This is a genomic window from Hyphomonas sp. UBA3195, from assembly GCF_002366485.1.
Lineage (GTDB): Bacteria > Pseudomonadota > Alphaproteobacteria > Caulobacterales > Hyphomonadaceae > Hyphomonas.
In genome coordinates this window covers 1-57180 of record NZ_DEXB01000003.1, presented here as the reverse complement: position 1 = coordinate 57180, position 57180 = coordinate 1, and the positions used below count along the sequence as shown (strand labels likewise).

The following is a 57180-nucleotide window of genomic DNA, read 5'->3' as shown; positions in this document are numbered from 1 at the left end:
TTCACGCAGCACGACAGCTTTGGCACCTTGTGCGGCCGTCAGGATACCGATGTTTACGCCCGCCACATGGAAGAGGGGCATCGCGTTCATGACCGCGTCGCCGACATCATAGCTCGCCCATTCCAGCATGCCGGCCTGCTCGAAGATGGCGCGGTAGTTGCCATTGGTCAGCTGCACGCCCTTGGGCATGCCGGTAGTGCCGGATGTATAGAGCTGGATGACATCATCGTCGTCGCGCGTCGTGAGGCCCGGTGGATCGGTCAGCTGGCTGTCGCGCCATGCCGAGTAGGCTTTCCAATCCTCCCGATCGCCATCAATCGCGATGATATGTTCAAGGTCTGGCAATTCGGCGCGGATCTGGTCAATCAGGCCGTAGAAATCCTTGCCGACGAACAGGACTTTCACCCGCGCATCCGACAGGATGAATTTCACTTCGGGTGCGGCGAGTCGGGTGTTGACGGCGGTCATCGTTGCGCGGGCCTTGGCGGCGCCGAACAGCATCTCGTAATAGACAGCCATGTTCTTGGCGAGATAGCCGACCCGGTCATCCGGTTTCACGCCCAGGCCGATGAGGCCGTTGGCAATCTGGGTGGAACGTGTCTCCAGTTCGGCGAAGCTGGTTGTCTCGCCTTCGAACCAGAAAGCCTCCTCATCCGGGCGGATGCTGGCCTGGACGCGCGGGATATCGGCTAGATGAGGCATTGCCTCTACATCGATCATGGGTTCCTCCGGTGAAATTCTTGTTTCTTTCAAGCTATTCTAGGGCAAAATCCCGAAGAGTCAGCCCGTCCCCACCTGCAATCACTATTGGGATAGCTGAAGTAGGCGACGTTTAGCCGTCTTGCGGTCGGCCCGGCTTTCCGGCACATCCCATGACATGACTGATACGATGATAGCCGACACCGTAGACCTCGCTGAAACCATGCTCGACATGGGCCGCCGCGCCCGTGCCGCGTCTCGCAAGCTGGGCCAGATGACGCCCGCTGACCGAACACGCGGTTTGCAGGCGGTCGCGGCCGCGATTCGTGCGTCTGCCTCCAAAGTCCTGGCGGCCAATGCGCAGGATATGGACGCTGCCGAAGCCAAGGGGCTCGACGCGGCCATGCTGGACCGGCTGGCCCTGGATGCCGCGCGCCTTGAAGGGATTGCCTCCAGTGTGGAAGCCGTGGCCGGCTTGCCCGACCCCATTGGCAAGGAACTCGCCCGGTGGGAGCGGCCGAATGGGCTGGACATTGCGCGCATCGCCGTGCCGCTGGGCGTGATCGGCATCATCTATGAGAGCCGCCCGAATGTCACCGCCGATGCCGGCGCGCTCTGTCTGCGCTCGGGCAACGCGGCGATCCTGCGCTGCGGGTCTGAAAGCACGCACTCGTCCCGCGCAATCATCGACGCCATGCGCGGCGCGCTGAAGGCCGAAGGATTACCGGAAGACGCGGTGCAACTGGTCATGACCACCGACCGCGCCGCAGTAGGCCACATGCTGGCCGGCCTCGAAGGCAATGTGGACGTGATCGTCCCGCGCGGTGGGCGCAGCCTGGTCGAGCGCGTGCAAAAGGATGCGCGCGTTCCCGTGATCGGTCATCTCGAAGGGCTTTGCCATGTCATCGTCGACAAGGCTGCTGATCCCGAGAAGGCAGTTTCCATTGTCGTGAATGCCAAGATGCGCCGGACAGGAATCTGTGGCTCGGCGGAAACGCTCCTGGTCGATGCGGCTGTGGCGGACGATCTATTGCCGAAGATCGCGGCCGGCCTGTTGGAAGCGGGCTGTGAATTGCGCGGAGATGACCGCGCCCGCGCCATCGTGCCAGAGATGATCGAAGCCACCGAGGCCGACTGGTCCACCGAATATCTTGCGCCGATCCTGGCCGTTGCGGTTGTCGACGATTTGAGCGCAGCGCTAGCGCATATTGGCTCCTGGTCGTCCGGACACACAGAATGTATCATTACTGAAGATTCTGATGCAGCAGACCGCTTCTTTGCGACGGTCGACAGCGCGATTTTGCTGCACAATGCCTCTACTCAATTTGCGGATGGCGGCGAGTTCGGCATGGGCGCCGAGATTGGTATCGCCACGGGTCGCATCCATGCGCGCGGACCCGTGGGGGCAGAACAGCTGACGACGTACAAATACATTGTGCGAGGAACCGGGCAGGTTCGTCCTTGAGCCGAGCAATTTTACCGGGACCATCGGCTGGCCTCCGCATCGGCCTGTTCGGCGGCAGTTTCAATCCGGCCCATTCCGGCCATTTCCATGTGGCATCCACAGCCATGAAACGGCTACAGCTAGATTGGGTCTGGTGGATCGTGGCGCGCGGGAATCCCCTGAAGACCGGACACGGAGATTTTTCGGGCCGCTTCCGGTCAGCCGAGGCGGTCGCAGACCATCCACGAATGCGGGTGACAGATATCGAGACGCGGCTCGGCCTGACTTATTCCTATCGTACCTTGTCGACGCTGACAGCGGCAGCGCCCGCTGCGAAATTCGTCTGGTTGATGGGCGCTGACAATATGGTCAATTTCCATCTCTGGGGCGCGTGGCAGGGGATTGCGCAGATGATGCCGATCGCCATCGTGGCGCGTCCGGGGATTGGGCCGGGTGCTCGCAACTCACCGTTCGCCCGTCGCTTTGCCAGTAGTCGTGTCCCGGTTTCAGCTGCCGCCTCGCTGCCGGATCGTGATCCGCCTGCATGGGTCTACCTGCCTGCGCCGCTGGACCCGATCTCCTCGACCGCTATTCGCCAGAAGAAAGCAGGACAATGAGCCTCAGCCCGGAAGACCTCGCCCGGCACAAGCGCCACATCATGCTGAAGGAAATAGGCGGACCCGGCGTCCAGAAGCTGCGCGCGGCGTCGATATCCATTGTCGGGGCAGGGGCGCTCGGCGGGCCATGCGCAATGTTCCTGGCGGCTGCAGGCATCGGGCAGATCGAAATCTGGGATGATGATGTCATTGAGCGGTCGAATCTGCAGCGACAAATCCAGTTTGGAGAACGCGACCTCGGCAAGGCCAAGGTGGATATCCTGGCTGAGCGCCTGGCGACGGATCATCCCGGGACAAGGATCAGCACGCGTCGAAAGAAATGGTCGCCTTCCGACCCGCTGTCCGGCAGCATTCTGGTCGATGCGACGGACAATTTCCCGACCCGCTACGCCCTCAACGCAGCGGCCCACCTGAGCGAACGCTTGTTGGTGCACGGCGCAGCCGCAGGGTGGACCGGGCAAGCCAGCGTGTTTGCGTCCGGCTGCCGGGACGGCGCGCCATGCTATCGCTGCTGGGTGCCCGAAACGCCGCCGAATGCGGCGGCTTGCGATGAAGTTGGCGTGGTCGGGCCCGTGACCGGAATGGTTTCAACGCTCATGGCGCTTGAAGTCGTGAAGCTGGTCACAGGCGCCGGAGAGCCGATGATTGGAAACCTTATTCTGATCGATGGCTTGATGGCCGACGTCAGGAAAGTCCGGTTGCGGCGCGATGCAACCTGTAGTGTCTGCGGCACTGAGCGTGCGATTTGACTTGGCGTCGTCAGGGGGGCTTAGTGCCGATCACCTGATTTGAAACTGCGGGAGCCGGGAACAAGATGAAACGATTGCTAGTCGTGCTGGTGACGGTTGCGATCATTCTCACGGCGGGCTGGTTGATGCTGCGCCGTCCGGACATTTCCTACAACACATTGGAGTCGGTCTACTCGAAATCGAACAGCCGGTACCTGAAATCCGGTAGTCAGGTCGAGCTGCATTTTACCGATACCGGTCCGCGCGACGCGCCAATACTTGTGCTTGTGCATGGCTATTCTGCCTCTCTGAACACCTGGGACGCATGGGTGCGCAATCTGCGTAAGGATTACCGGGTCATCCGGTTGGACCTGCCGGGCCATGGCCTGTCGCGCTGCGTCGACAATGATGAGATCGGCATCGAGCAATTCATTGCCAGCATCGACCGCGTGACGCATTCACTGGACGTCGACCAGTTCACCCTCGTCGGCAGTTCCATGGGCGGGCACACCGCCTGGGCCTATGCACTCGCTCATCCGGAAAGGCTGGATGGTTTGGTCCTGGTGGATGCGGCCGGTTGGCTCAGTGCGCCGGGCGAGGACGATAAGGACCCGGTGATTTTCAAATTGCTGCGCAATGGGTTTGCCCGCAACGTGATGAAGGATCTCGACATGTCAGCCTTGATCCGGTCGGGCCTGGAAAACAGCTTTGCGGATCCTGAACTGGTAACGGATGAAATGGTGGAGCGGTATTCGGCCATGTCTCGTGCGCCGTGCCATCGCGAGGCGCTGCTCAAGATCATGAGCGGCACGACACTGCGGGTGCCTGCGTCCAAGGAGAGGCTGAGCGCAATCACCGTGCCGACGCTGATCCTGCATGGGGATACTGACAATCTGATTCCCGTGGCACATGCGGAAAAGTTTGCCGATGCCATCCCGGGGTCGAAGCTCATCATCTATCCCGAGACCGGACATATCCCGCAGGAGGAGCAGCCTGTTGCCTCGGTAGAAGACTTCCGTGCGTTTCTTGCCGCCATTTATTCCGAAGAAACCGCAGAGCCCGAGGCGGTTGAGCCAAACGGCGAATAGGTCTCCGGGAAACCAGTCGGCAGGTTCATGCGTAGAAGGGGCATAGGAGAACCCCATATGCGCCTCGCCCTTTCCGCCATTGCCGCCGCCCTGCTTGCGGCCTGTACCAGCCAACCCGATTATCGCGCCAGCGATTCAACGCCGCCGACCGTGCCATCTGTCGATCTCGATCGGTATGCTGGCCTCTGGTACGAAATTGCCCGCTATCCGAATGGGTTTGAACGCAATTGCACAGGTGTGACGGCTGAGTATGGCCTGAACTCCGATGGCACCGTGTCGGTGACCAATACGTGTTTCAAGGGATCGCTCGACGGAGAGAAAACGGTGGCTGAAGGCAAGGCCCGCATCGTGGAGGGGTCTGGCAACAGCAAGCTGAAAGTGAAGTTTGCGCCCGCATGGGTTCCGTTTGCAGAGGGCGACTATTGGGTGCTGGCTCTGGAGCCGGATTATTCAGCCGCCCTCGTCGGCAGTCCGGACGGCAAGTATCTGTGGATCCTCTCGCGCACGGCGCAGCTTGATGGGAAAACCCTGGAGCGTCTGAAGACGCGTGCCGAAGAGCTTGGATACGAAACGGCTCCGCTCGAAATGACCCTGCAATCGGAACAGGGGTGACGATTCTCGCGAGCTTTGGTAGGCGAACCCAATGAGCCTTCCCAATCTTGATGCCAACAATTTCGATGCCGAGCGCCAGCACTGGATCACCGTGCGGGTCTATTATGAAGACACCGACTTCACCGGCATGGTCTATCACGCCAATTATCTCCGCTTCTTTGAGCGGGGTCGATCAGACCATCTGCGCGACGCTGGCGTTTCCCATCAATCCCTGCTGGAGCGGGAAGACCCGGCGGCTTTCACGCTGACGCGGGTTGAAGTTGACTATCGCAAGGCGGCGCGGGTAGACGACCTGCTGCATATCCGGACGCGCTATATCGGCACCGACGGACCCCGCATCCTTTTTTCCCAGACCTGTTTCAGGGGAGAGGAAATCATTGCAGAGGGTGAGATCACAGCTGTCATGATCCACGCCGATGGCCGCCCGCGCCGTCCGATCCGCGAATTGGTGAAGCAACTGGAAGCATATCGCTGGGAGGGCGAGTCTTGAAATTGATGCACTTGGCGCTGTGGGGCGCGTGCCTGAGCTATCCGGCGGTTGCGCAGGCAGAAGCAGACTTTGATGCCGAGCGCGGCTTCTATGTTGCTGTGCGCGGATACGGGTCGATTGGGGACCAGAACAATCTGATTTTCGATGACAGCCGCGAGATCGCCGGGGCACTGGGCTACCGGGTCAACCACTCTGTTCGTCTGGAGGCCGAATACGGATTCCGCTGGGCCAATATCGCGGGACTGAACGGTGCGAGCACGGCAAGTGGCGATTTCACAAGCCGCTCGATCGGAGTCCACGCCTTCTACGATTTCCGGGAAGGCAAGCGGTTGCGCCCATTCCTGGGTGCGGGCGGCGGGGCAGGGGTGCTCGATTTCAACTTCTCTGGTCCCGCGGACATTAATCCGGATTTCATCGTGGTCGGCAAGGACACCAATTCCAGTGCCTACTGGAATCTGTTTGCTGGCGCGACCTATCATCTGTCGGACAATTTCCGCCTGTCGCTGGGCAGTGAATACGTCTCGTATTCGGATCAGGCCGTCGCGTCGAACCTAGGCGGAATTGATGGCATCAACCGCGCCTACAACTTCTATGTCGGCACGCGATGGTTCCTGCCCGACCTGACCAATTGATCGCAGGTCTGGTGCCAAATATCGGCCGATTGCCCACGTTTCGTTAAGAAAACACCCTTAGCCGTTAACTGTGCTGCGGAAACTGGCCATCCTGCCGTGTTTCTGCCGAATTTGGTGTGGATGAAGGGGTGTGCCGGTCCCGTTTGGGATGCGGCTGATCACCCATGACGCGTAGATAGGAGCTTTAGCCCCCATGGAATCAGAAGCGATAGGCACTGCCGCGAGTCATGCCGACTTCTCGCTCTTCAGCCTCATTATGGCGGCTGACCCAATTGTTAAGCTGGTGCTCCTGTTCCTGCTGCTGGCATCTATCTGGTCCTGGATGGTGATTGGCGAAAAGCTTTTCTCGCTGGGCGCTGTACGCAAGAAATCACGCCAGTTCGAAGAAGCCTTCTGGAGCGGACGCACCGAGGATTTCGACATGCGGCCCGGTCAGGCAACCAATGACGCCGCCAGCCGCGTGTTTGCAGCGGCCGCGCGCGAATGGTCTGACGCCAAGCGTTTGCAATCTGGTTCCGGCGAGGCGGCGGCCCTTGTCAGCCGCGCCGAGCGATCAATGCGCGCAGCGGTGGATCGCGAGATCGGACGCGCCGGAAACGGCCTCGGCATTCTTGCGACCATCGGATCTGCGTCACCCTTTATTGGCCTGTTCGGGACCGTCTGGGGCATCATGAACGCCTTCCTCAACATCGCCGAACAGCAGGATACCAGCCTGGGCACCGTGGCCGGCCCGATCGCCGAGGCGCTGTTCGCGACCGGCATGGGCCTCGTTGCGGCCATCCCGGCGGTCATCTTCTACAACAAATTCACCGGCGATCTGACCAAGCTGGGCGACCAGCTGGACACGTTCTCGCAGGATGTTCTGGTGCGTTTGTCGCGCCGTGCCTCTGAATCCGCGAGGGACTAGGCGATGGGATTGATCCTTGGTTCAGGTGGCAAGGGCGGACGGCGCGGCCGTCGCGCGCTGAATGCCGAGATCAATGTGACGCCTTTTGTGGACGTCATGCTGGTCTTGCTGATCGTGTTCATGATCACTGCGCCGCTATTGGTGCGCGGCGAGGAAGTGAATTTGCCAAAGACGAGTTCCGGCCCGATCAAGACCGAACCGAATGACGACCCGCTGGCGATTTCCATCCGCGAGAATGGCGAGGTCTTCATTCAGACCACCCTTGTTGAGGATATCGCCACGCTCGGTCCGCAATTGCAGGCAATTATTGGCGAAGGCTACGAGCAGCCGATCTATCTTCGCGGTGACGAGAACACGCCCTATGGCCGGATCATGGAAGTGACGGCCGAAATCCGGGCAGCAGGCTATACACGTGTGTCCTTTGTGACCGAACAAAAGAAGTAGGAGCGACCAGCCCCACATGCTTCGCGGCTTTACCATCTCGACCCTTCTTCATGCTTCCGTGCTTGCCGCGGCGGTGATGACGTGGCCGATGAAGAAGAGCGATTGCGACAAGCAGATCGAACGATTGGAACGTGAGGAGCCGGGCCTTTCGCCGGTCGATATCCTGCTGCGCCTGCCGCAATGCGCGAGCACGATTGATGTGCCGATCGACATTGTCGATATTGGTCTGGTTACGGACGTTGCGCCGATCCAGAAAGTGCAGGAGCCTGCCGAAGAGGAGCCTGAAGAGACCGAACCGGAAGAGCAGCCTGACCCTGTCGAGGAAGATGCCGAAATCGTCGAGGATCCGCCGGAAGAACCGGACGAGGTGAACGAGACACGCGAAACCGAAACAGCCGAAGAAGAGCCTGTTGTCGAAGACACCAAGGCCGAGCCCGAGGAAAAGCCGGAAGAGCCTGAGCCAAAGAAGGAAGAGCCTCCGAAGAAGGAGCCGAAGCTGATCGAGAAGCAGAAGCCGAAATCGGAGTCTGACGACCTCGACTTTCTGAATGATTTCGAGGACATCCTGAAGGACAAGGCCCAGACCCAGCGCAAGGCTGCGCAAGAACAGGCCCCGCCTCCGATCAATAAGCCGGTGCTTCAAGACGTCCAGCAGCCCCGCAAGGGGGCAGGGGAGCGGCGCGGCAACACGGCCTCCCTGCAAGCCGCGATGCGCCGCCAGATCGGCTATTGCTGGAATGGCGTGGATGATCTGCCCAAGGATGACCAGATCAACGTGGTGATCCGGGTGAGGCTGAACCTGGACGGCTCGCTGGATGGCAATGCAAGCCTTGTGACGCCGCGCTCGATGCCGATTGGCCGCCGCGGCGTTGTGGTGCAGCGGGCCCTGACAGCCGTGCGCCAGTGTGCGAACTACCAATTGCCTGAAGACGATTATGACGAGTGGAAAGATATCGAGGTCACAATCGGCCCGCTCAAGTGACCTGAATAGACATTCTGAGGAGAGTTTATAATGACCCGTATCCTGACAGCCTTGGTGCTGGCCCTCATGATACCCATCGGTCTCGCCATGCCTGCAGCTGCGCAGCTACAGGTCCGCGTGGACGAGGGTAATTTCCAGCCCACACCCTTGGCCATTCCGGACTTTGAAGTCCGCGGCACGAATGCCGAAATGGCCGAAGACATCGCCGATGTCGTTCGGGCCGATCTGGAATCGACCGGCCTGTTCGACATCCAGAACCCGGCCTCCTTCATCCAGAAGGATCTCTCGATTGATGTTCAGCCACGTTTTCCGGATTGGCGAATCATCCAGACCGAGGGCCTTGTCGTCGGCGCGTATGAAGAATTGCCAGACGGCAAGATCGCCGTCTCGTTCCGCCTGTGGGACGTTTATGGCGGCGAAGTCATGCGGATCAACGGCCAGCCCGGCCGTCGCCTGACCACGACGCCAGACAATTGGCGCCGCATCGCACACAAGATTGCGGATTCCATCTATAACCGCCTGACCGGTGAAGACCCATATTTCGATACGCGGATCGTCTACATTGCCGAGACCGGCCCAAAGACCGAGCGTGTGAAGCGCCTGGCGATCATGGATGCTGATGGTGCCAATCAACAATATCTGACTGCGGGGACGAACACGGTGCTGACGCCGCGCTTCAGCCCGTCAGCGCAGGAAATCACCTACATGTCGTATGAGGGCGGCCGTCCGCGCGTCTACCTCTTCAATATTGAGACGGGCCGTCAGGAATTGCTGGGCAATTTTCCGGGCATGACCTTCGCGCCGCGCTTCTCGCGGGATGGGGAGAGTGTGTTGATGACCCAGGCCCAGGGCGGCAACTCTGAAATCTACCTCATGAATCTGCAGACACGCCAATCGCGTCGCCTGACAGACCACCCGGCGATTGACACCTCACCTTCCATGTCACCGGACGGACGCGCCATTGTATTCACGTCTGACCGTGGCGGCAGCCCGCAGCTCTACATCATGAACACCGATGGCAGTCCGCGGACCTGCCCCTCCGGTGGTCGGGATGTTGCTTGCCGCATCACCTTCAACAAGGGCCAGTATTCAACGCCGGTCTGGAGCCCACGAGGTGATCTGGTCGCGTTCACCAAGCAACTCGGCGGTCGATTTTACATCGGCGTGATCGGGACAGATGGCAAAGGCGAGCGCCTGCTGACCGAATCATATCTCGATGAGGGTCCGGACTGGTCACCAAACGGGCGCGTGATCGTGTATTTCCGCGAAAGTCGCCCCGGCGCTGGGCCACAGCTCTGGTCGGTCGATCTTTCAGGCCGAAATGAGCGCAGAATGATGACCCAGACCGACGCTTCCGATCCGGCCTGGTCGCCATTGTTGCAATAAATTCATGGCTTTCGCCCCCGGTTTTCGTCCGGGGGCGTTGCTTTTTGGAGACAAAACGTCAAAATAGTATCGAATCTGGGCGTTAGCTCTGCTTCCGCCCGATTGTCGCCCGAATTCTGTCAGAATATGGAGACAGATACCCGCTACACCCGGCACAACGTTGACAAACGCCAGCCGTTAAGGCGTCAATTAGCACTCAGGACATCCAGGGGAGTCTGAATAGCAATGAATACCACTTTTAAACTCGCAGCCGCAGCCGCGGTTGTTCTTTCGATCAGCGCGTGTGCATCCCAACCAGAGCCTGTTGAGCAGGTCGAGGAGCAGGCACCAGTTGAAGTTGCTGAGCCAGCACCGGCTCCGGCTCCAGTTGAAGCAGCGCCAGCCGCACCGGTTGGTCCGCTCGCAGGCTCGCTCGAAGACTTCCGCGTCAACGTTGGTGAGCGCGTCTACTTCGACCTCAATGGCTACCGCCTCGATGTCGACGACCAGGAAATCCTGAAGCGTCAGGCTGCTTGGCTGTCGTCCTATCCGGGCGTTCGCATCATCGTTGCAGGTAACTGTGATGAGCGCGGCACCCGCGAGTACAACCTTGCCCTTGGTGAGCGTCGTGCTTCTATCGTGAAGGACTATCTGGTCAGCCTCGGCGTCGACCCGTCCCGCGTTGACACGATCTCCTACGGTAAAGAGCGTCCAATCGCTGCTGGTTCCGACGAGCAGGCATGGGCCCTGAACCGTAACGGCTTCACGCAAATCGTTTCCGGCGCAAACAGCTAGGTTTCTGCCGCGAATAGCTTCACAAGATGCAGCCGGGTGCCTTATTTTGGCCCCGGCTGTTTTTGTATGTTCGCCCACAATCCTCCGGAGGCTTCCCCCATGTTCAAAGCGCCCGCTCTTGTCCTCGCCAGCTTTTGCCTGATTGTTGGTCCTGCTGCCGCTCAGCGCGCTGCACCCATAACGCAAGGGGTCACCAGCTCCGACCTGTCGCAACAGGTGGCGCAGGCCCGCCAGCAAAGCGCGCAGGTTCAGGTCGAGGTCAATGGATTGACCGGGGACGTGATGCAACTGACCGGGCGGGTGGAAACGCTTGAATTCCAGCTCCAGCAACTGCGCGAGCAAAACGAGAACCTGTCACGCGACAATGAGGCCCTCATCGACGAGGCCGATGATTTGCGAACGCAGCTGGAAAATCAGTCTGCAGATATTGCCTCCCTGAAATCCTATCTTTCAGCGGCGGGCATCATGCCCGAGGCTGACCCCATGCCGGGCAATGCCGGCGGAGAGTTCGGAACGATGCCGGAAATGGGGACGGCGACTGACCAGAGCTTCAATTCTGGCCCACGCCGTCTTGATGCACCCGCCTCCATGGGTGAAACGACTTCAAATACGTCCGGCCCGACCCGCCTGACCATGGGCGGCGCAGCCACTGCCGGCGAATCTCTGCCGGAAGGTTCACTGGGCACGATTCCTGCCAGCGCCCTGCCGGGCGAAGCGGGCCCGCTCTTCGCCCTTGCGAAATCCAAGCTGATCCAGTTTGACTATGCTGGTGCGGAAGAGGCCTTTCGCGCCTTCCTTGAGCGGTTCGGCGATGACCCGCAGGCTGGTGAGGCACACTATTGGCTGGGAGAGTCGCTCTATCAGCAGAAAGCGTATGCCGACAGCGGCGCAGCCTATACGACGATGATCCGGTCTTATCCCGACAATCCCCGCGCGCCGGATGCGCTGGTCAAGCTGGCGCGGGCAATGCGTCTGATCGGTGACAAGGAAAAGGCCTGTCTGGCCCTTGGTACGCTGCCGAGCCGCTATCCGAACGCTTCGGGTGTGACGCGGGATCTGGCTGCGGTTGAGCGCACCAAGTCCGGCTGTGACAACTAGACGACTTCCTGACACATGATGGATGCGTTGGATCGGCTCTGTGGCACCGCTTCAGGGCCGATTGGCATTGCAGTGTCCGGGGGCAGCGACTCGCTTGCTCTGCTTGTGCTGGCCCATGACTGGGCCGCGCGGTCTGGTCGAGAACTTGTGGCTTTCACTGTAGATCATCGCCTGCGCCCGGAGGCCGCCGATGAGGCGCGCCATGTGGCCAGTATTTGTGGGCAGTTCAGCATAGCTCATGAGACATTGGTCTGGGAAACGCCTGTATTAAGACAGGCGCTGGCCCGGCGAGCGCGGCATGGCCTGATGGCCGCGGCACTTCGGGCGCGCGGAGGGACGCGCCTGCTGCTGGGGCACACGTCTGACGATCAATGTGAAACCTTCCTCATGCGCGCGCGGCAGGGCTCGACCTGGTATGGTCTGGCAGGCATGCAACCGCGTGCCATGTCGCCGGTCTGGCCCGAAGGGCAGGGGGTGATGATTGCCCGGCCGGTTCTCTCACACAGCCGCAGCGAATTGCGGACCTGCCTGACCCCGCGCGGAATCCTTTGGGTCGATGACCCATCCAATCGCAACCTGGCCTATGAGCGGGTGCGCGTACGGGCGCTGCTGGACGGCCATGCTGACCTGAAAGCGCGCATCCTTGCCTGTCAGGCGCGTCTGCAGGACTTGCGGCGGCTGGAAGAGCGTCTGATTGGGCGCTGGATGGCCGATTGTGTTGCGTGGGATGGAGAAGGTGGCGCACGACTGAATCTGTCCGGGCTACCGAGAGAGCGTCTGGAGCGCGCCCTCGGCCTGATGCTTCAGATCGTCGGTGGCAAGGAAACACCTCCACGGCGGGATGCCGTGCAGCCACTGGCGGGTCGACTTTCAGGTAACGAGGCGTTTCGCGGTGCCACGCTGGGCGGCGTCCTGATCTACCGCAAGCAGGGTGACATAGTCCTGTCGGCAGAGCCCGGAATAGCAGGTATTGCGGCCGATCCCGCACTGGCGCGCGCCCGTTTCAACGCGATGCAAGCGCTCTATGTCGGCGATACGTGACAAAACAGCCATTTTAAGAGCTTTTGAGTCGTTTTCATGCGATAAGCCCCCTATCTTACGGGATGAACACCGGAATTTGGAGCGAGACGCAAAATGAACGTCAGAAACTTGGCTATCTGGGGCGCAATTGCCCTCCTGGTCATCGGCATGGCCGTGGCCATGGGCGGAAACCCTCAGGCAGCACGTGCTGAAAAGGCCAAACTGTCTGTCATTTATGAACTGGTCGAGGATGGAAAAGTCGCGGATGCGACCCTCGGTGACCAGCGGATCATCGTGACCACCACCGACGGCCGGACCATGGTCAGCGAATTGCGGTCACTCGACATGACGACCCAGCAATTCCTCGAAGAGAACCAGGTGCCCTTCACGGTGGATGCTGACAGCGGCCAGAACACATTCGCGTCTCTGATCTTTTCCATCCTGCCAATCCTGCTGATCGTTGGCTTTGTCTTCTTCATGATGCGCCAGATGCAGTCTGGTGGCGGTCGTGGCGCGATGAGCTTCGGCAAGAGCCGAGCACGCCTCCTGACCGAAAAGCATGGCCGTGTGACGTTTGACGATGTTGCAGGCGTGGATGAAGCCAAGGAAGAACTGCAAGAGATCGTCGAATTTTTGCAGGATCCGTCCAAATTCCAACGTCTTGGCGGTAAAATTCCCAAAGGCGCTCTTCTGGTGGGCCCTCCAGGTACTGGTAAGACCTTGCTGGCGCGCGCCGTTGCAGGCGAAGCAGGCGTGCCTTTCTTCACAATTTCCGGGTCGGACTTTGTTGAAATGTTTGTCGGTGTCGGCGCAAGCCGCGTCCGCGATATGTTTGAGCAAGCCAAGCGCTCGGCGCCTTGCATCATCTTCATTGACGAGATCGACGCGGTCGGCCGTTCACGCGGCGCTGGCCTCGGCGGCGGCAATGATGAGCGCGAGCAGACGCTCAACCAGTTGCTGGTCGAGATGGACGGTTTTGAAGCCAATGAGGGCATTATCCTGATTGCTGCGACCAACCGTCCCGACGTGCTGGATCCGGCATTGCTGCGCCCCGGTCGTTTCGACCGTCAGGTCACTGTCGGTAATCCTGACATCATCGGTCGTGAGAAAATCCTGCGCGTTCATATGCGCAATGTACCCTTGGCCAAGGATGTCGAGGCGCGGACGATTGCGCGCGGCACGCCGGGCTTTTCCGGGGCAGACCTTGCCAACCTCGTGAACGAGGCGGCCCTGCTGGCGGCGCGTCGCGGCAAGCGGGTTGTCGCCATGCAGGAATTCGAGGATGCCAAGGACAAGGTCCTGATGGGACCAGAGCGTCGCTCCATGGTGATGTCCGAAAAGGAAAAAGAACTGACAGCCTGGCACGAAGCTGGTCATGCCGTCGTGGCGCTGAAAGTGCCGGCTGCAGATCCCGTCCACAAAGCCACGATCATTCCGCGGGGCCGTGCGCTGGGCATGGTCATGCAGTTGCCGGAAGACGACAAGCTGTCCATGTCCAAGATCGAGATGACTTCGCGTCTCGCGATCATGATGGGCGGTCGCGTGGCCGAAGAGCTGAAATTCGGCGAAGACAATGTCACCGCTGGTGCAGCCTCTGACATTCAGCAGGCGACACGCCTTGCACGCGCCATGGTCACCCGCTGGGGCTTTGCCGACGCGGTCGGCCCAGTTGATTATGGCGATGATCAGGGCGACGTGTTCCTCGGCCAGCAGCTGATGCAATCCTCGCATGTCTCGGAAGAGACCTCGCGGAAGATCGAGGAAGAAGTACGTACGCTGATCCAGACCGGCATGGATGATGCTCGCCGGATCATGACCGAGTGCCGGAAGGATTGGGAGGCGATTGCAACCGGTCTCCTGGAATATGAAACCCTGACGGGTGACGAGATTTCGGCTTTGCTCAAAGGCAATCCACCATCGCGTCCTGATCTGGGCGATGATGACACGACGCCGGGCTCGGCGGTGCCGGTGATTGGCAAACGCCGCAAGCCCAAGGGCGATGGCGGCGTTGGCGATCCGGAGCCTAATCCGGCCTGATCGCTGGGGTCCCAGCAAAAAGTCTGAAAAGCGCGGTCAGTTCGGCCGTGCTTTTTTGCTTTTGTACAACGGCTTGCCTTTCGCCTGCTGAACACTACCGTTATCCAACGAGTCAGGAACGTTCTTCTTGTCGACGGGTTCTGCCATTGCGCACCCCTCTTCGCGGGCCTTGCGCGACGAGAAACAAAGCGGAGGCTGGCAGGCTTCATGTGCAATGCGCCCCTTCACGTGTCGCTCGACACCGGACACGAAATCCTGTTGAGGCCCGTCGGCCTGGATGACGAGCCACGCTTCCAGCAAATATTCCGATCCATGTCGCCGGAGTCGCGCTATTTGCGCTTTTTCAGCGGCGCCAATCCTGTGCCCGATGCGGTTGTCCACAGTCTCGCGAATGCGGATGGCAAGGCTCATATTGCATGGGGCATTCTCGACACCAGCGAAGACGACACACCACTCATGGCAGCGGCCCATGCCATTCGCGCAGAGCCGGACAGCAAGCGAGCCGAACTCGCGCTTGGCGTACTGGACCAGTACCAGGCGCATGGTCTGTCCCGCCTGTTGATCGCGTCGGTGGCGCTCTCCTGCCGCGCGCAGGGCATTACCACGCTGGTGGCTGAAACCCTGCCCGAAAATCGAAAGGCCAACAGCCTGTTCAAGGCGCTCGGGGGCAAGGTAATTCGACCGTTGCCGCCGACGACGGTGTGGGAATTCGAAGTGGATGACCTGATCGACCAGCTCAAGCATATGGAAAAGCCGGAGGGCTTGCGAGACGTGTTCAGCACAAACGGGTAAGTGCTTGCCTCACAGATAGTTCATGGCAAGTTCAAGGGCCCGGCAGACGATGTAGATGACGAGGGCGAAAATCCAACGCCAGGCACCGACAGGTTGGGTCAGGTATTGAAGACTGTCGACACGGTCCCAAAATACATGACCATCTTCGCTCAGCGTTCGGGCGCATATAAAATGGGTGATCAGGCTGATCAATGGAATGCCGAGCCCCATGCCGGCAAGCATCGCCAGGGCTGAACGCTTCAGGCTGGACCGGAAGGACAGCCGGCTTCCAATAATGTTCCGTATTCTGATGCCCATCAGGGCCTTGCCGGGCGTATTTCCCAATTGGGAAACGCAGAATGCCTCAAGCACCGTGAAGGTCAGTGCGTGAAGCACGAGAAAGACGCCCACGAAGATATAGCCGTCGAAGAAAGCCTCATCCACCGGCCATGCCAGCAGGGTCGCCACAAAGCCGTAGATGAAGATAAGCCCCATCATGATCGCGAAAGAGGGGATCAGGCAGAGGTAGAAATCGATCCATTTGGCCAGGAAGCGAGCCCAGATGCGGGGTTTGTGCTCGGCTGCCAGGTCAATGCGGGGGCGCTCACCCTCCGGCGCCTCGCCAAAGACATCAATGTCAGGTGAAGTCGACATATAAAAAAGCCCCCATCCGGATCAACCCGGGATGGAGGCTAATTTGGATCCGCGGATCAGGAAACCCGTTCGACCATCATGTGCTTGATCTTGGCAATTGCCTTGGCCGGATTCAGGCCTTTCGGGCAGACCTGTGCACAGTTCATGATCGTGTGGCAACGATACAGCTTGAACGGGTCCTCAAGGTCGTCGAGGCGCTCGCCGGTTGCTTCATCGCGGCTGTCGATCAGCCAGCGATAGGCCTGTAGCAGGGCCGCTGGCCCCAGATACTTGTCGCCATTCCACCAGTAGGACGGGCAGGAGGTCGTGCAGGAGGCACAAAGGATACATTCGTAAAGGCCGTTCAGCTCTTCACGGTCTTCCTCGGACTGCTTCCATTCCTTTTCGGGGTCTGGCGTAACCGTCTTCAGGTATGGCTGCACATAGGCATGCTGGGCATAGAAGCTGGTCAGGTCCGGGATCAGGTCTTTCACCACCGGCTGCGAGGGCAGGGGCGCAATCGTGATGATGCCGCCCGGCAGTTCGTCGAAGCCCTTGGTGCAGGCAATCGTGTTCTGGCCGGCAATGTTCATGGCGCAGGAGCCGCAGACGCCTTCACGGCAGGAGCGGCGGAAGGCCAGCGTCGGGTCGACATTGTTCTTGATGTAGAACAACACGTCCAGGATCATCGTGCCGGCGCGATCCATGTCCACCCAATAAGTGTCCCAGCGCGGATTGCCGCCCTCTTCCGGGCTGTAGCGATAGATCCGGAACTGGCGGAGATTGGTCGCGCCTTGCGGCTTCGGCCAGGTCTTGCCCTTTTTGGGCGCGGAGCCTTTGGGGAGAGTAAGTTGAACCATGTCGTGCTCGCCTTGATGTCCTAGTAAACCCGGGCCTTGGGCTCGATGTAGCTGATTTCGTTTGAAAGCGTGTAATTGTGCACTTCGCGATAGTCGATCGTGACCTTGCCGGCCTCATCGCACCAAGCCAGCGTGTGTTTCATCCACGTTTCGTCGTTGCGCTCCGAGAAGTCTTCGCGAGCGTGCGCGCCGCGGCTTTCCTGACGGTTGGCTGCAGAGTTCACGGTGACAGCAGCCTGCGCGATCAAATTGTCGAACTCGAGGGCTTCAACAAGATCCGTATTCCAGACCATGCCGCGGTCCTTCACGTCGATCCCGGGCGCTTTCTTGTAGACTTCCTCGATGGCATCGACGCCGTCCTTCAGGACATCGCCGGTGCGGAAGACAGCACAATTGTTCTGCATGCCCTTTTGCATTTCGAGGCGGAGGGCTGCGACGGGTTGGTCGCCCGTTGCGTTGCGCAGGCGGTCAAGGCGCGCGAGGTGGCTGTCGGTTGCGCCCTTCGGCAATTCCGGCTGGGTTGCGCCCGCTTCCGTGGTGGCGCCACAGCGCTGGCCCGCAGCGCGGCCGAACACGACAAGGTCGATCAGCGAGTTGGAGCCGAGGCGGTTGGCGCCGTGCACGGAGACACAGGCCGCTTCGCCGACGGCCATCAGGCCAGGCACAACCGAATCCGGGTCGCCATTCTTCTTGGTCAGTACTTCGCCGTGATAATTGGTCGGGATGCCGCCCATATTGTAGTGAACGGTCGGAAGCACCGGGATCGGCTCTTTCGTGACGTCCACGCCAGCAAAGATTTTCGCCGTCTCGGAGATGCCCGGCAGGCGGGCCGCCAGGACTTCCGCGCCGAGATGCTCGAGATGGAGGTGGATATGATCCTTCTCCGCACCGACACCGCGGCCTTCGCGGATTTCCATGGTCATGGCACGGGAGACCACGTCGCGAGACGCGAGGTCTTTTGCTGACGGGGCATAGCGCTCCATGAAGCGCTCACCTTCGGAATTGGTCAGGTAACCGCCTTCGCCGCGCGAGCCTTCAGTGATCAGGCAGCCGGAGCCGTAGATACCGGTTGGGTGGAACTGGACGAATTCCATGTCCTGCAATGGCAGGCCGGCGCGCAGCACCATGGCATTGCCGTCACCCGTACATGTGTGAGCCGAGGTACAGGAGAAGAAGGCGCGGCCATACCCGCCGGTCGCAAGCACGACTTTCTGCGCGCGGAAGCGGTGCAGCGTGCCGTCATCGAGTTTCCACGCGGTGACACCTCGGCAAGCGCCTTCCTCATCCATGATGAGGTCGAGCGCAAAATATTCGATGAAGAATTCGGTCTCTTCCTTGACGCACTGACCATACAGTGTGTGCAGCATGGCGTGACCGGTACGGTCAGCCGCAGCACATGTCCGCTGGACAGGGCCCTGACCAAAATCACGTGTCATGCCGCCGAATGCGCGCTGGTAGATCTTGCCTTCCTCTGTTCGCGAGAAGGGCATGCCCCAATGCTCAAGCTCGTAAACCGCAGCGGGCGCTTCACGGCAAAGATATTCGATGGCGTCCTGATCGCCAAGCCAGTCTGACCCTTTGACCGTGTCGTACATATGCCAGCGCCAGTCATCCTCGCCCATATTGCCGAGCGAGGCGGCAATGCCACCTTGTGCAGCCACCGTGTGGGAGCGCGTTGGAAAGACTTTGGAGATACAGGCCGTTTTCAGGCCTGCCTGTGCGGCGCCCAAAGCTGCGCGGAGGCCAGAGCCGCCGGCGCCAACAACCACGACATCATATGTATGGTCGGTCCAGGTATAATTGCTCATCTTATGTTTCTCCCGCGAGGCTAGACGCCCGCGCCAATCCAGATTTTGAGAACCGACAGGGCCACCGTCACGAACAGCGCGATGCACGCAAAGCTGTTCAGGATGAGCAGGGCCGACTTGGTTCCTGTCTTCGCGATATAGTCCTCGATCACCACTTGCATACCAATGCGCATGTGAAAGAACGCCGCGCCGGCAGTCAGAATCAGCAGGATGGCGTTCCAGGGCTTGGCGGCCCATGCCTGAGCGTCAACGATATCGCCGCTCATCGCGTTGATGATGGAGTAGACGAACCACGGTACGAGGAATATCAGCGCGATCGCGGACACGCGCTGACGAATATGGGTTTCGGTGCCGGACTTGGCCGAGCCGAGGCCACGAGCCATTTTGGCTGGCGTAATGAAATCGTGTGAAGACATGTCCGTCGCCCCCTAAAGCCAGGTCGTTGCGGCGAAGATGGCCGCAGCGCCAATAACGGCGAAAAGATAGATAAACACCGACACGGTGCTGGCTGTTTTGGGGTCAAATCCGATATGCGGCCCATCCCAGAGCAGGTGACGGATGCCATTCGCGAAATGATAGAGTACCGCGACAGCCCACAGGAACAGGATGACCTGACCATACCAGGCTGAGATGACGCTTTCGATCACACTATACCATTCGGCATTTGTCGCGAGCGCGACGATCCAGGCGGTGATAAGAAAGCTTCCGAAATACAGGGCTGTGCCGGTAATTCGGTGGGTGATGGACGCGGCCATCGTAATGTGGAAACGCCAGATCTGGAGATGTGGCGACAATGGGCGAGGATCTGCCCGGGAAGTGCTTGCCATGAGGGATGACCTTGCTTGCCTGCAATGAACGCTTTGGCTTGGGTTCTAGGTTTCTCTATGGTCCTGTCAACGCCACAGGGCTAGGGAGCGACAATATGAAACCTTTTCTTTTTGCACTTGCCGCAGGGGCGCTCACAGCTGTGCTGGCACTGGGAGCTGCTGCAGATCCGCTCGACGCGCTGATTCCAGCCTATGAGTCTTATGTGGACGCCGTCAGTCCTGAAGATGCAGCACGGGAAGAGAATCGCGCGCCAGATCGCTGGGCGGATGTTCGGCCGACCTCTATTGCTGCCCAAACGGACGCCGCGCGGGCCCTTCTGAAAGATGTGCAAAAAGCTGAAACCGAGCATGTCATTGATCAGGCGATCCTGATTCGCCTGTTGAAATCGGACATCAACTGGACGGAGACTGATTCGGCCCGCATCCCGTTTACGGGTGACTGGGGTTTTCAGGCCGAACCTGTCTTTGCCGCAATGCGGACAGATATCGACAGCGTGGAATCCGCCGAGGCCTGGATTGCACGCCTGAACGACGTGCCACGCTATTTCGCCGAGAATATCGAGAATATGAGGCGCGGGATCGAAACCGGGTGGACCGCCAACCGGGATCCCCTTGAAACCGTGATCGACCAGATCCGGGAACAGATCATGGACGATGCGTCTGAAAGCGGCCTGTACGCGCCGTTCAAGGCTCTACCGGAAGACATGGACCCCGAAATCGCTGCGCGTCTCAGGGCGGAAGGCCTTCGGGCGACCGCTCGTGCCATTTCCGCCTATCTGGATGTCCTGCGCTTCCTTGAAATCGAGTACCGGCCGTATCTGCGTCAGGGTGCAGGAATCGCAGATCTCGAGAATGGACGCGAGGTTTATGCTGCGGCGGTTGAACACTACACGGCCGGGGCGGGCTACAGTCCGGAAGAGATCCATCTTCTTGGCCAGTCGGAAGTCGCGCGGATCCGCTCCGAGATGGAACAAATCATCGCAGAAATCGGCTTTGAAGGCAGCTTTGAGGATTTCCTGACCTATCTGAGGACCGATCCGCAATTCTACGCCCAGTCTGCCGATGAGCTGATGGAGGCTGCCGAAGAAATCTCCTCACGCTTGCGCGCCAGTTTGCCGGATTATTTCGGGACGCTTCCGGAGCTGGAATTTGAGGTCCAGCCCGTGCCAGATTCGATCGCGCCGGGCTATACGACCGGCCGTTATGTGTCGGGCGACCCGGAAGAGGGGCGCCCCGGCATTTACCTTGTGAATACCTATGCCCTCGACCAAAGACCCCTTTATGAATTGCCCGCCTTGTCTGCGCATGAGGCCGTTCCTGGCCATCATCTTCAGATTGCGCTGGCCCAGGAAATGTCGGACCAGCCGGACTTCCGGAAGAACTATTATGCGACAGCCTTCGGTGAAGGCTGGGGTCTCTATGCCGAGCGAATCGCGGGCGAAGCCGGGATCTATCGCACGCCCTATGAACGCTTCGGCGCGCTGTCTTATGAAATGTGGCGGGCTTGCCGGCTTGTCGCGGATACGGGCCTGCACTGGTATGGCTGGACACGGTCACAAGCCGAAGCGTGTTTCATTGAGAATTCCGCGCTCGCCCCGCTGAACATCCAGACGGAGGTGACACGCTATATCGGCTGGCCGGGGCAGGCGGTTGCCTACAAGGTGGGCGAGCTAAAATTCCGGGAGCTGCGGGCCAAGGCGGAACTTGAACTGGGTGAGGATTTCGATCTACGCGCATTTCATGATGCGGCGCTTGCAGAGGGCGCTGTACCCCTCGATGTGCTGGAAGTGCGCATCGATGACTGGATTGATACACAACAAATCAGTCCCTCGGCTCCCAATGTCTTGCCAAACTGAGCCTTCATGAAACTCACCATTATCGAGACCGGGCTCGTGCCTGAACCCATCCGGGCGGATTTTGCGGATTATCCGGAGATGTTCCGGAACCTGATATCTGCCGCAGACCCGGATATCGAGTATGAAACCGTGTCGGTCATTCAGGGAGAGCCTTTACCTGATATCGCCGGGCTGGAGGCGATCCTCATCACGGGCTCTCCTGCGGGCGTGTATGATGACTATGACTGGATCGCGCCGCTGATGCAGTTCATCCGGGATGCGGCCTCAGCCAGCGTGCCACAAATCGGTATCTGTTTCGGTCATCAGATCATGGCGGAGGCATTGGGCGGAAAGGTCATCAAATCTCCCAAGGGCTGGGGGATCGGTCGGCATTCCTATGATGTGAAAGCATGTCCCGACTGGATGGGGGGCGACTGCCCGGCAACGATTTCCGTGCCGGTCAGCCATCAGGATCAGGTCGTTGAATTGCCGCCGGGTGCCAGCGTGCTGGCGCGGTCGGATTTCACGCCATTTGCGGCAATAGAGTATGGCAAGACACCGGCCATTTCATTTCAGTGTCATCCGGAATTTGATGCTGACTATTCGGCCGCGCTCTACACGATCCGAAAGGGGCGTCCGCTGGCCGAAAACGCTGTCGAAATGGCGATCGGGTCGCTGGAACAACCGCTCGACAATCAGCGTTTGGGACGCTGGATCGCCCGGTTCCTGACTCAGTCCTGAGCGGGGGCAGGGGGCATCCGCCCTTGAAACTCGCAGGTTTCCCCTGTGGCGCGAAACCTGCATACTCTTTGTCGAAGTGACACATTCGTGTTGTAGGGACGCACAAAATCTTCGGAGACGTACGCATATGATGCCCAAACCGCTGGCTGACATTAAGCCAAACACGCTGGAGTTCGAGACCCTGCCGCTGGTGAAGCCAACAGGCTTTCGCGAATATGATGCGCGTTGGTGGTTCAACGGAATCGGTAAGGAGAAGGCACCGGAACTGAATTTCACCGGTGTTCAGGCGCTGGGCCTCGGCATGGCAACGCTGTTCCATGAATTGGGGGTCGAGCCCAAAGTAGTGACCGGGCATGATTTCCGCTCGATCAGTCAGCCGATCAAGAACGCGCTTATTCTCGGCATGGTGCAGGGCGGCTGTGAAGTACTGGATGTGGGCCTCGCCCTGTCGCCAATGGTGTATTGGGCCCAGTTCGAGCTGGATGCAGCCTGCTGTGCCATGGTGACAGCGAGCCACAACGAAAATGGCTGGACCGGGGTCAAGATGGGGGCCGACAAGCCGCTGACATTCGGACCAGTTGAGATGGGCCGCCTGAAAGAAATCGTCATGGGTGGCGAGTTTCAGCCCCGTGCGGGCGGCGGTCATTTCCGGGTCGATGATTTGCGGGACAAGTATATCAAGGCAGTCGTTGGCGATACGAAGCTTAGTCGTCCGATCAAGGTGATTGCGGCGTGTGGCAATGGCACTGCGGGCGCTTTTGCGCCGGATGCGTTGCGTATGATGGGCGCAGAAGTTGTCGAGATGGACTGCAACCTCGACAACACGTTCCCGAAATACAATCCCAACCCGGAAGATGCAGAAATGCTGCATGAAATGTCGAAGGCCGTGAAAGATCTTGGCGCAGATGTCGCGCTCGGTTTTGACGGTGATGGCGACCGCTGTGGTGTTGTGGACAATACAGGCGAGGAAATCTTTGCTGACAAGATCGGCCTGATGTTGGCGCGCGATTTGTCGAAACTCTACAAGGACGCGACTTTCGTCGTCGATGTGAAGTCAACCGGCCTCTACAAGACCGATCCCGTGCTGAAGGAAAACGGTGCGACGGTCGATTACTACAAGACCGGCCATTCCTACATCAAGCGCCGCACCAATGAGTTGGGCGCGCTGGCAGGTTTTGAAAAGTCCGGTCATTTCTTCTTCCAGCCTCCAATTGGGCTTGGTTATGATGATGGGCTGGTTGCGGCGAAGGCCATTCTCGAAATGCTGGATCGCAATCCGGGCAAGACAATGGCCGATATGAAGGGGGAGCTGGGCGTTGCCTATACTTCGCTCACCATGTCACCGCATTGCGATGATGAAACCAAATATGGTGTCGTTGACAAGATGGTCGCAGAATATGAAGGCCTGAACGGTACTGAAATCCTTGGTCGGAAAGTCATTGACGTGAATACTGTCAATGGTGCCCGTGTGACACTGGAAGACGGGTCCTGGGTTCTTATACGTGCGTCCTCCAACAAGCCGGAACTGGTTGTGGTGGTTGAATCCATGACGAGCGCCGATGATATGCGGGGCCTCTTCCACAAGGAAATCAAGCCGCGCCTCGGCAAGCATCCGGAAGTCGGAGCATACAATCAGGAAATCTGATCCCGTTCTGCCAAGGGAAACTCTTTAGAACATGATCAGGCCTGTATCGCCCGGAGCGGGCCTGATCCATTTTAACCGGGCATAATGTCTCGCAGCAACCCGCGTGGGCCGGTGGGAAGTGCCCTCTGGTGAACTGGCCAGAATGGCACACTCAGCCCCTTGACCAACTGGCATAAAAATCGCACCCCCTGCCGCGAAGACACTAGTATCTTGTGAGGATTTTTCATGCGCGTTGCGATGATTGGAACGGGCTATGTCGGCCTTGTCAGCGGAGCCTGTTTTGCCGATTTTGGGCACGTTGTAACATGCGTCGACAAGGATGCATCCAAGATTGAAAAGCTGGAAGCCGGCATCATGCCGATTTTCGAGCCCGGGCTCGACAGCCTGGTTGAGAAGAACGTCAAGGAAGAGCGCCTGTTCTTCACGACCGAAGCCAAGGATGCGATCCGTGATGCGGACGCCGTCTTCATTGCGGTCGGCACGCCCTCACGGCGCGGCGATGGACATGCAGACCTGTCCTATGTCTACGCGGCGGCTGAAGAGATCGCCGAACTCATGGATGGCTTCACCGTGATCGTCACCAAATCGACTGTTCCGGTCGGTACGGGCGATGAAGTTGAGGAAATCATCCGCAAGAAGCGCCCTGATGGCGAATTTGCTGTCGTGTCCAATCCTGAATTCCTGCGTGAAGGCGCGGCGATCAAGGACTTCAAGATTCCCGACCGTGTGGTTGTTGGAACCGATGATGATCGCGCCCGTGAAGTCATGCAGGAACTCTATCGTCCACTCTTCCTGAATGAGACGCCGATTCTGTTTACGGCCCGGCGTACTTCTGAACTGATCAAATACGCCGCCAACGCCTTCCTCGCTGTGAAGATCACCTTCATCAATGAGATGGCGGATCTTTGCGAAAAAGTCGGCGCGAACGTTCAGGAGGTCTCTCGCGGAATTGGCCTGGATGGTCGGATCGGCAAGAAATTCCTGAATGCCGGTCCCGGCTATGGGGGGTCCTGTTTCCCGAAAGACACGCTGGCGCTGACCAAGACGGCCAACGACCATAATTCTCCCGTTCGCATCGTCGATACGGTGGTTGAGGTGAACGCGGCGCGCAAGAAGGCAATGGCCGAGAAGGTCATTGCGGCCATGGGCGGCGACGTGAACGGCAAGACAATTGGTGTGCTGGGTCTCGCGTTCAAACAAAACACGGATGACATGCGCGACGCGCCAAGCCTGGACATCATTCCGGCTCTGCAAGCGGCCGGTGCCAAGATCCGGGCATATGATCCGGAAGCTATGGATGAAGCAGCGCATCTGCTGAGCGATATCGAATTCGCAAAGAGCGCGTATGACGCCGTTCAGGATGCCGACGCGATGGTGATTATCACTGAATGGGACCAGTTCCGCGCATTGGATTTTGAAAGAATCAAGGAAGCCCTCAGCACAAACATTGTGGTAGACCTCCGGAACATCTATTCACCGGACGACATGGCGGCTCGTGGTTTCAAGTATACATCCATCGGTCGCCCGTCTATCTGAGGCGCTTAGGCAAACAGGATCCTGAACATGAAATTCTTCGTAGATACCGCAGACACTGGCGATATTGCTGAACTGGCGGCGACCGGACTGATTGACGGGGTTACCACCAACCCGTCACTCATCGCGAAGTCGGGCCGCCCATTCGCGGATGTCGTCAAGGAGATCTGCGAGATCGTACCCGGCCCGGTCAGCGCGGAAGTTGTTGCGACCGACTATGACGGGATGATCTCTGAAGGCCGTAAATTGGCGAAGATCGCTGACAACGTTGCCGTAAAGCTTCCGCTGACGCTGGAAGGCCTGAAGGCCTGCCGGACGCTGTCGGATGACGGCACGATGGTCAATGTCACGCTTTGCTTCTCGGCTAACCAGGCGCTGTTGGCGGCCAAAGCCGGCGCAACATTCATCTCGCCTTTCATCGGACGTCTCGACGACATCAATGTCGACGGCATGGAGCTGATCGCTGATATTCGCCAGATCTATGACAATTACCTGTTTGATACGGAAATTCTTGCTGCGTCGATCCGGACAGCCAATCACGTCAAACTATCGGCGCTGGCTGGCGCAGATGTGGCGACCATGCCGCCATCTGTCATCAAGGGCCTCGTCAAGCATCCGTTGACCGACAAGGGTCTGGAAACCTTCCTGGCTGACGCAGCGAAGGCCGGCATCAAGGTCTGATCGACATGGCAATGCCAGACGGCCCTCAAGGCCGCGTCCTCATTATCGCCGGATCTGATTCCGGCGGTGGTGCGGGTATTCAGGCTGATATCAAGGCGGTCACCATGCTTGGCGGTTATGCGATGACCGCCATCACCGCCATCACAGCGCAAGATACGCGCGGCGTACATGGCGTGTGGCCAGTGCCCCTTGAGGGCGTGATCGGGCAGATGCGGGTCACGCTTGCGGACATCGGCGCCGACGCAATCAAGACTGGTATGCTGGGGTCCGCCCCTTTGGTCGAAGCGGTTGCGGAACTGTTGTCGGAGCGTGCTCAATTGGTGCCGCGTGTCATCGACCCTGTCATGGTCGCGACATCGGGTGACCGGTTGGTTGACGCAAAAGCGGTTGAGGCGATCCGGTCCGAACTTGTCCCGAACGCGCGCCTCGTGACGCCCAACGCCCCCGAGGCGGAAGTATTGACCGGGAAGGCGGTGGATACGGTCAGTGGCCAGCGCCGTGCCGCTGAGGCCCTGCTGGAACTTGGTGCGAATGGCGCGCTGGTCAAAGGCGGGCATATTGGCGGAGATGTCATCACGGATGTGTTGCAGACGACGACGGGTGAATGGGTGTTTGAAAGCCGCAGGATCGAGACGAGTTCGACCCATGGAACGGGTTGCACACTGGCGTCGGCCATTGCCGCGCTTCTGGCACAAGGAAAAAGTGTTCCGGACTCGGTTGAACAGGCCCGGGAATACTTGCTGAGAGCGATTCGCGCGGCCAAGGGGTTCGGGACCGGCCATGGTCCGGTTCATCATGGTTGGGTACTTGACGAGGAATAGACCGCCTCAACGACCGTTCAGAAATCATCGTTTTTCCAAGTACGCGTCCCGTGGCATTCAGTCGTCCTGATTGGAGACTCTGTCATGCCGACTTTGCCGTTCTACCAAATTGACGCCTTTGCTTCAAAGCCATTCGAAGGCAACCAGGCGTGCATCATGCCGCTGGAGACATTCTTGCCGGATGAAACCCTGCAGGCGATTGCGGCAGAAAACAACGTCGCCGAGACGGCCTATATCGTTCCGGCGGGGGAGGGAGTGTGGACGCTTCGCTGGTTTACGCCGTCGGTTGAGGTTCCCCTTTGCGGTCACGCCACTCTTGGAACTGCACATGTGCTGTACCAGGAGCTTGGGTACACCGGTGAGGCAATTGCGTTCGACACGATGAAGTCCGGCCGCCTGCATGTTCGGCGTTTGAAAGATGGACGATTGGAAATGGACTTTCCATCGGCCCCCATTCAAGAAATTCCGGTAACGGATGAGGTAGCGGATGCGCTTGGCACGCGCCCTGTTCAGGCTTGGGGCGGCATGTTCTATGCGGCTCGCTTTGAAACACCCGAGGACGTACGTGCACTCAAACCGAACCTGAAGGCGCTAAAAAATCTTGGCGCGCCGGGTGAAGGCTGGGATCGTGGGAATTTCGGGTGCTTTGCCGCTGGCGGGGATCGTGTCACCGTAACCAGCCGCTTCTTCGCGCCAGGAAGCGGAATCGATGAAGACCCTGCAACAGGTAGTTGGCACACGATGCTGGCGCGGGTCATGAGCGAGCGATTTGGTCTGGACGAGATGTCTTGCTACCAAGCCTATCCGGGCCGGGGCGCAAAGATCGATACGCGTCTTGAAGGCGATCGCGCCAAGCTTGTCGGTCGTGCAGTAACAGTGATCGAGGGCAGCTTCCGTCTCTGAATCCTTATTCACTGCCCCAAGGCGCAGGAGGTGGCGCAACGGGTTGTGAAGTAACGAACTCGATTCGGAAAAAGCGTTTCGGGCGCTTCATCTCATAAGCGAACAAATTGTCTGACGGACGCACCTCGATCGCCCAGGTATTGTCTTTTGACTGGGGAATGCCTTCAGAATCGAACAGGGCTTTCGTGGCATCATCCGCCGGAAAGGCCATGCGGCTGGCGCTGGCCTGGTCATTACGTGCGCCGCCATACCATGTGACCTCATCGGGGCTGCCATCCTCATGCGTGTGCGCATGGTGCAAGGCCAGGCGGGGTCCCTCACTGTGGAGGACCCAGACACGGGAGCGATCATCGCCGACATGAAGCGGAATACGGACTTCCTGCGGAGAACAATCCCGAACATGCATGACGATACGCTCTGTGCGCCATGCATCATCTTCTGGATCTTTGCTGACAATCTCGCCCTCAAAAGCCTGTCCGCACAGGGCAGTCAATCGAGACAGGAATTCTGCGTCCGAATCCTGTTTTGCTGGCTGGCCGCAGGCGGCTGCCAGAGCCAGAACGACAAGGCTGGCGCGTAGTGGGCGCTTCATCATGGATCTTTCTCTAGTGGCGGAAGTGGCGCATACCGGTGAAGACCATGGCGAGGCCAGCCTCGTCGGCGGCGGCGATGACTTCATCGTCGCGGATCGATCCACCCGGCTGAATGACGGCTGTTGCGCCCGCTGAAGCGGCCTGAAGCAGCCCGTCTGGGAACGGAAAGAATGCGTCGGATGCGGCAACGCATCCTTTGGTCTTTGGCTCAGGCCAGCCTGCGATGTCTGCGGCGTCCTCTGCTTTGCGCGCGGCAATGCGTGCGGAGTCAATCCGGCTCATCTGTCCTGCGCCAATACCCATAGTAGCGCCGTCTTTGGCGTAGATGATGGTGTTGGACTTCACATGCTTGGCGACGCGCCAGGCGAACAGCATGTCATTCAATTCCTGCTCGGTTGGGACTTTCTTCGTCACGACCTTCAGGTCGGCCTTGCCGATGCGGCCAAAATCACGATCCTGCATCAGGAAGCCACCGGAGACCGTCTTGACGAACCGGCCAGTCGAAGCCGGGTCCGGCAGGCCTTCCGTAATCAGGAGGCGGAGGTTTTTCTTTTTGGCAAACACTGCTTCAGCGGCTGCATCTGCTCCGGGTGCTATGACGACTTCTGTGAAGACCTGGGAAATTTCCTGAGCGGTTGCTTCGTCCAGCGGGCGGTTCAGCGCGACGATCCCGCCAAAGGCAGAAGTCGAGTCACATGCCAGTGCCGAACGATAGGCTTCGATGATGCTCCGGCCTTGCGCGACGGCGCATGGATTGGCGTGCTTGATGATGGCGACGGCAGGGATCTCATCACCCAGTTCGCCAATCAGTTCATAGGCGGCATCTGTGTCATTGATGTTGTTGTAGGACAGTTCCTTGCCTTGCAGTTGTTTTGCTGTTGCCACGCCGGGACGTTTCTCGCCGGTCACGTAGAAGGCGGCTTTCTGGTGCGGGTTTTCGCCGTAGCGCAGCGATTGCTGGAGCTTGCCCCCAAGGCTGGCCCAGTCTGGAGCGTTCTCGCCAAGTTGGTCTGCATACCAATTGGAAATTGCGGAATCATAGGCCGCTGTGCGGGCATAAGTTTTCGCGGCCAGCTTGCGGCAGAGGCTGACGCTGACATGGCCATCATTTGTCTCCATTTCAGCAAGCACTGCGTCGACATCAAAGCCATCGGTACAGACGGCGACGAAGGCACCATTTTTTGCCGCCGCGCGCAGCATGGCCGGACCACCGATATCGATGTTCTCGATGCAAGTGTCGAAGTTTGCGCCAGAGGCAACCGTCGCCTCAAACGGATAGAGATTTACATAAATCAGGTCGATCGCGCCAATTCCGTGTGTTTCGGCATCTTTCACATGGGAGGGATTGTCGCGCAGATAGAGCAGACCGCCATGCACCGCCGGGTGAAGCGTCTTGACCCGGCCGTCCATCATTTCCGGAAAGCCTGTCAGGTCGGCAACATCTTTCACATCCAGGCCGGCTTCTTTCAGAAGTTTCGATGTGCCGCCGGTGGAGACCAGTTCGACCCCTTTGGCGGCAAGCTTTTGAGCTTGTTCCACCAGTCCGGTCTTGTCGGACACGGAAAGCAGGGCGCGGCGAATGCGAACGGGAGCTCCGCGGGTGGCGGCATCTGTCATGTTGAGAATTCCTTTGGCGCAGGCTGAATGCTTGTGCCGCGGGGCGTATCATGACCGCGGCGTGGGTCAAGCGCTCCAGCGTCGCGCCTTTTCGGCTCGCTCGCTGGCATATTCCGGAACGAGAACGCCCAACAGTCGAAGGGCTTCAGAGCGTTCGCGCCGGGATGCCGCCTCGATCAGCTCCCCGAGCCGCTTTTCAAAAAGCTCGGAAGGCGCATGCAGGTTTTCGAGCTGCCAGATGCCGTCCACTTTGGTGGAGACTACGGCTTCATGCTCATAGGTCAGCACCTCATGCATCTTTTCGCCATCGCGCAGGCCGGTCGTGGTGATCTTGATGTCGACACCCGGAACCAGGCCCTTCATGCGGATCATGGTTTCGGCCAATTGCAGGATCGGCATGGGTTCGCCCATATCCAGAACGTAGAGGCCGGTTTCTGATGTGCGATCCTGAAGTGCGGCCGACTGAAGGACGAGCGAAGAGGCTTCCTCGACGGTCATGAAGTATCGGGTCACGCCGGGATCAGTCAGAGTGACAGGGCCGCCCGCCGCGATCTGGCGCTCGAACAAGGGAACCACTGATCCTGATGAGCCAAGTACATTTCCGAAGCGAACAATAGACGCGGCCATGCCGGTTTGCGCTGCAACCCGAGATACGGCCATCTCGGCCAGGCGTTTGGTGGCGCCCATGACATTGTCCGGATCGACCGCTTTGTCCGTGGAGATAAAGACAAAGCTCTTCGCGCCGACTGCCGCTGCGGCTTTGGCCGCGTTCACTGCGCCCGCCACATTGGTCAGAATGGCTTCGCAAATGTTACGTTCCATCAAGGGAACATGCTTCAGCGCCGCCGCGTGGATGACGACATCCGGCTTTGCGCGCGTGAACACGTCGCGGACACGGTTCATATCGCGAACATCGCCCAGTCGGGCCGTGCGCCGGTTGGGAGGCAGGATGCCCGCCAATTCCATGTCGATTGAGTAGAGATTGAATTCTGAGGCATCGAACACGGTAATAGAGGCAGGCTCGAGCCGCGCGACTTGGCGTGTAAGCTCCGAGCCAATCGTTCCGCCACCACCTGACACCAGGACATTCGCATTGCTCAGAAGAGCGCGGACCGGCTCGATGCAGAGATGACGTTCCGGGCGCGACAGCAAGTCGGACGGGCGAACGGGCTCCAGCACTTGTGCCGTTTCATCCCGATTCAGCGCCATGATTTCGGCGCCATGATTAGAAGCGGTCTCAAGTACCCGGATCGTCGTCTCGCGTTTACGTGCAGCGCCCGTCACAGCCACCCATGGCGTTTGTTTATAGCGCACCGTCAACACTTCAATCAGGTCGCCCAATTCGTCGAGAGAGCCGAGAATTGGAATGCCGCGAATGGCGCGGCCCGGCTCGGTTGCCTCCACGTCGACCAGTCCGAGCAGGCGAATCTTGCTGCTTTGGGCCGATGACTGGATGCGGCGAATGACCTGAACACAGCTCTGCGAATCACCAACGAGAAGAACCGGCTGACCGTTCTTGGCGACCGGGCTGAAGATTTGAAACGGCTCGTGTGTCGTGCGGGAGAGAGCGAACATGCGTCCGGCGAACAGGCCAAGCGTCCACAAGATGAGCGCAACGCTCAATGTGGCGAAGGGCGTGGCCAGCAACCCGTTCAACATGAGCATGACCGGCAAGTAGATCAGGGCTGCAAGACAAACCCCCTGGAAAATCCGCACCGCATCCGGCCAGCCCATATGACGCCAGACCTGCTTCTGGATGCCAAGCACGAGGAAAGATAGTGCGACGGCTGCAGCGAAGAAGGCGGTGCTGATGGCGATCGAATTGAAGGGCAAGTCAGCGCGGGGCGCCTCGGACGACCAGACCAGTAATCCGGAAAACGCCATGGCAATGATCGCGATGCTGATGTCGAACCCGAGGGTCAGCGTCATGGCGCGTCGAGCGGCCTGTTTTGGCGTCATGCGGATCTTTCCTTCAGAAATGCCCAGCGAATACAATTCGGCGGCTGTTGTCCGTCCCCGTTAGGATCTGCAAAACCAGCCATAACGATTTGCTCGGGTCTTTCAACCACGCCGCGCGCAAGATAAACTGTACGTTCAAGGCGCGCACCTTCATGGCTTGTCTTGAACTTCCAGACCGTACCATCATCGCACACCAAACGAATGGCATCTCGGCCCATGATCGCTGTGACCGTTGGATGTAGGTGAAAGCGAATTTCAAAGCCAATGAACTTCCGGTCATCCGACGGTGGCTGGGAGACTGGCCTCACAAGGGAGTCCTCGCCCGTCAATCGCTGGCCATCGCCCGACATGAAAAGGCGGCGACGGTGCAGCAATCCACACGGTGCCTTGTATCCGCCATGCTGCGCATCCAGCCATATCTCGTCGCCCTCTTCCAAACGCTTGGCCGAAATACCTTCCGGTCCATGGGCAGAAAGTAGACGTGATTCGTCATTCAGTGAGAATGTAGATGAGTCCCGACCCGCCAGGATCAGTGTGGAGTGGGCTCCCGTGCGCCGCACGGCGGCTTGCCAGTCCACATTCACCTCGGCGCTATAACCGCAAGACGTAACAAGACGGCTTGGTCCGTCCGAGAGCTCGAATCCAAGCGCGCCTGCATGGGCAAAATCGCTGAAGGGGCGCTCGGGCGCTTCGCCACAATCGAGGATCAGCCGAAGGTTATTTTTTTCAAGCTTCTGAAAGCCGGATTTGGGCGCGAAAGTGAACCGGCGGGGTGGAGAGGACAAATGGGCGAGCGCCGCCTCGACAACTTCCGGTCTCTCCTCGTCGCTATCATTGAACGGGCTGAGCGCGCCGTCGCCGGCTCGAAAAAAAGCGACCATTGCGCCCATCCGTGAAACCCACTTCTCAAAGAAGTCCGGTTCCGGATGCCCAGCGCGTCGGAACAGGTCCCGAAGCGTCAGAAGATGCACAAGAGCGCGCAGGTTTCGCGACGGGCTGCGGCTTACATGCCCACCATCGGGAAGGATTTGCGCCGTGCATTCTGCGTCCAGTCTTGCGAGGGCGGTCTCCAGGCTCATTGCGCGGTCTATGCACAATGCGCCTGCAACGATTGTGACCGCACCGTACCAGCGCGCTTTGGGATCGGTTGCCGCGTCGATTTGATCAGAAAGATAGCGGATTTGCCGAACCAGGCATTCCGACCGGGTTCGTTGGGCATCTGCGGAGCCTGATTCGAAAAGAGCCGCGCCGCACAACATCCAGTTCCAACACCTCACGCTGGTAGGCGCCAGCCTCCAGGAGAAACCATTGAAGCTTCCATGGGATTCGATCCAGTCGTCGACAAAGCGTCTGGCACGTTCTGCCCCAAGGTCGCCCTGATCAAACAGGTCAGGCAGCCATGAAAACCGATGCAGCCGATCGGCGAAGTGTTTGGAGGGAAGGGGACTCGACCATGGGGGTTGGCCCGGCGCGAGGGTCAGACGCTCCATGCCGATGCGCCATATGTCCTGCATCAGCGCTTCGCCGCGCCGGTCATCCGTCGGCACAATGGGAGTCAGATGATGGGAAAACGCATCTGGAATTGGCCCAGACAGCTTCAGGCGCTGCAGGACACCGACTTTGGCATCATCGCCACAAGCTCCACGAAACCTGCGCCAGAGAGCGGCGTCATCTGCGCCGGTTCTCGTGCGGTCAGCAAGGATTTCGCTATCTCCGCCTCCCACGTCCACCGTCCATTCCGTCAAGAACTATACTTTTAGATTTGGTCTGAGCGACCTGATATTGTCAGCATAGGCTGACCCGCCGCCCTTGAAAACGGCTGATCCGGCGACAATCGCATTTACACCTGCAGCGATGGCTTTTGGGGCAGTCTCCGAATTGAGGCCGCCATCAATCTCCAGAATGATGTCCCGGCCCGTCGAATCGATCATCTGGCGCAGCTGTTCGACCTTGCGCAACTGGCTGTCGATAAAGGTCTGACCGCCGAAACCGGGATTGACTGACATCACCAGGATCAGGTCGATATCGTCCAGTATGGGCTCCATGATGCTGGCGGGTGTGCCCGGATTTAAGGCAATTCCCGGCTTCATGCCGGCAGCGCGAATCGCCTGAATCGTGCGATGAATATGTGGTCCGGCTTCCGGATGAACCGTGAGGATGTTTGCGCCAGCCTTCGCAAAGGCAGCAATGAACGGGTCCACGGGGGCGATCATCAGGTGCACATCGAACGGCTTATCCGTGCATTTGCGGAGCTTTTCGATCACCGGAGGGCCAAAGGTCAGGTTTGGCACGAAATGCCCATCCATGACGTCGATATGGATCATGTCTGCGCCAGCATGGTCTATGGCGGCAATCTCTTCACCAAGGCGAGAGAAATCTGCAGAGAGAATCGAGGGGGAAATCAACACGTCGCGCATGCGCAATCCCTAAGCTGGAACAGCCGGCCACACAAGGTGGCCGGCTGTCCGAAAGTGTAGAGATCGGGCCTAGTAGCCGCCGGCCGGAACCAGTTTCCAACCATCAGCCCCGGCAATGATATCGACTGGTGTACCTGGCGCGATATAGACATCCGCGCCCTGAATGATTTCCTTCACGTCACCCGTCGAGAAACGGACAATGTAGGCATAACCCTGTTGCTTGCCGACGGCCTTGCCAGCTGCGTTACCGGCGATGCCGCCGATGACGGCGCCACCAATGGCTCCCGCAGTCTGGGCCTTGTCGCCGCCACCTAGCTCGGAGCCTGCCAGACCGCCCAACACGGCGCCTGTTGCGGTACCAATCAGGGACCGGTCCGATTGGATCGTTACGGCGCGCACCGAAGTCACTGTACCGGTATAAACGGTAGAAGCCTGACCGACCGCACCTGGCGTGGCTGTCCCAGCGCCATAATTGCTTGCACATCCGGTGAGTGCCAAAGCGAGGGCAGCAAATGCGCCCGCAGCAACTTTCCGGGGAGAAAATTCGGTAATCATGTTGAGTGCTCCCTGCACATTAGATGGGTTATCATTGCACAATTCGCCCTGAATGGCAGATGAACTCTGCGAGACCTTTTTGTGGCAAGTCTGTTTACCGCTTGAAAACCATGCGCGGATTGAAATCGATCAAGTCCGCTGCAGGCGCGCAATGTAGAAGGCATCATGCCCCGCGCCGTCTTGCGGCAGGGTCAGCAGATCGCCCTCCGGCGTCAGGCAATGCTCGAAACCGGGAATTTCTGCTTCGGATACAGGCTGACGTGAATAAAGCCCCGCCGTAATCGCCTGATCGACGATATTGCGTCCTTCGGAGTCAAGCGGGGTGCAGACGCAATAGACGACGATGCCGCCCGACGTGACCATGTCGGCGGCGGCTGTCAGGAGGCGCGTCTGCGCTGCCGGGAAGCGATCAATTTCTTCCTCTCGCTTGATCCATGCGCCCTCTGGATGACGTCTCAAGGTGCCAAATGCGGAGCAAGGGGCATCCAGTAGCAATCTGTTCACCGGAATCTCCGGGCGCCATTCATCGGCATTGGCCGCAACGATGTCTGCAGACAAGCCCGTTCGCGCAAGGTTTTCCCTGAGGCGCTCCAATCTCGGCTTGGACCGATCGACGGCAGTCACTTTCGCACCGGTGGCCGCCAGTTGAAGTGTCTTGCCGCCTGGCGCCGCGCACAAATCCACGACCTGATCGGTCCTGGTCACATTGAGCAGTTTTGCGGGTAGGGCAGCGGCGGCGTCCTGAACCCACCAGCCGCCTGCTTCAAACCCGGGCAGGGCCTCGACATTCGCGCTGTTCAGCCGGACAGAACCGGTCGGCAATAGGTCGCCACCGGTTGCACTAGCAACATCGCGTGGGTCGGTCCTTGCAGACAGGAAGATAGGCGGCTCGTCCAATTGGTGCGTGGCAAGTTGTTCCGCGCCATCGGCGCCAAGATCATTCGTGAACCGGCTGGCCAGCCAATCCGGCCAGATCAGGCGCGCGGGCATTGCATCAAGGTCAGGCGGTGTGTCGGCTGCGCGCCGTAACACGGCGTTCAGAAAACTTCCGCCCGAACGCGCATCCGGCCAGCCCTTGGCCGCTTCAACCGTCTCCGACACAGCGGCATGAGGTGGTGTTTCCAGCCGCCAAAGCTGCACTACGCCAACGCGCAATAGGGCGCGAATGGCAGGGCTGGTGGCGTTGAGTGGTCGCGACAGCAGGGGTGAGAGACCCGCATCGATGCGGCCAAGTTCGCGCAGGGCGGCGCTCGCCATCAGTCGGGCAAAGCCCCGATCTGGCCCTTCCAGCCCGTTGAAGTTGTCAGATTTGAGCATCGCCTCGTCCAGCGTGCGGCGGCTGTCCAGCGCCAGCATGAGCAATTCGGCTGCGGCGCGCCGTGCCAGGGCGCCGCTCATGAGTCTGGCGCCATGATCAGCCCCACGGTCCGGCCCGGCGACGCGGTGCATCCGCAGTCTCGGAGCTGACGCCCATCTCGGCTGCCATGCGGCGCAATGCCTCGATCCGGTTCGCGGTTGCCGGATGGGTTGAGAACAGATTGTCGGCGCCGCGTCCATTGAGGGGATTGGCGATGTACATGTGCGCCATGGCGGGGTTACGCTCGGCCGCCATGTTGACCGAGGCGCGGGCACCGCGTTCGATCTTCTGAAGCGCGGAGGCCAGCCAGAGCGGATTGCCGCAAATCTCTGCGCCTCGCTTGTCGGCCTCGTATTCCCGTGATCGGCTGATGGCCATCTGCACAAGGGCGGCCGCCATCGGCGCGAAGATCATGATTGCGAGAGAGCCGATGAGGCCTGCCCGCTCGCGGCCAAAGAACAGCGCGAAATTTGCCAACATGCCGATCGCACCCGCAATTGTTGCGGTAACGGTCATGGTCAGCGTGTCGCGGTTTTGCACATGCGCGAGTTCGTGCGCCATGACGCCTGCGACTTCCTCGCGGGTCAGCGAGCCGAGTAGGCCAGACGTCGCGGCGACGGCGGCGTTTTCGGGATTGCGCCCGGTCGCAAAGGCGTTCGGTTGCGGTGTTTCAATAATGTAGACGCGCGGCGCAGGCAGGCCAGCGCGTTCTGCCATGCGGGCCACATCACCCGCAAATGTGCGCAGCATGGGGGAGGAGGTCTCCGGCGTGACCTCTTTGGCACCCTGCATGCGCAGGACAATCTTGTCGGCATTCCACCATGAAAATACGTTCATGCCAGCGGCAGCGACAAAGGCGATTGCCATGCCGAGAACACCGCCGATCAGATAGCCGACCGCCATGAACAGCGCGGTTAGCGCAGCCAGTAACATGAAGGTTTTTGCGGTACCCATGGGTGACACGTCTCCAGTGGTTTCAGTCGGGGGATGTTTAAATTCCCCAGAAACCTATATGGGGATTGTTAACGAAATGGGGAGTGCAGATGAGCACACCGGACTTTCCTGATGCGGCCGAAATTGCGCGTCGCGAGACCCTGACACCAGAGGCGCGTCGCGCGCTGGAAGAAGCAGATGCGCGTCGAATCGAGATGGCTGAGGACGTCTCTAAGCTGCCGGAGAACGAGCGTGGCGGCCCTCGCAAGATCGAGCCGACCCGGTATGGCGATTGGGAACGCAAGGGTATTGCCTACGACTTCTGAGCAGACCGGCCTTAGAGGCCCAGCACCTTTTTTGCGATGATGTTGCGCTGGATCTCGTTGGTGCCGCCATAAATCGATTGGGCGCGCCCTCCGAAATATGTCGCGACGTCGGGCGCGGCATGGGCTGGCAAGCTTGGGGGCAGATCTCCGCTCTTGCCGAAGGGCTGTCCGAAATGGCCGACGGCATCCAGCATCAGTTCGGTAATCTGCTGGTGGGTCGTGGTTGCCAGGATTTTGACTGTGGATGCGGCATCGCCCGGTGATCCGCCTGCGGAGAGCGCGGAGAGGATGCGGAAGACGGTCATCTCCAGGCCATCGACGGCCATCTCCGCCTCTGTCAGCTTTTGCGCAAAGCCCGGATCATCGATCAGGCGGTAATTGCCGCTCTCGGGCAAGGAGCGAGCGATCTCGCGCACATGGCGCAACATGGCCCGTTTGCCGCCGATGCGAGCATAGGAGGTGCGCTCAAACCCGAGCAGGTATTGCGAATAGGTCCAGCCCTTGCCCTCTTCGCCGATGCGATACTCTTCCGGCACGGTGACATTGTCGAAGAAAACTTCGTTCAGCACATGCTTGCCATCAATCGTGATGATCGGCTTCACCGTCACGCCGGGCGCATCAATGGGGCAACAGATGAAGGTAATCCCTTCCTGCTTCTTGCCGTCATTCGAGGTGCGCGTCAGCAGGAAAATCCAGTCGGCATGCTGGGCGGCCGAGGTCCAGATCTTGTGACCGTTCAGCGTATAATTGCCCTCTTTCAGCTCTGCACTGAACTGGAGTGATGCGAGGTCCGATCCTGACCCCGGCTCGGAATAACCCTGTGCCCAGCCGACCGAGCCGTCGCGGATGCCAGGAAGCCATTTTTCCTTCTGAGCGTCCGACCCGAATGTGTAGAGTACAGGCCCGACATAGACGACGCCCATGGGCGTTACGGTTGGTACGCCAGCGCGCTCCAATTCTTCATCAAAGACGTATTGTTCCTCGACGGACCAGCCGGGGCCTCCATACTCTTCGGGCCATGCCGAGGCGAGCGAGCCTTTCGCGCCAAGCGCCATTTCCGACTTTCGGACCTCTGCTGTTGTCAGCGCCTGACCTGCGCGGTTTTTCTCAAGAATGTCCTTCGGAAAGTCCGTTTCAAAGAAGGTGCGGACGGTCTGCCGAAAGGTTTCAGTTTCCGGGCTGAAATCGAGGTTCATGGCATTTTCTCCCTTCCTGAAAAGCGTAGGGCAGGGCCTGCCTCAAGCAAGCCCTGCCCTCGCGTCGCCCGGAAGGGCGCTCAGCTCGCAGACTGGATCAGGCCGCTTTTACTTCCTCGATCCACTGATCGATGCGGCGTTCGAGGATTTCCAGCGGCAGAGCGCCGCCGCCCAGAACCGTGTCGTGGAAGGCGCGGATGTCGAACTTGTCGCCAAGCTCGTCTTCAGCCTTCTTGCGCAGCTGCTGGATCTTCATCATGCCGATCTTGTAGCTGGTCGCCTGACCCGGCATCACGATATAACGCTGGATCTCGGAGCGCGCCTGCATCTCGGTGATGGCCGTATTGTTCAGGAAGTATTGAACGGCCTCTTCCTCGGTCCAGCCCTTGGAGTGGATACCGGTGTCGACAACAAGACGGATTGCCCGCCAGATTTCGGAGCCGAGGCGACCGAAATTGGAATACGGATCTTCATAAGTATCCGGGAATTCCGTGGCCAGCCATTCGGAATACAGCGCCCAGCCTTCGATGTAAGCGGTGAAGCCGGCCTGGGTGCGGAACTGCGGCACGCCTTCCAGCTCCTGAGCAATCGAGATCTGCATGTGGTGACCCGGAATGCCTTCATGGTACGCGATCACTTCCAGTTCGCGTTTCGGCATCGCGGTCATGTCGGACAGGTGAGCGTAATAGGTGCCTGAGCGCGATCCATCCGGCGTTCCCGGATAGTAGTGCTGGGCAGCTCCGTCCTGTTCGCGGAACGGCTCAACGCGCTTCACGACAAGGTCGGCCTTTGGAAGGATGCCGAAAAATTCCGGCAGGTTCGCCTTGATGTTTTCGATGTCGCGGGTCGCGTCGTCAATATAGGCCTGACGTCCCTCATCCGTATTCGGATAGTAGAAACGTTCATCATCCTTGGAATCGCGCAGCATGGTGAAGAATTCCTGCAGCGTGCCTTCAAAACCGACTTCCTTCTTGATGGCTTCCATCTCTTCGTGGATGCGGGCGACTTCTTCCAGACCGATCTCGTGGATTTCGTTGGCTGTCAGGTCGGTCGTGGTCTGTGTAGCCAACAGGTGGTTGTAGTATGCCTTGCCATTTGGTTGGGTGTCGGCGCCGACCGGGCTGTCCGGATCCGGCGAATTGGCCATGTCTTCTTCCGCGAAAGCGATGATGGCCTCGTACGCGGGCTGGAAGTTATCGACCAGCGCGATGCGGGCCTGTTCCAGTTTGGCGTCAGCCTCTTCCTCGGTCAGTTCACCGGCTTCTGAAAGTTTCGCGATCTCGGATTTGACGTCGGCGTAGAGCGCGCTGTCTTCGCCTTCGGTGAACGGCGCACCTGTGATGACCTTCTTCGACTGGTCGATCACGCCTTCATAGGCAAATTTCGGGGCATGGACGCCGCGCGAAGCAGATTCCTTCGCGATCAGGATCGCCTCATTCATGGCGCGACCGGTCTCGCTGATCCGATTGACGAGGGCATCGAAGTCCTCGACCGATTCCACATTGTGGAAATTTATCAGGAAGGTGGGCATGAAGCCCTGTGGGCCGTTCATCTGGTCGAAGATATAGCCATTATAGAGATATTCTTCACCGGCGACTTCCTGCTCGGTCTGGTACTTCCAGATATCATAGGAGATACGGTCTGCTGGTGAGAGCGCATCATAGTCGAACTCGTTTTCCATCTCTTCGGTGGCTGCAACGCGCCAAGCCAGCTGTTCTTCGTGGCACTCAAGGGTGAAGCAGTCGATCTGGTCATTCTTGTCCTTGCGACCCAGGAAAGTCAGGCCAATCGGGCTGAATTGCAGTTCTTCTTCGTATTTCGCGTCAAACCACGCATTCAGGCGTTCGCCATTGGCTGCCATTTCTTCTGCCGTCACAGATGGCTTTTCAGGTTCGGCGGCGGGGGTGGGCTGGCCACAGGCGGTCAGCGCAAGCGCAAGGGCAATCGCGGTGGCGGTTTGCTTGATCATGAGAGACTCCGGAAAATTTTTCTCGAATAACGATAAGACTTGGTATTCCTTTCCGCGGCGCTGTGTCAATTGGCAAGTCCGCTTGAGGGCGTTAGGGGAGGGGGATGACTGATCCACGTATTTCTCCCGACGACACGTCCCGCCGCGACCAGCGTGTGCTGCGCATTGGCACGCGCGGCTCGCCGCTCGCGCTCGTGCAGGCCCGGCAGGTGGCGGCGGCGCTGGAAATTCACTCCGGCGGAGCATGGCGTGGCGAAATCGTTACCTTCACGACATCCGGAGACCAGCTGACAACTGAGCGTCTGATTGATGCGGGCGGCAAGGGTCTGTTTACACGCGAACTCGATGCGGCGCTCGACCGGGGAGAGGTGGACGTGACCGTGCACAGTCTGAAAGACGTACCGTCGGTCTTGCCTGAGGGGCAGCATTTTGTGGCGTTCCCGGATCGGGAAGACCCGCGCGAAGGTTTTCTGTCGCCACATGCAACCAGTTTGAACGAATTGAAACAGGGTGCACGTGTGGGCACCGCCTCCCTACGAAGGGAATCGCAGACTTTGGCGCTGCGCCCCGACGTCGAGATCGTGACGTTCCGCGGCAATGTCGCGACCCGTATGCGCAAGCTGGAAGAGGGCTTGGCCGATGCCACCTATCTCGCAATGGCCGGTCTGACCCGCCTCGGCATGGCGCATTTGGCGCACCCGATCCCGCTGGATGACATGCTGCCAGCCGCTGGGCAGGGGATCGTCGGCGTTGTGGCGCGCGAAAGTCTGGCTGAGGATGCTGCAGAGGCGTTCGGGAAGATGAACCACGCTCCGACCGAGGCCGCTGCCCATATCGAACGGGCTTTTCTTGCAGCACTCGACGGCAGTTGCCGCACGCCGATTGCGGCGCACACGTTTGACAAGGGCGACACCTGGTTTGTGAAGGGCGAAGTTCTGTCGCTGGACGGCAAGCAGACTTGGTCTGCCAGCGGATCGTGTGCCAAGGCGTCCGCATTGCAGCAGATGACGGATCTGGGGGCCAGGCTTGCCGCTGACATCCGCGATGCGGCGGGCGGTGAACTGCCAGCCTTCGGCAGTGCATGGTAAAGCCACCGGTCATCGTGACGCGTGCGGAGCCTGGAGCCTCCGAGACCGTGACACGGCTGATGGATATGGATTTTCATGCCATTCGGTCTCCCATGCTCGAGTTGAAAGCGCTCGAAGCGCCGTTGGTGGACTTGTCGGGCATCTACAATCTGGTCTTCACGAGCGCGAATGGCGTTCGGTTCTTCGTGGAAGCTGTCGGAGGTATCACGGAGCACGTCGCTGATCTGACTACGTGGTGTGTAGGGCCCGCGACGGCGGATGCGGCTGAAACAGCAGGGTTCCAGAGAATTGTACGGGGAGATGGAAATTCTGATGAACTCGCCCGCTTGATCCTGTCTTCGGAATGCACAGAAGACGGTTTTCTTCATATTGCGAATTCGGCGGCAGCCGGAAACCTGGTCGCGCAACTGTCCGCTGCCAAATGCGATGCCCGATTTCTGGCGCTCTATGAGACGGTTCCAGCATCAGCCCTGCCTGCGGATGCGGTTCAGGCACTCCGCTCCGGTTCAGGTGCGGTTGTTCTGGTTCATTCAGCCAAGGCTGCGCATGTTTTTGCGGCTCTTTCTGAAAGCATACCAATGGAGACCAATATCTGCGTCGCAATTTCGGAGGCTGCCGCAGCCCCGTTAAAGTCTTCGCAGGCGCGGGCCCTTATATCTGCTGTCAGGCCCAATGAGGACGCGCTCATGGAGGCTTTGTTGCTGGCTTGCAAAGAGCTTTGATCGCTGCCGAACTATATGCGATTGTGGCCCGAACTCCCGTCTGAAGGGAAATGTGATTGATGACCGAAGATTCGACACCGGAAGATGACCATATCGGCTCATCTGAGCCGATTGATGCTGATTTCGAACCTGCCCCTGAAGAAGGCGCGCGGGGACGCGGTGGCGTTTCTGCGGGGCCAGGCTGGCTGGGTGCACTCGTTTTGTCCCTGTTTGCGGCCGGTCTTGGCGGTATTCTCGGCATGGCCGGTTCACGATATCTGGCAAACAATCCGACCAATCCCGGTAGGGTGGATTCGCGCCTGACCGACATGGAGTCAGGTCAGGAAGAAGTATCCATCCGTCTGGCCCGGACGATCCGCGAGCAGGACGGATTGAGTGCGAGCATCTCTGCCCTCGCAACCGAGGTCGAAGCGCTGGCCCAGCGCGAAACCGGGTCAGCCGCTACGATAGATACAAGCGCGCTTGATGAGCTTCAGCAGCGCGTCGTTGCGCTCGAGTCTATCGACACGACAGGTGAGGTCAGTCCGGAAGATGTCTCCCGCGCTGTTGCCAGCCTTGAATCTCGGATGGACAGGCTCGCCCGATCAGTTGAGCAATTGGAAGCGGCACCGAGCGGCGTCCAGATCGAACGGGTGATCGAGGTTGAAACCAAACTTGCCGAACTGCGCGACGATTTGAATGAAGCCAAGCTCTCGAACAGCCGCGACGCCGAACAGATGGCGGGATTGATTGCGGGCATGCGTCAGGATGAGGCCGCTGCGCGCGGGGCAGCCGAAGCAGCGTCCCAAACGGCCGACATGGCCCGTGCGGTGTCCGCAATAGAGGCTGCCTCTCGGAAAGGCGGAGGTTTTGCGCCGGAACTGCGCATGCTCAGGTCGCAATTACCGGATGATTCTTCAGTTCGACAGCTGGCGTCCATATCCGCGGACGGGGCGCCGACGGTTGCAGAGCTCCAGGCTTCTTTTGATGTCGCGCGACTGAAAGCAGAAGCGGCCATTCCGGACACGTCGGAAGAGGGACTGTCCTGGCTCAACCGCGCTTTCGGGGACGCTGTCAGTGTGCGGCGGCTGGACGGCGAGGACAGCGAACCGGATGCCATTCTTGCCAAGGCCAGTGAAGCGCTGGCAGTCGGCGACCTCGGAGAGACGGTAGAAATGATAAGCCGACTTGAAGGCGAGCCCGCCGGAGCCATGGCCGACTGGACCGCGCAGGCAAACCGGCGCATCACTTTGGAAGCGGCGCTGGAAGCCTTGCAACAACGCCTCCTTGAAGGGAAACAATAGGCCCCCATGAATCGGATTGTCCTGTTTGTCGTAATCTTGCTGCTGTTTGCAGTAGCGGCTTCGTTCGCCTGGTGGGCACTGTCACTGCCGGGTGCGGTGACTGTTCCGTATGGCGAGCAGGAGATCTCGATCCAGTCGGGTCTGGCCGCATTTCTCATGCTGTTGCTCGGCGGCGTGATCGCCTTTGCCTGGTGGATCCTGAGCGGCCTGTTCATCCTGCCTGGAAAGATTGGAAAGTCCCGCCAGGTATCGCGTACGCGCAAGGCCAATTCCGCGCTGACAGAAGGCCTGCTTGCTGCCGAAGCGGGCGATGCCAATACCGCGCTGAAACTGGCTCGCAAGGCCGGGAAGCATGCGGACGATGAACGATTGCAATTGTTGCTCGAAGCCCGCGCCGCCGAAGCCAATGACGACTGGGCTGGCGCTGAGCGGGCTTGGGGCCAGTTGACACGGCTGCCGGGCGGGCAGCTGGCGGGCTTGCGCGGATCAGCATCGGCTGCGGCTGAGCGCGGTGACCAGCAGACGGCGGAGTCCCGGGCGCGAGAGGCGCTGGGCATCAAATCCTCGGCCGATTGGCCGTTCAACTCGCTTTTCGATTTGCAGGTCGCGCGAGGTGAGTGGACCAGGGCGCTGGAAACGCTCTCAATTGGTGAGAAGCGCGGACTCATCAAGGGCGATAGTTTACGCCGTCGCCGGGCCGTATTGCACACGGCGCGAGCCGCTGGCTTGCCGCATGACCGCAAATTGGAAGCCCAGAAAGAACTCGCCGAGGCCATGCGATCTGCCCCGGCATTTTCGCCTGCGGCTTGGCATGGCGCACGCCAGCTGATGACCGATAGCAAGGCAAAATCAGCGCAAGGCGTGCTGGAAACGGGCTGGAAGGCGCGGCCACATCCGGCGCTAGCACAATTGTCTCGTCGCCTTGTTCCACAGGACACGCCAGAGAATATTTCAGCGCGCCTCAGGGCCCTGATCAATACAAACCCCACTCATCGCGAAAGCCGTATCCTGGAGGCCGAACTGGCTATGGATTTGGCCGACTGGACAGGTGCGATCAAGGCGCTTGCCTTGCTGGTCGAAGAGAATCCGACGGCACGGCTTTGCTTGCTGATGGAGCGCGCCCTGAAAGGCTATGGTGATACGTCTGAAGCCGAACGCTGGGGCCGCATGGCCGTTTCCGCGTCGCGCGAGCCGGACTGGTCGGATCTGGATCCGAAAGGCATGGCGTTCGACTTCTCGCAGCGTAATTGGAGTCGGCTCGTCTACACGTTTGGCGATGTCGGAGACCTTGTCCATCCACGTTATGAATCCTTCGGACGCGAGCTTGAAGCCGGCCGGGTCATGGCGCTGCCGTCTCCGGATGAAGAGGATGATCTCGCCACTGCCACTGCGCCGAGCGACCCCCGCATGCCGCCGCTGGATTATGTCACGGATGACGACTAGGCTTGGCGACTGCAGCTGCCGGGCCGCCCCGCACAAAAGCATCTTGCGAAAATGGGCCTCTGTCGGTATGACGCGGGGCTCATAAGTGGGTATGCCGCTATAGCTCAGCTGGTAGAGCATCGCATTCGTAATGCGGGGGTCAGGTGTTCAAGTCACCTTAGCGGCACCATTTTTATCCAATAATAACATCTATTTAAGCAAGCGTTACGAGTGATCGTGCGATCACTTATCTCGCGCGACCTGGATCTGTGGGCATACGCAAACGGCGTCACCCTGGACTTCTCACGGCCTGGAAAGCCCACAGACAATGCGTTTATCGAGGCGTTCAATGGTCGATTAAGGGCGGAGTGCCTGTCTGCAAACTGGTTCATGAGCCTGCCAGATGCCCGCGAAAAGCTGGAGTGTTGGCGTGGAAACTACAATACGGTAAGACCTCATAGCGCGATCGGAAACAAACCCCCGGCCGCGCTGATCAATCACGCAGGCGTCACCAGTCCGCCATCGTGAAAAGGCCGGAAAACTCTAACCGGCAATGGTCCAGAATTGGGTCTCAGAGCAAATCGAGTCAACGCATATGAAGATTTGACCGAACCATTGGCGCGATGTCTCGGTCTATTGGGGCGATTTGGAGACGATACCGCTGATTCCCACATCTAGCGATTCAAGCAGTTCTACCAGCACCAGCTCTGCGAGCCGGGAAAACCGGGCTTCGTCGGCAAGTGACAGCGCGAGATTCGGAATGGCCGACTCCATCATTACTAGAATCTTGGCAAAGCACAATTGATGCCAAAAGGGCCGTCGAGGCACTTTTTGACGGGATCAATCGTATGCGGCTGCAGAATAGTCCGCGAATGCGACTTGTACGATCTCTTCCAGTTCGGTGACTTCCGCATCGGTCAGCTTGGCGAAAGCGCGGGTCCGTCTCGCCTTGGACAGATGGCCGTTGTTCTGCCGAACGAACATGATGAAGTCCTTGGCCAGACGGTCCGGCATTTCGACACGGTTCATGATATTGCGCTCAGCGTCATCATGGGCGCGAAGATAGGCGATTTCCTTTGGGAGGTCGGTCTCGATGGTTCGCTGGACGCAGGCATACAAGAACTCTGCTGCTTCTGTTGCGTCGAAGTAGCGATAGAGATCGCCCGTGTCATTGAGCACTTCGACATTGCGCTCAGGCGTGGCGCGCCAGTCGATAAATGGCATCAGCGGAGCGGTGTGGGCTTGCAGTGTTGCCCTGTATTCGTCGATCCGGTCGAGCATGACGCTGGAGACCGGAAACACCATGCCCGCAGGGGCAAATTTCCGTTCGGCCAGAACATGATGGATCAGGCAGCGGTGCAGGCGTCCGTTTCCGTCCTCGAGCGGGTGAATATAGACAAAGCCGAACGCAAGGACGGCCGCTTGAATGACTGCATCGACCTTCGTTATGCGCAACCGATTGTTGCAAGTATTCCAGGCAAGCATCATGTCCGGCAGATCGACCGGCCTTGCACCAATGAATTCGGGCAGTGGATCCTGATTGTGGTCGCGTTCACCCAGAAACACACCGGCAGTCCGATAACCGACCGAGGTGAAGCGGTCATCTCCCAGAAGAATTCTGTGTAGCCGATAGATCTCCGTCTGGTTCATTGGGCGTCTACCGGCCTCCTTAATGGCGTTGGCCCAGCGTTCAAGACGGCTGCGCGGGGGACGTTCGCCCTCGATTGCAAAACTCGCCTGACTGTCTGCCAGAAGCATGAAGCTGGCGGCTCGGGAAATCAGATGCGCGCCGGTCTGGCCTACGGTTTCCTGCGCTGCGTGTGCAAGGTCTCTGGCAATGAAGCCTTGCAGAGCCTCGGTTCTGCGCACGATCGGGCAGAAACCCTTGCTGCCCAGCAGATTGTCCCTGACGCGGTGGCGCTGCGAAAGATGCGGACGATCAAGGGTAATATAGTCACTGGGATCAAGCGCATCGACCGCCGCGATGCTTGCCGCGTCGGGGATATCCAGTTTCTGGCCCGTGAACTCTTCGTAGAAGAACCAGAGCCTGCGGGCGAATACGCCTGTTGGTGCGCTTGCAATATAGGCTTCAAGGGGTTGCGGGCCGAGGGCATCGAATGCGCGCTTCAGAATCAGAAGGTCGAATGTTTCGTTGCGGAGCGCGAAGACTATGTGGGCGATTGGATCCTTGCCCGGATTGTATCTCTTGTCGAACAGCCGCCAGGGTCCTTCGCGCCGCTGACTTCCGCTGATATGACCAAATGAGACACAGGCGGGAGCGCGCACAGGTGCCTCAAGCCCGAGACCGTGCACGAGGGCGGCCCATCCGATCAGGTTGGAGTTTTCCGGGAGCATTTCGTCCTGGAAGCTGGCGGGAGAGTCTGAAGGGAAGGCCATGCGTCGAAAAACTCTTATTGGTGTCGAAATATAATTGGATTTTTGCAGTATCGTCGAAAAAGAACAATTACTCGATAACGTCGAAAACTGCAATCAATCGTCGAAGATGGCATCAAGAGAGATCAATTCGTCGAGAAAGCATGCTAACTGTGCGTACTTGAGCCCATCAGTCCATGGGCCAACTCATCCTGTCGAAACACCCAATGCGGCTGCGACCATGTCCGATACATCATTGGCCGCTTGTCTTGCTGCGATGCCGGTCAGGTGTGCGTAGCGCTGAGTGGTCGATGTATTCTTGTGGCCGAGCAGGGCGCCGATGATGGGGAGTGACAGCCCGTTGGCTGCACCGAAGCTGGCAAAGCTGTGCCGCAGGTCGTGCATGCGAAAATCTTCCAGATCGGCAGCCTCGCGCACCTCGCGCCAGATCTTGGGGAGGCCCTGATAGGGGCCCGTGCCTTTTGCATCCGGAAAAACCCAGGTTTCATGAGCGCGCGGCGCTTCAGACAGGAGTTTTTGAACCGCGCCTGAGATGGGTCGAATAGATTTGCCGGATTTCGTGGCATCCAGCCGAAGGAAGCCGCGCTCGAAATCAATCTCGGACCATTTCAATTCCATGATTTCGCCGCGTCGCGCACCGGTGAGGGACAAAAGACGAATGATGCGGAGGGCACTTGCCGCCTCGCCGCGCGCCTCGGCCTGAGTGAGATATCGCTCGCGCTGCACACCGAGGGGAATGCGGACACCGTGGCAGGGGTTCTTTTCCAGGAGTTCGAGATCCAGGGCATAGGCGAAGACGCTCTTGAGCATCGCGATCGTGCGACGCGCGGTGCCCATACCGCCTTTGACTTCCTGGATACCCGAGATTTCGCTTTCTGCTTCTTGGCTGTGGCGCCAGACGCGATTCCGTCACGCAGACGAACAATGTCGTGCTTCTTGACCTCGGTAACCGGCATCTTCCCGAGAATGGGGTTCACGTGGACCCGCAACAGCCGGATGTCGTCATTGTATCGTTGCGGCTTGCGGGGCGCACCTGTTCGGCGATTGAAAGGCGCAGCTTCCTTTCCCCAAAGTTCAATGAGGCCCCAAAGTTCAATGAGGGCTGACACTTTCATGATCCCGAGTTCGTCCCGCCTGCGTTCCGCTTCGGGATCAAGTCCGATACGGGCCTCAGACCGGAAGTCCTTCGCCTTGCTTCGTGCCGCTTCACACCGAAGGTCAGTCGTCTTGCCAAGCGAAACCATGCGCTCGCGCGCCAGACGCCCCTGGCCGATACGATATCGGATAATGAAGGACTTGACGCCTGTTGGCATCACCCGGAGGCCGAACGCGGCGATCTCGGTGTCCCAGATGATAAAGCGCTTGTCTTCTGGTTCGACTGAATCGATAAAAATCTGAGTGAGCTTGTGTTTTCGTGACGACATTTTCCGGCTCATATCTCCCATATTTTCATCTGCATACGGCTGTTTTGTGCTCGCACCATGTCCGCACAGGTGGCGCTTTTGTGCGCAAATGTAGTCAAACGAGCGCAGACATGAATATCTTGCAGCACTTTGTTTTCGTTGTAAAATATCATACTTCCGCAGAGGTCCGCAAGCTTGCTCATGGGAATAAAAGCCTAATTATATCGTTGACAAAGCAGCCCCGAATGTGATTCTTTAGTCCTATGGACAGGCCGGAACTCACAATTGAGATTGAGGTGACCTCTCAGATGATCGAGGCGGGCGCTCGCCTTTTTTCTGGAAAGTATGCTGAAACAGAGGTCAGGCTTTTTGACCTTGAGGAGCTGGTGGCCGACCTATATCGCGTAATGGTCGCAGCTCGGACTTTAGGCCCTGAAGATGTTGATGCGTTGCTAGATTCACTCGCTCGGCTCGAATACAGTCCTTTCGAAGGATATCTTCCGTTATGATCTCTTCGGCATGCCCTCTATTACCGTCATGGAAGTAGAGGTGCATACTCAGCTCCCCTTCCTTATCTGTCTTAGAAAACATCGCATGGCAGTATATATTTCGGCGTTTGACCAGGTACTTTACTTCTGAAATCAGGCTGTCGAAGAAGCGACATTCTTTGTCGTCTGTAGGGATTGTTCGGGCAGCCTTGTCCAGCATGTCCAAACGCCTACTGAAGTCGGTATTAACACCAAGAATGTGTCGGCATGCGGAGTCATCTAGTTTTGTGATACTGGAAAACAGAAATGGTAGGCTTAGTTCGATGGCGGCGAACTGGGCAATGAACGTGGATAATTGGATTGCGATTCCAGTTTCACTTTCCATCACACTGACCGACCGATGCTGTTTTTCAGAAATGTGAAAGTCAGACGGTCGCTTGAATCTATCAGGAGTTTTCATGACTGATCCCAAAGACAAAGATTTCAACGAAACCCTCAAGCGGATGATGGACGCAAAGCCAAAGCCGCATGAGGAGATGAAGAAGGGGCGCGAGCCGAAGCCCGCGCCCTCGAAGTCACCACGCTCTAAGAGCGCTTCTTGATGGTCTCCACCACGGTTTTGCTGGGGCGGCGTTTCGCCTGCGCAATCGTGATGAACTGACCTGACGTGGCGTCGCGGCCAATCTTGAAAGTGCCCTTCTTGGGCGGGTTTCTCTTAATAGCCATGTCAATGGCTCCTCTATTAACCGAGGGGCCGTTGACTGCATCCCACCTTTGCGATTCAATGGAATCGCTTCACTAAAGCGAGTGTCGGCGCGGCCCCTCCAGTGGGTTAGCCGATTGGTGATTCGAGTTGTTGGACCGGCTCGAATCACCGCAATCACCTGATGATTCAACCAGTATTTGGGTTCTGAGTCGAATCCCTTGTTTTCATTTGGTTTTTGCTTCGTTCGCGGAGTGTTCTCACGCGTCGGACGTGCTGCTTATGCGAAACCGGCTTCACCAGTCCGCCGATAGGTCAGGCGCTTGCCTGCAACCATTTTGAGAAGTGCGTTGTGGCGATCCTCATCAGTAAAGCCAAGCTTGGTGCGTCGGTTATAACGGAAGTCAAACTCAGTCAGGTAGCGTTGCAGGTGGGCTTCCCCGCAATGCTGGTACACGCCGATCATGCCGCGCTTGAAGATGGAGAACACATTCTCGATTGAGTTTGAGTTCACGTCGCCACGGGCATACTCGCCAGCGGAGTGATTGGTAGTCTGGTGACGGGCAAACTCTTGGCCTGTCGTCGTGTAGAGGCGAGATTCATCGGTGTGCAGGCGCGACTTGCGGTCTGCATTCTTCACGAGGATCTCACGAACGGTTTTCTTGGTGGCCACGTTCACATGAAAGGTGCGGGTCTGGCCGCCGCGCTCAATAAGGCCAACGATAACGCGCTTCTGTGCGCCGCCTGATTTGCCGGACTTGGTGTAAGGCGTTCTGCGGTTAGGCGACTTGTAAGGCACGTCACGCTTTCCGTGGTACATTTCGTCGGCTTCGATCACCTTGCCTTTGCCACCCAGAGGGCCGGACGTGCCGTCCTCTTTCATTGCCTCACGGATGCGATGGAACATGAACCAAGCCGTCTTGTAGGTAACGCCAATCGTGCGGTGCAGTTGATGGGCAGACATGCCTTTCTTGGAGGAGGTCAGCAGGTAGGTTGCCAGCAACCACTTATGAAGCGGAACCTTGGAGCGCTCGAATACGGTGCCAACCGTTACCGTGAATTGCTTGCGGCAGGCATTGCACTGGTAGAGGCCCTTGCGCTCCTTGCCTTCAGGGTGCGCGGCAGACGGACGAGAACGAGCGCCCTTGATGGCCGTGACGTGCTTATCCCCCACGCATCCGCAGTGCGGGCAGACCGCGCCATCAGGCCAGCGCTGGGCCTCAAGGTGCTCGCGGGCTGCGTCGGCGTTTTGAAAGATTGGGTTGGTGAGGTTCGTCATGTCGTTCTCCGTTGAGAACAATATGCTTTTTGGTCACTGCTTTGTCAAGTATATAATTAGGAATAAAAGCCTATTCGCAATGCGGGGGGTCAGGTGTTCAAGTCACCTTAACGGCACCATTTTCTTTCCGACAATCCATTGCCTTCAGGCGCTTGTCCGATGCGCAGTCCCCTCCAGAAACGCGCGCGCTGTTGATAGATCCTGCGCGAAACGCTGGCATTCGGTTCGGGCACGGTCCGGGTCTGGCAAGCGAAGCAGATAGGCCGGATGGACCGTGACCAGCACGGATGCCGCGCCGGGCTGAGGCAAGATCTTGCCGCGCATATTCGACACCTTGACCGAGTGGCCCAGCACGCCGCGCGCCGCGCTTGCCCCCAGCGCAATGATCAGGTCCGGCTGAACATGCCGGCGTTCCAGGTCGAGCCACCAGCGGCAGGTGTCGATCTCTCCCGCATTGGGTCTTTGATGCATGCGCCGTTTGCCGCGCGGCTGGAATTTGAAATGCTTCACGGCATTGGTGACATATGCCTCATTCCGGTTCAGCCCGGCGTCGTTCAGCACCCGGTCCAGCAACTGTCCGGCAGGTCCAACGAAGGGGCGGCCGGAAATATCTTCCTGATCTCCAGGCTGTTCACCGACAATCATCAGTCGCGCATCGGTCGGTCCTTCGCCAGGTACTGACTGAGACGCGTCCTTGCAGAGTGGGCACCGCGTGCACGCCGATAGCGCTTTTCTTATTTCGGGCCATGTCTGATGCGCCGGGGCAGGGGCGGCCTTTCCGATCCGCTGGCGGGTCAGGACTTCGGCCAGCGGGTTCGGTGCGCGCTCGGGCTGAAGCTGCATGGATTTCGCCCTTTCTGATGCGGACGCAATCAGGTTCGGGATGAGGTCGGCTTCAGGCAGGTTCTTCCAGTATTTGCGCGGCATCTCCGAAGTCATCGCAGTCACTTTCAGGCGCGCTGGATTGAAGATCGATTTGAAATAGGTGCGCCATTGGTCCTCAACCGCGTCAGCCGGAGGCACATCGGACTTGCTTCCCCCGTCGGCGTAGCGAAGCGTTGTGCCGTCCCACGCGGCGGACATGGACGGTGTGACGATGACCCAGTCCATGTTTGGAAACCGGCGTTGGAAGAAAGGTGCGCTGAGTTCAAGTGTCCGATGAGTGGGTTCGAACCAGGCTGCAAACTCTTGCCGACCGACGCCCCCCGCATTTACCTGTCTGAACCGAACAAAGGCGTGGGTCTTGTGAACATCCCGCCGGATCGTCTTGTCGCAATCTTCCAACCATTTCACATCCGTTTCCGTGATACGGCTGAGATAGGCACCCTCCTGCTGGAGTCGCCACAGGATCCTGTAGAGCCGGATGAACCGGCTGGTGTCGGTGTGACAGACGACGCGTCTGGCGCGGTCAATAAACAGTTTCGGAACACGAGGTCTGGAAGACGAAGGCGGAGCGGGGTGCGGCTGGTAAGCGGGTGTTGCAAACAATGTTCCAGCGTCACCTGCAATGTGCCACTCGACTTCGTCCGGTTTGACGCCTTCGGCCAGTAGATGTCGGGACAATCTGCGCCAACCGTCAAAGTCTGTTGGTGACTGCAATTCGACAGTGATCATGAAAAAAGGTCCAACTGTCTTGGCCGCGAAACAAAGCGATCTCTCAAGCCAAGGGAATCGGTCAGATGGCCCGGCGACCAGTTTGCCGCTGTGATAAATGGCCGGATATTTTTCAGACTGCGTACGATCTTACCGAGGTCTGTCAGCGTCAATCGCGTATGCCGTCTCGCTTGAATGATGCGCTTGGCGGACGCCGGACCGAGCCCGGGTATCCGCAACAATTCTCCGTAGGAGGCCTTGTTGATATCCATTGGGAACACCCCTCGGTTCTTGAGTGCCCAAGCCAGTTTTGGATCGATGTCGAGATCCAGCATGCCGCCCTCGGCGACCGACGTGATTTCTGAGGTCGAGAAGCCGTAGAAGCGAAACATCCAGTCAGCCTGGTACAGGCGGTGTTCCCTGATCAGGGGCGGACGGATGGGTGGCAGGTCGGCACTGGCATCCGGCACCGGGCTGTAGGCGGAATAGTAGATGCGCTTCAGGCCATAGCCAGCATAGAGTCGCGAGGATGACTGCAAGATATCGGCATCGCTGGATGCGTCTGCTCCAACAATCATCTGGGTTGATTGCCCGCCCGGAGCAAAAGCTGGCGGCTTGGCACGCTTCAGCAGGCGGCTGGTCTTGGCATCCTTCGCATTGTCGATTTCGTGACGTATATCCGCCATCGCCTTGCGAATGGTCTGGCCGCTCTTTTCCGGGGCGTAGTGAGACAGTCCCTGTTCGGATGGAAGCTCGACATTCACCGACAGCCGGTCGGCGTAAATGCCGGCTTGGCGGATCAGTTCCGGGTCGGCCTCGGCGATGGTCTTCAAATGTATGTAGCCGAGAAAGCCATGGTCTTCCCTCAGGCTGCGGGCAACCTCCATCAATTGTTCCATCGTATAATTCGGAGATCGAATAATACCTGATGACAAGAAGAGGCCTTCGATATAATTGCGCTTGTAGAAGTCCAGAGTCAGTTTGACGATCTCGTCCACAGAAAAACGCTCTCGCTGCACGTTCGATGACGACCGGTTGATGCAGTAGCGACAGTCGAAGACACAAAAATTGGTCAGCAGCACTTTCAGAAGTGAAATACACCGCCCATCCGGCGCGTAGGAATGGCAAATTCCCATCCCTTCGGTGGATCCGATTCCGGCTGTGCCCAGTGCATTGCGTTTCCTGGACCCTGACGACGCGCAAGACGCGTCATATTTCGCAGCGTCCGCTAGAATTTCCAGTTTCTGTATGATCGTTCGACGCGCCATGATCTGTTCTCCAAGATATGGAACATATCACGAACACGCTGGGCCGCACTAATCTATGTCAGCGATTTGGTCGGAGTGCTCACCCACAACAGGTGTTACCTGGCCATTCAGGCGAGCCGGCGTTCTAAAGACGCCGAATGCTCGCGGGAGGACCGTGCAAGGCAAAATGCGATCAGTTTGTCCACTGCCATGGGGCGCCCCGTGAGGTAGCCTTGGATCGCATCGCAGCCGAGCGCCTTGAGTGCAGCATAAGTGGCTTCATCTTCGACACCTTCACATACCACCCGCATGCCCAGCGCGTGTGCAAGATCGAATGTGGATTTCAGGATCATGCGGTCACGCTGGCTGTCCCGGACATCCGAAATCATGCTCCGGTCGAGTTTCAGTTCATCGGCCGGCAGACGCTTGAGATAGGCAATTGAGGATTGCCCTGCGCCATAATCATCAATCGCCAGCTTGATTCCGGCATCGCGGAAGGCATTCGCTGAGCAGATGGCGAGTTCAGGCTGTTCCATCACAGCCGTTTCGGTGATCTCGATCGCAATCGTCGCGCCGGACTGATTGATCGTGCCAGCGAGCTGCCGACAGAAGTCGATTTCAAGCAGCGACCTGGCAGACATGTTCACGGCAATGGCGGCGTCTAGCCCCATCAGGCGCATCGTCGACTGATCTCGTATCGCCTGCTTGATCGCCCAGAGCGTCAGCTTGTCGATTGCACCGGTTTTCTCGGCGACGGTGATGAAGCTGTCCGGCGCGATCTGACCGAAGGCCGGATGGTTCCAGCGCATCAACGCTTCGACGCCGACAACTTCATTGCTTCTGGTACATATCTTGGGCTGATAGACGAGGTGGAACTCATCACGGTCCAGTCCCGCGTTCACTTCCGTCAGCAGGGCGAGCCTGAGCTGGGGATCTTCAAACTGGGCCTCTCCCCAGCGAACCAGGTCGCGTCTTGTCCGTCGGGCATGGTCCAATGACAAGGAGGCGCGGGACAACGCTGTTTCTTCATCGTCGGTCTGGCTCGCGATCATGGCGATGCCTGCCGAAAGCTCGATAGGGAGCGACTGACCGGCGACGACGATCGTGTGTTGCAGCGCCGATCGAACGTCATCGATACATTTTTCGACACTGTCCTGGTCGCCCATTCTGATCAGCGTGCCGAGGACGGATGCTCCCAAATGGTAATGCGTGAGACCTGTGCCGGTTTCGTAGAGACGTTCGGCAGCTGACCGGATCAGGGTTTTTGCGTTGGTGTAACCAATCGCGCCGCGTAGTTCGCCGAACCTCCTGATGCCGAATGTGACAACGAGTATGCTCGCCTCGGGGTCTGTTCTGTGCAGGTCCGTCAGGGCGGCCAGCATCGAGCGACGATTGGGCATGCCTGTCTCGGAATCATGTTCGGCCATATAGGTCAGATAGTTTGATTCCTGCTCGAGAAGTGCGCGCTTGTGCCTGGAGAAGGCATTCCAGATGCCTGCAGCCGAACTCCATCCCAATGCGAAGATCAAACTGGATGTGTTGATGCTGATTGGAAAGAAATTCTGTATGATGAACGGAATGACAAGAACGGAAGACATCACAAGAACATGGATGCCGAACAGCTGTCGCAGCGGCGTATGTCTTGCCACCACACTGGTTATCATGAGCAGCGCCATTCCGAGGATGAGCATTGGAAGTTTGGACGGGCTGGTCAGGGCTCGGTTTTGAACAAGGCTCTCATAGCCCAGCGCATGCACATAGACGCCCGGCATGGCAGGGGAATGCGGAGTAGAAAGCAGGTCTCCCAGTTCGAGTGCCGTGGCACCGATGACGACGCTGCGGCCAGCGATCAATTTGGGATCAAACCGATTGTGTAGGACATCGTCAAAGCTGATCGTATCTATCTGGTCTGCATCAATACCATAGTCGATCATGAATGCGCGTGTATCGCTGGGCTCCGCTCCGGCAAGAAGGCCTCCCAATGTGGGAATGTACTTTCCTTCATGGACAAAACCGCGACGATACTTGCGCAGGCGCCCGTCGCGGGAAAGCTCCACATTCACACTTGCGATGACGGCGTTCTCTGCCAGTTCACCAAACGGAGTATTTGACTGCCTGTAATCCCGCTGGAGGAAAGCCGGCAGGGCGATCCAGCCCGCATTGTCCTGGACAGCCTGAACCAGTGCCGCATCGCCCTCCGGTGACGACCGGGCGCTGAAATCCACGTCGAGGGCGATCATGCCAGCACCGGCGGCGTTCAGATTGTCCAGTGCCTGTGCGAAACGCTCGCGCGGCCATGGCCATTCGCCAGCCTTGCTGATGCTTTCAGCGTCGATCGTGACGATCGTGACCGTGCCGCTTGGCGCGAGCGACAGCGCATTCATCCGTGTAGAGGCGAGATTGTTGTCGAGGGATACTGATGCGCCGGAAAAAGAGAATACCACCAGGCTCAGGCAGCCAATCAGGCACCCGCGCATTCGCCAAAAAAGATCATAGACAGCGGAGAGTTTCGGACTTTTGGACACAGTGATTAGTCGTCGTCCCGATCGTCGTCACCATCATCGCCATCGTCACCGTCGAAATCGTCCGACCCATCTCCGTTTCCGTTACCATTGCCGTT

The 57180-nt window shown here is 58.7% G+C and carries 54 protein-coding genes, 1 tRNA gene and 2 pseudogenes (1 of these 57 only partly in view); 31 read left to right on the top strand and 26 right to left on the bottom strand.

Annotated elements, in window-relative coordinates; translation table 11 throughout:
* Positions 1-720, bottom strand: the start of a protein-coding gene (locus tag B2344_RS01375; RefSeq protein WP_206991553.1) for a long-chain-fatty-acid--CoA ligase. Its footprint begins 852 nt before the window's first position; 720 of the gene's 1572 nt are visible here — the first part of the coding sequence; its start codon is at positions 718-720; its stop codon lies off the left edge, out of view.
* 157 nt (positions 721-877) lie between these two features.
* Here B2344_RS01375 and B2344_RS01370 point away from each other — a divergent pair, with 157 nt between their 5' ends.
* The 16 genes from B2344_RS01370 to B2344_RS01295 all read left to right on the top strand — a co-directional run bounded on the left by B2344_RS01370 (position 878) and on the right by B2344_RS01295 (position 15750).
* Positions 878-2164: a glutamate-5-semialdehyde dehydrogenase gene (locus B2344_RS01370; RefSeq protein ID WP_286852171.1), complete on the top strand. Its 1287-nt coding sequence runs from the start codon at positions 878-880 to the stop codon at positions 2162-2164.
* Entirely contained in the window at positions 2161-2760 is a 600-nt protein-coding gene (locus B2344_RS01365; RefSeq protein ID WP_290482382.1) for a nicotinate-nucleotide adenylyltransferase, read from the top strand. The genes B2344_RS01370 and B2344_RS01365 overlap by 4 nt, the downstream gene beginning before the upstream one ends.
* Positions 2757-3509, top strand: a complete 753-nt coding sequence (locus B2344_RS01360) for a HesA/MoeB/ThiF family protein (protein ID WP_290484517.1) — start codon at positions 2757-2759, stop codon at positions 3507-3509. Before B2344_RS01365 ends, B2344_RS01360 begins: the two co-directional genes overlap by 4 nt.
* A gap of 65 nt (positions 3510-3574) precedes the next feature.
* Entirely contained in the window at positions 3575-4576 is a 1002-nt protein-coding gene (locus B2344_RS01355) for an alpha/beta fold hydrolase (RefSeq protein ID WP_290484516.1), read from the top strand.
* A gap of 57 nt (positions 4577-4633) precedes the next feature.
* The gene (locus B2344_RS01350) at positions 4634-5188 is read left to right on the top strand and encodes a lipocalin family protein (protein ID WP_206991548.1); all 555 of its coding nucleotides are present in this window, start codon (positions 4634-4636) and stop codon (positions 5186-5188) included.
* A gap of 31 nt (positions 5189-5219) precedes the next feature.
* Positions 5220-5678, top strand: a complete 459-nt coding sequence (locus B2344_RS01345) for a YbgC/FadM family acyl-CoA thioesterase (RefSeq protein ID WP_206991547.1) — start codon at positions 5220-5222, stop codon at positions 5676-5678.
* A gap of 5 nt (positions 5679-5683) precedes the next feature.
* Complete coding sequence (locus B2344_RS01340) at positions 5684-6310, top strand: outer membrane beta-barrel protein (protein ID WP_290482384.1); 627 nt, start codon at positions 5684-5686, stop codon at positions 6308-6310.
* Positions 6311-6503: 193 nt separating this feature from the next.
* Entirely contained in the window at positions 6504-7217 is a 714-nt protein-coding gene (gene tolQ, locus B2344_RS01335) for a protein TolQ (RefSeq protein ID WP_034814783.1), read from the top strand.
* A 3-nt stretch (positions 7218-7220) separates the two neighbouring features.
* On the top strand, positions 7221-7661 hold the full coding sequence (locus tag B2344_RS01330) for an ExbD/TolR family protein (protein WP_034814786.1): 441 nt from the start codon (positions 7221-7223) through the stop codon (positions 7659-7661).
* 16 nt (positions 7662-7677) lie between these two features.
* The gene (locus B2344_RS01325; protein ID WP_290484515.1) at positions 7678-8643 is read left to right on the top strand and encodes a hypothetical protein; all 966 of its coding nucleotides are present in this window, start codon (positions 7678-7680) and stop codon (positions 8641-8643) included.
* Positions 8644-8673: 30 nt separating this feature from the next.
* Positions 8674-10029, top strand: a complete 1356-nt coding sequence (tolB, locus tag B2344_RS01320) for a Tol-Pal system beta propeller repeat protein TolB (RefSeq protein WP_290484514.1) — start codon at positions 8674-8676, stop codon at positions 10027-10029.
* 225 nt (positions 10030-10254) lie between these two features.
* Positions 10255-10803 carry a peptidoglycan-associated lipoprotein Pal gene (pal, locus tag B2344_RS01315; protein WP_034814792.1) on the top strand — a complete coding sequence of 183 codons (549 nt, stop codon included), beginning with the start codon at positions 10255-10257 and terminating at the stop codon, positions 10801-10803.
* Positions 10804-10902: 99 nt separating this feature from the next.
* Positions 10903-11901, top strand: coding sequence for a tol-pal system protein YbgF (gene ybgF / locus B2344_RS01310; RefSeq protein WP_290484513.1), 999 nt, complete (start codon positions 10903-10905; stop codon positions 11899-11901).
* Positions 11902-11916: 15 nt separating this feature from the next.
* Positions 11917-12942: a tRNA lysidine(34) synthetase TilS gene (gene tilS, locus B2344_RS01305; protein WP_290484512.1), complete on the top strand. Its 1026-nt coding sequence runs from the start codon at positions 11917-11919 to the stop codon at positions 12940-12942.
* Between the two features lie 93 nt (positions 12943-13035).
* Positions 13036-14958 carry an ATP-dependent zinc metalloprotease FtsH gene (ftsH, locus tag B2344_RS01300; RefSeq protein ID WP_290484511.1) on the top strand — a complete coding sequence of 641 codons (1923 nt, stop codon included), beginning with the start codon at positions 13036-13038 and terminating at the stop codon, positions 14956-14958.
* Between the two features lie 207 nt (positions 14959-15165).
* On the top strand, positions 15166-15750 hold the full coding sequence (locus B2344_RS01295) for a GNAT family N-acetyltransferase (protein WP_290484510.1): 585 nt from the start codon (positions 15166-15168) through the stop codon (positions 15748-15750).
* 9 nt (positions 15751-15759) lie between these two features.
* On the opposite strand, the gene B2344_RS01290 is transcribed toward B2344_RS01295, so the two are convergent.
* The 5 genes from B2344_RS01290 to sdhC are packed head-to-tail and all read right to left on the bottom strand — an operon-like array spanning position 15760 to position 19857.
* Positions 15760-16383: an RDD family protein gene (locus B2344_RS01290; RefSeq protein ID WP_290484509.1), complete on the bottom strand. Its 624-nt coding sequence runs from the start codon at positions 16381-16383 to the stop codon at positions 15760-15762.
* 56 nt (positions 16384-16439) lie between these two features.
* Positions 16440-17222 carry a succinate dehydrogenase iron-sulfur subunit gene (locus B2344_RS01285; RefSeq protein WP_290484508.1) on the bottom strand — a complete coding sequence of 261 codons (783 nt, stop codon included), beginning with the start codon at positions 17220-17222 and terminating at the stop codon, positions 16440-16442.
* Between the two features lie 20 nt (positions 17223-17242).
* Entirely contained in the window at positions 17243-19030 is a 1788-nt protein-coding gene (gene sdhA / locus B2344_RS01280) for a succinate dehydrogenase flavoprotein subunit (protein WP_034814806.1), read from the bottom strand.
* Positions 19031-19050: 20 nt separating this feature from the next.
* Positions 19051-19446, bottom strand: a complete 396-nt coding sequence (sdhD, locus tag B2344_RS01275; RefSeq protein WP_290482832.1) for a succinate dehydrogenase, hydrophobic membrane anchor protein — start codon at positions 19444-19446, stop codon at positions 19051-19053.
* A 12-nt stretch (positions 19447-19458) separates the two neighbouring features.
* Positions 19459-19857 carry a succinate dehydrogenase, cytochrome b556 subunit gene (gene sdhC, locus B2344_RS01270; RefSeq protein WP_206991536.1) on the bottom strand — a complete coding sequence of 133 codons (399 nt, stop codon included), beginning with the start codon at positions 19855-19857 and terminating at the stop codon, positions 19459-19461.
* Between the two features lie 95 nt (positions 19858-19952).
* On the opposite strand from sdhC, the gene B2344_RS01265 reads away from it, so the two are divergent.
* The 7 genes from B2344_RS01265 (at position 19953) to B2344_RS01235 (ending at position 28016) form a co-directional block, all read left to right on the top strand.
* Positions 19953-21713, top strand: a complete 1761-nt coding sequence (locus B2344_RS01265) for a DUF885 domain-containing protein (protein WP_290484507.1) — start codon at positions 19953-19955, stop codon at positions 21711-21713.
* 6 nt (positions 21714-21719) lie between these two features.
* On the top strand, positions 21720-22433 hold the full coding sequence (locus B2344_RS01260) for a type 1 glutamine amidotransferase (RefSeq protein WP_290484506.1): 714 nt from the start codon (positions 21720-21722) through the stop codon (positions 22431-22433).
* Between the two features lie 130 nt (positions 22434-22563).
* Positions 22564-24078: a phosphomannomutase/phosphoglucomutase gene (locus B2344_RS01255; protein ID WP_349679769.1), complete on the top strand. Its 1515-nt coding sequence runs from the start codon at positions 22564-22566 to the stop codon at positions 24076-24078.
* Between the two features lie 225 nt (positions 24079-24303).
* Positions 24304-25614: a UDP-glucose dehydrogenase family protein gene (locus B2344_RS01250; RefSeq protein ID WP_290483122.1), complete on the top strand. Its 1311-nt coding sequence runs from the start codon at positions 24304-24306 to the stop codon at positions 25612-25614.
* Positions 25615-25641: 27 nt separating this feature from the next.
* Positions 25642-26292: a fructose-6-phosphate aldolase gene (gene fsa, locus B2344_RS01245; protein ID WP_286852210.1), complete on the top strand. Its 651-nt coding sequence runs from the start codon at positions 25642-25644 to the stop codon at positions 26290-26292.
* A 5-nt stretch (positions 26293-26297) separates the two neighbouring features.
* On the top strand, positions 26298-27113 hold the full coding sequence (gene thiD / locus B2344_RS01240) for a bifunctional hydroxymethylpyrimidine kinase/phosphomethylpyrimidine kinase (protein WP_290483121.1): 816 nt from the start codon (positions 26298-26300) through the stop codon (positions 27111-27113).
* An 84-nt stretch (positions 27114-27197) separates the two neighbouring features.
* Complete coding sequence (locus tag B2344_RS01235; RefSeq protein WP_290484504.1) at positions 27198-28016, top strand: PhzF family phenazine biosynthesis protein; 819 nt, start codon at positions 27198-27200, stop codon at positions 28014-28016.
* Positions 28017-28020: 4 nt separating this feature from the next.
* On the opposite strand, the gene B2344_RS01230 is transcribed toward B2344_RS01235, so the two are convergent.
* The 8 genes from B2344_RS01230 to htpX form a co-directional block, all read right to left on the bottom strand.
* Positions 28021-28611, bottom strand: coding sequence for a hypothetical protein (locus B2344_RS01230; protein ID WP_290483119.1), 591 nt, complete (start codon positions 28609-28611; stop codon positions 28021-28023).
* A gap of 10 nt (positions 28612-28621) precedes the next feature.
* On the bottom strand, positions 28622-30226 hold the full coding sequence (purH, locus tag B2344_RS01225) for a bifunctional phosphoribosylaminoimidazolecarboxamide formyltransferase/IMP cyclohydrolase (protein ID WP_290484503.1): 1605 nt from the start codon (positions 30224-30226) through the stop codon (positions 28622-28624).
* A gap of 66 nt (positions 30227-30292) precedes the next feature.
* Positions 30293-32185 (bottom strand): polysaccharide biosynthesis protein, encoded by a 1893-nt coding sequence (locus tag B2344_RS01220; RefSeq protein WP_290484502.1) that lies wholly within the window; start codon positions 32183-32185, stop codon positions 30293-30295.
* Positions 32182-33930, bottom strand: coding sequence for a heparinase II/III family protein (locus tag B2344_RS01215; RefSeq protein ID WP_290484501.1), 1749 nt, complete (start codon positions 33928-33930; stop codon positions 32182-32184). Before B2344_RS01215 ends, B2344_RS01220 begins: the two co-directional genes overlap by 4 nt.
* A gap of 3 nt (positions 33931-33933) precedes the next feature.
* Positions 33934-34602, bottom strand: a complete 669-nt coding sequence (gene rpe, locus B2344_RS01210; protein WP_290484500.1) for a ribulose-phosphate 3-epimerase — start codon at positions 34600-34602, stop codon at positions 33934-33936.
* Positions 34603-34671: 69 nt separating this feature from the next.
* On the bottom strand, positions 34672-35157 hold the full coding sequence (locus tag B2344_RS01205; RefSeq protein WP_290484499.1) for a glycine zipper 2TM domain-containing protein: 486 nt from the start codon (positions 35155-35157) through the stop codon (positions 34672-34674).
* Between the two features lie 129 nt (positions 35158-35286).
* Complete coding sequence (locus tag B2344_RS01200; RefSeq protein WP_290484498.1) at positions 35287-36555, bottom strand: RsmB/NOP family class I SAM-dependent RNA methyltransferase; 1269 nt, start codon at positions 36553-36555, stop codon at positions 35287-35289.
* 16 nt (positions 36556-36571) lie between these two features.
* Positions 36572-37468: a zinc metalloprotease HtpX gene (gene htpX / locus B2344_RS01195; RefSeq protein WP_290484497.1), complete on the bottom strand. Its 897-nt coding sequence runs from the start codon at positions 37466-37468 to the stop codon at positions 36572-36574.
* An 89-nt stretch (positions 37469-37557) separates the two neighbouring features.
* Between htpX and B2344_RS01190 the strand changes: the two genes are divergently transcribed.
* The gene (locus tag B2344_RS01190; protein WP_206991524.1) at positions 37558-37773 is read left to right on the top strand and encodes a DUF1674 domain-containing protein; all 216 of its coding nucleotides are present in this window, start codon (positions 37558-37560) and stop codon (positions 37771-37773) included.
* An 11-nt stretch (positions 37774-37784) separates the two neighbouring features.
* Here B2344_RS01190 and B2344_RS01185 read toward each other — a convergent pair whose 3' ends face one another.
* Together B2344_RS01185 and B2344_RS01180 are read right to left on the bottom strand one after the other, a co-directional pair.
* On the bottom strand, positions 37785-38969 hold the full coding sequence (locus B2344_RS01185; RefSeq protein ID WP_290484496.1) for an acyl-CoA dehydrogenase family protein: 1185 nt from the start codon (positions 38967-38969) through the stop codon (positions 37785-37787).
* 97 nt (positions 38970-39066) lie between these two features.
* Complete coding sequence (locus tag B2344_RS01180; RefSeq protein WP_290484495.1) at positions 39067-40938, bottom strand: DUF885 domain-containing protein; 1872 nt, start codon at positions 40936-40938, stop codon at positions 39067-39069.
* A gap of 104 nt (positions 40939-41042) precedes the next feature.
* Here B2344_RS01180 and hemC point away from each other — a divergent pair, with 104 nt between their 5' ends.
* The 6 genes and pseudogenes from hemC to B2344_RS01150 all read left to right on the top strand — a co-directional run.
* Positions 41043-42026 (top strand): hydroxymethylbilane synthase, encoded by a 984-nt coding sequence (gene hemC, locus B2344_RS01175; RefSeq protein ID WP_290484494.1) that lies wholly within the window; start codon positions 41043-41045, stop codon positions 42024-42026.
* Positions 42020-42748 carry a uroporphyrinogen-III synthase gene (locus B2344_RS01170; RefSeq protein WP_290484493.1) on the top strand — a complete coding sequence of 243 codons (729 nt, stop codon included), beginning with the start codon at positions 42020-42022 and terminating at the stop codon, positions 42746-42748. The genes hemC and B2344_RS01170 overlap by 7 nt, the downstream gene beginning before the upstream one ends.
* A gap of 59 nt (positions 42749-42807) precedes the next feature.
* On the top strand, positions 42808-44031 hold the full coding sequence (locus tag B2344_RS01165; protein ID WP_290484492.1) for a COG4223 family protein: 1224 nt from the start codon (positions 42808-42810) through the stop codon (positions 44029-44031).
* 6 nt (positions 44032-44037) lie between these two features.
* Entirely contained in the window at positions 44038-45474 is a 1437-nt protein-coding gene (locus B2344_RS01160) for a heme biosynthesis protein HemY (protein ID WP_290484491.1), read from the top strand.
* Between the two features lie 93 nt (positions 45475-45567).
* Positions 45568-45643 (top strand) — tRNA-Thr (locus B2344_RS01155).
* A gap of 59 nt (positions 45644-45702) precedes the next feature.
* Positions 45703-45981, top strand: a pseudogene (locus tag B2344_RS01150) (integrase core domain-containing protein); the annotation flags it as partial.
* 105 nt (positions 45982-46086) lie between these two features.
* On the opposite strand, the gene B2344_RS01145 reads toward B2344_RS01150, so the two are convergent.
* From B2344_RS01145 to B2344_RS01130, 5 genes and pseudogenes are all read right to left on the bottom strand, one after another.
* Positions 46087-46230, bottom strand: a complete 144-nt coding sequence (locus B2344_RS01145; RefSeq protein WP_290484490.1) for a hypothetical protein — start codon at positions 46228-46230, stop codon at positions 46087-46089.
* Positions 46231-46293: 63 nt separating this feature from the next.
* On the bottom strand, positions 46294-47850 hold the full coding sequence (locus B2344_RS01140; protein WP_290484489.1) for a Fic family protein: 1557 nt from the start codon (positions 47848-47850) through the stop codon (positions 46294-46296).
* Positions 47851-48033: 183 nt separating this feature from the next.
* A complete protein-coding gene (locus B2344_RS01135; protein ID WP_290484488.1) occupies positions 48034-48684 on the bottom strand; it encodes a tyrosine-type recombinase/integrase in 651 nt (216 codons plus the stop codon).
* A gap of 305 nt (positions 48685-48989) precedes the next feature.
* Positions 48990-49271, bottom strand: a pseudogene (locus B2344_RS15980) (Arm DNA-binding domain-containing protein); the annotation flags it as partial.
* Between the two features lie 339 nt (positions 49272-49610).
* A complete protein-coding gene (locus tag B2344_RS01130) occupies positions 49611-50198 on the bottom strand; it encodes a hypothetical protein (RefSeq protein ID WP_290484487.1) in 588 nt (195 codons plus the stop codon).
* Here B2344_RS01130 and B2344_RS01125 point away from each other — a divergent pair.
* Entirely contained in the window at positions 50197-50340 is a 144-nt protein-coding gene (locus B2344_RS01125; RefSeq protein ID WP_290484486.1) for a hypothetical protein, read from the top strand. The genes B2344_RS01130 and B2344_RS01125 overlap by 2 nt on opposite strands.
* Here the strand turns inward: B2344_RS01125 and B2344_RS01120 are convergent.
* From B2344_RS01120 to B2344_RS01100, 5 genes are all read right to left on the bottom strand, one after another.
* Positions 50324-50464: a hypothetical protein gene (locus tag B2344_RS01120; protein WP_290484485.1), complete on the bottom strand. Its 141-nt coding sequence runs from the start codon at positions 50462-50464 to the stop codon at positions 50324-50326. The genes B2344_RS01125 and B2344_RS01120 overlap by 17 nt on opposite strands.
* Before the next feature lie 257 nt (positions 50465-50721).
* Positions 50722-51720, bottom strand: a complete 999-nt coding sequence (locus B2344_RS01115; protein ID WP_290484484.1) for an IS1595 family transposase — start codon at positions 51718-51720, stop codon at positions 50722-50724.
* Positions 51721-51864: 144 nt separating this feature from the next.
* Positions 51865-53334: a UdgX family uracil-DNA binding protein gene (locus B2344_RS01110; RefSeq protein WP_290484483.1), complete on the bottom strand. Its 1470-nt coding sequence runs from the start codon at positions 53332-53334 to the stop codon at positions 51865-51867.
* Entirely contained in the window at positions 53331-54581 is a 1251-nt protein-coding gene (locus B2344_RS01105) for a putative DNA modification/repair radical SAM protein (protein WP_290483764.1), read from the bottom strand. Before B2344_RS01105 ends, B2344_RS01110 begins: the two co-directional genes overlap by 4 nt.
* A 107-nt stretch (positions 54582-54688) precedes the next feature.
* Positions 54689-57004, bottom strand: coding sequence for an EAL domain-containing protein (locus B2344_RS01100; protein WP_290484482.1), 2316 nt, complete (start codon positions 57002-57004; stop codon positions 54689-54691).
* Positions 57005-57180 lie beyond the last annotated feature (176 nt).

Coding starts and splice junctions, on each gene's coding strand:
- B2344_RS01370 (WP_286852171.1), top strand. CDS start 878: ATGACTGATACGATGATAGCCGACACCGTAGACCTCGCTGAAACCATG.
- B2344_RS01360 (WP_290484517.1), top strand. CDS start 2,757: ATGAGCCTCAGCCCGGAAGACCTCGCCCGGCACAAGCGCCACATCATG.
- B2344_RS01355 (WP_290484516.1), top strand. CDS start 3,575: ATGAAACGATTGCTAGTCGTGCTGGTGACGGTTGCGATCATTCTCACG.
- B2344_RS01350 (WP_206991548.1), top strand. CDS start 4,634: ATGCGCCTCGCCCTTTCCGCCATTGCCGCCGCCCTGCTTGCGGCCTGT.
- B2344_RS01345 (WP_206991547.1), top strand. CDS start 5,220: ATGAGCCTTCCCAATCTTGATGCCAACAATTTCGATGCCGAGCGCCAG.
- B2344_RS01340 (WP_290482384.1), top strand. CDS start 5,684: ATGCACTTGGCGCTGTGGGGCGCGTGCCTGAGCTATCCGGCGGTTGCG.
- tolQ (WP_034814783.1), top strand. CDS start 6,504: ATGGAATCAGAAGCGATAGGCACTGCCGCGAGTCATGCCGACTTCTCG.
- B2344_RS01330 (WP_034814786.1), top strand. CDS start 7,221: ATGGGATTGATCCTTGGTTCAGGTGGCAAGGGCGGACGGCGCGGCCGT.
- B2344_RS01325 (WP_290484515.1), top strand. CDS start 7,678: ATGCTTCGCGGCTTTACCATCTCGACCCTTCTTCATGCTTCCGTGCTT.
- tolB (WP_290484514.1), top strand. CDS start 8,674: ATGACCCGTATCCTGACAGCCTTGGTGCTGGCCCTCATGATACCCATC.
- pal (WP_034814792.1), top strand. CDS start 10,255: ATGAATACCACTTTTAAACTCGCAGCCGCAGCCGCGGTTGTTCTTTCG.
- ybgF (WP_290484513.1), top strand. CDS start 10,903: ATGTTCAAAGCGCCCGCTCTTGTCCTCGCCAGCTTTTGCCTGATTGTT.
- tilS (WP_290484512.1), top strand. CDS start 11,917: ATGATGGATGCGTTGGATCGGCTCTGTGGCACCGCTTCAGGGCCGATT.
- ftsH (WP_290484511.1), top strand. CDS start 13,036: ATGAACGTCAGAAACTTGGCTATCTGGGGCGCAATTGCCCTCCTGGTC.
- B2344_RS01295 (WP_290484510.1), top strand. CDS start 15,166: ATGTGCAATGCGCCCCTTCACGTGTCGCTCGACACCGGACACGAAATC.
- B2344_RS01290 (WP_290484509.1), bottom strand. CDS start 16,383: ATGTCGACTTCACCTGACATTGATGTCTTTGGCGAGGCGCCGGAGGGT.
- B2344_RS01285 (WP_290484508.1), bottom strand. CDS start 17,222: ATGGTTCAACTTACTCTCCCCAAAGGCTCCGCGCCCAAAAAGGGCAAG.
- sdhA (WP_034814806.1), bottom strand. CDS start 19,030: ATGAGCAATTATACCTGGACCGACCATACATATGATGTCGTGGTTGTT.
- sdhD (WP_290482832.1), bottom strand. CDS start 19,446: ATGTCTTCACACGATTTCATTACGCCAGCCAAAATGGCTCGTGGCCTC.
- sdhC (WP_206991536.1), bottom strand. CDS start 19,857: ATGGCAAGCACTTCCCGGGCAGATCCTCGCCCATTGTCGCCACATCTC.
- B2344_RS01265 (WP_290484507.1), top strand. CDS start 19,953: ATGAAACCTTTTCTTTTTGCACTTGCCGCAGGGGCGCTCACAGCTGTG.
- B2344_RS01260 (WP_290484506.1), top strand. CDS start 21,720: ATGAAACTCACCATTATCGAGACCGGGCTCGTGCCTGAACCCATCCGG.
- B2344_RS01255 (WP_349679769.1), top strand. CDS start 22,564: ATGCCCAAACCGCTGGCTGACATTAAGCCAAACACGCTGGAGTTCGAG.
- B2344_RS01250 (WP_290483122.1), top strand. CDS start 24,304: ATGCGCGTTGCGATGATTGGAACGGGCTATGTCGGCCTTGTCAGCGGA.
- fsa (WP_286852210.1), top strand. CDS start 25,642: ATGAAATTCTTCGTAGATACCGCAGACACTGGCGATATTGCTGAACTG.
- thiD (WP_290483121.1), top strand. CDS start 26,298: ATGGCAATGCCAGACGGCCCTCAAGGCCGCGTCCTCATTATCGCCGGA.
- B2344_RS01235 (WP_290484504.1), top strand. CDS start 27,198: ATGCCGACTTTGCCGTTCTACCAAATTGACGCCTTTGCTTCAAAGCCA.
- B2344_RS01230 (WP_290483119.1), bottom strand. CDS start 28,611: ATGATGAAGCGCCCACTACGCGCCAGCCTTGTCGTTCTGGCTCTGGCA.
- purH (WP_290484503.1), bottom strand. CDS start 30,226: ATGACAGATGCCGCCACCCGCGGAGCTCCCGTTCGCATTCGCCGCGCC.
- B2344_RS01220 (WP_290484502.1), bottom strand. CDS start 32,185: ATGACGCCAAAACAGGCCGCTCGACGCGCCATGACGCTGACCCTCGGG.
- rpe (WP_290484500.1), bottom strand. CDS start 34,602: ATGCGCGACGTGTTGATTTCCCCCTCGATTCTCTCTGCAGATTTCTCT.
- B2344_RS01205 (WP_290484499.1), bottom strand. CDS start 35,157: ATGATTACCGAATTTTCTCCCCGGAAAGTTGCTGCGGGCGCATTTGCT.
- B2344_RS01200 (WP_290484498.1), bottom strand. CDS start 36,555: ATGAGCGGCGCCCTGGCACGGCGCGCCGCAGCCGAATTGCTCATGCTG.
- htpX (WP_290484497.1), bottom strand. CDS start 37,468: ATGGGTACCGCAAAAACCTTCATGTTACTGGCTGCGCTAACCGCGCTG.
- B2344_RS01190 (WP_206991524.1), top strand. CDS start 37,558: ATGAGCACACCGGACTTTCCTGATGCGGCCGAAATTGCGCGTCGCGAG.
- B2344_RS01185 (WP_290484496.1), bottom strand. CDS start 38,969: ATGAACCTCGATTTCAGCCCGGAAACTGAAACCTTTCGGCAGACCGTC.
- B2344_RS01180 (WP_290484495.1), bottom strand. CDS start 40,938: ATGATCAAGCAAACCGCCACCGCGATTGCCCTTGCGCTTGCGCTGACC.
- hemC (WP_290484494.1), top strand. CDS start 41,043: ATGACTGATCCACGTATTTCTCCCGACGACACGTCCCGCCGCGACCAG.
- B2344_RS01170 (WP_290484493.1), top strand. CDS start 42,020: ATGGTAAAGCCACCGGTCATCGTGACGCGTGCGGAGCCTGGAGCCTCC.
- B2344_RS01165 (WP_290484492.1), top strand. CDS start 42,808: ATGACCGAAGATTCGACACCGGAAGATGACCATATCGGCTCATCTGAG.
- B2344_RS01160 (WP_290484491.1), top strand. CDS start 44,038: ATGAATCGGATTGTCCTGTTTGTCGTAATCTTGCTGCTGTTTGCAGTA.
- B2344_RS01145 (WP_290484490.1), bottom strand. CDS start 46,230: ATGATGGAGTCGGCCATTCCGAATCTCGCGCTGTCACTTGCCGACGAA.
- B2344_RS01140 (WP_290484489.1), bottom strand. CDS start 47,850: ATGGCCTTCCCTTCAGACTCTCCCGCCAGCTTCCAGGACGAAATGCTC.
- B2344_RS01135 (WP_290484488.1), bottom strand. CDS start 48,684: ATGGGCACCGCGCGTCGCACGATCGCGATGCTCAAGAGCGTCTTCGCC.
- B2344_RS01125 (WP_290484486.1), top strand. CDS start 50,197: ATGACTGATCCCAAAGACAAAGATTTCAACGAAACCCTCAAGCGGATG.
- B2344_RS01130 (WP_290484487.1), bottom strand. CDS start 50,198: ATGAAAACTCCTGATAGATTCAAGCGACCGTCTGACTTTCACATTTCT.
- B2344_RS01120 (WP_290484485.1), bottom strand. CDS start 50,464: ATGGCTATTAAGAGAAACCCGCCCAAGAAGGGCACTTTCAAGATTGGC.
- B2344_RS01115 (WP_290484484.1), bottom strand. CDS start 51,720: ATGACGAACCTCACCAACCCAATCTTTCAAAACGCCGACGCAGCCCGC.
- B2344_RS01110 (WP_290484483.1), bottom strand. CDS start 53,334: ATGATCACTGTCGAATTGCAGTCACCAACAGACTTTGACGGTTGGCGC.
- B2344_RS01105 (WP_290483764.1), bottom strand. CDS start 54,581: ATGGCGCGTCGAACGATCATACAGAAACTGGAAATTCTAGCGGACGCT.